Origin of the sequence: Pedobacter sp. SG908, from assembly GCF_011759615.1 — a bacterium.
Lineage (GTDB): Bacteria > Bacteroidota > Bacteroidia > Sphingobacteriales > Sphingobacteriaceae > Pedobacter > Pedobacter riviphilus.
The window spans coordinates 57,672-115,342 of record NZ_JAAOYY010000002.1 but is presented as its reverse complement, the minus strand read 5'-3'; the positions used below and the strand labels follow the sequence as shown (position 1 = coordinate 115,342).

The following is a 57,671-nucleotide window of genomic DNA, read 5'->3' as shown; positions in this document are numbered from 1 at the left end:
AATCCGTGCATTTGGTACGCAATACCAATGGCTTTAATTTCTTTAGGATCAAAAAGGCCTGTCGAATTTAATTTGAGAATGGCCTGTTGAACATTTTGCCACCAATCGTTAGGGGATTGTTCTGCCCAGCCGGACTGCAAAGATTTGATGGCTGTTTCCTCCTCTGGATACTGAGCGGTGGCTATGTTTCTTTGTGTGGTTGCATCAACAACTGCGACCTTTATAGATGAGGTACCTAAATCAATCCCTAATAAATACATCGTTTTAAATTATTTTAATATTTGGCTATGCAAACGGTTGCATAAAGATAGTGGTTAAAAGATAAAACGCAAATTTTTTGTAAAATCTATTCTTTTAATGCAATCGGTTGAATTGCATGTTCGTGCTAATTTAAGCTATACCCGAATTATTTAATAATTTATATTTTTGCTGTCTATACATTAAAATTAAGCTATGGAAGAGATTACCTGGAATGATTTCGAAAAGGTAGAATTAAGGGTGGGGACCATTTTAGAGGCCTTCGAATTTCCTGAAGCCCGAAGACCGGCATATAAAGTAAAGGTAGATTTTGGCGAATTCGGCATTAAAATGAGCAGCGCGCAAATTACCAAACATTATACATTGGACGAATTACCCGGAAAACAGATTGTTGGGGTGATTAACTTTCCTAAAAAACAGATCGGAAAATTTATGTCCGAATTTTTAGTTACCGGTTTTGCTGATGAAAACGGCGATATCGTATTAACAGCTGTGCAAAGTAAAGTGCCTAATGGAAGTAAGTTGATTTAGCCGATTTCTGAAGTGTTTTAGCTGAGGCTCGACGCCAATAGCCCTGATTGAAGTGGGAAGCATGCAAGCGAGGAATGAGGGCGGACTTGAAATGCAAAGCAGGAATACAGTAGCCGATTGGCACTCGCATTGCGCTTCAAAATCAATCTCACTCTGGAAGTTTACAACACATATGAGGGGCAAAACTACTGAACTATACCCTATATTTGCTCCATGAGTTTTTACAATTTCGAAAATACGGATCCCGAAGAAGAAGACATCCATTATATGAAACTGGCTTTGGAAGAAGCAAAAAAAGCTTTGGCTGATGATGAAATTCCGATAGGCGCTATAGTAGTAAGTAAAAACAGGATTATTGGCCGTGGTTACAATTTAACTGAACGCTTTAATGATGTAACAGCACATGCCGAAATGCAGGCTTTTACCTCTGCTGCGCAAACCATTGGAGGGAAATATTTAAGGGATTGTACTTTATATGTAACCATCGAGCCTTGTGTAATGTGTGCCGGTGCAAGTTATTGGACACAAATTGGCCGCATTGTGTATGGCGCTAGAGAAGAGAAAAGAGGATTTATCTCTAAAAATGCAAACCTGCTCCATCCCAAAACAATATTAAAAGGCGGTGTAATGGCAGAGGAGTGCGGAGCGTTAATGAAGGGATTTTTTGCGAAGAAGAGATAGGTTGAGTTGATGGTTGCATATTAGGCAATCAAACCATGAGCCATGAATCTTTTTTTTCAGACTTACCGGCCTGAACCTTACAACTTTTCAACCCTTCTGGCTTTACAACTTCTTACAGAAAACGATTTGATGATAATAACATGAACAAATCTTAACGTTCTAATGTTATATTTGCTACAAGAAACATTTTTAAATCTTTAAACATAAAACATTATGGCTTTTGAATTACCTGCGTTACATTACGCAACCGATGCATTAGAACCGCATATTGATAAAACTACCATGGAAATCCACCATGATAAACACCATCAGGCTTACGTTACCAACTTAAACAAAGCTTTAGAAGGTAAGCCAGAGGCGACTTCAAGCATCGAGGAAATTGTAAAACACATTTCAAAATTCCCTGCTGCTGTAAGAAACAATGGCGGTGGACATTATAATCACTCTTTATTCTGGAACATTTTAGGTCCAAATAAGGGAGGTGAGCCAACTGGCGATTTAGCTAAGGCCATTAACGAAACTTTTGGTTCGTTTGCTGAGCTTAAAACTAAATTACAAGAAGCCGGTGCTACCCGTTTTGGTTCTGGTTGGGCTTGGTTATCAGTAGGTGCTGATAAAAAACTTCAAGTTTCTTCTACACCAAACCAGGATAATCCTTTAATGGATATTGCTGAGGTAAAAGGCACACCAATTTTAGGTATCGATGTTTGGGAGCACGCTTATTACTTAAAATACCAGAACAAACGCCCTGATTATTTAGCGGCCATTTGGAATGTAATTAACTGGGATGCAGTTGCTGAGCTTTACAAAAAAGCTTTATAAGCTAAACATTAAATAAAATTTAAGAGAAGTCCCGATGCAAATCGGGACTTTCTTGTTTTAAGATAATTAAGTAACTTCGCAGATATAAAATGTTCGGAATGAAAAGGCTTGTAATTTTATTTTTAATTATTGTTGGTGCAAATGGATTAGTACGTGCACAACAGAATAAAGTACCTACTCCAACAGAAATTGCACAGAAGAATGTGGAGGATCTGGATAAGCGATTAAAACTTAATGGGACGCAAAAAAGCGTAATCTACAGCTTTACCTATAACCAGGCGAAAGAGCAGGCTGATTTAATTAAAAGACAACAGGCAGGCAACTCGCGCGAAGAGGATGTAGATAAATTCTATAAACTCCAGAACGAAACCTCAAAAAATATCCGCAATGTTTTAAGGCCAGAGCAACAAACCGAATATGATAAAATTATTGAGGAACGTTTAAGCGGTAAAGGCTTAAAAGCTAAAAACAAGAAAAAGAAAAAAGGCGAAGAAGAAGAAGTGGAAAGCGATATTAAAGGATTGCTATCTGCACCTCCTGTAGAAAAACAAAATCAGTAGTATTATTAAGCAAATCAGTGGTTTTGTAATCAATTAAATCAATAACAAATGCCAGAGATTATCTTAGGCACTATTGTACTCGGACTACTATTATCGCCACAGTTACTTGCAGGTTTTTTGGCAAAGCGAACAGGCCGGAATTTTTGGTTCTGGTTTTTCATTTCCTTTTTAATCCCCATTATTTCATTAATTATTTTGATCTTTTTAGAAGATAAAAATCCCGCTGCTGCAGGCTATAAGCTGGCTGATCATGTAGATAAAGATCGTGAGTAACTTCATGAAGTTTAAATGAGGTACACGCAATCTTAATGCGCATGCTTCTAGCGATCGTTGTAAGACTGCTTCGTCGGCTGAAAGAGCCTTCCCGCAATTGACAACCATATTAAAGCTTTCGAAGTTTTTCTATCGCTTCGCCCTTTTAAACTTCTCAAGATGATTTATATCCCAACAATATCTTTTTTCTTTTTTTGTTTCATCGTTTTTGGGATAATTTCTAAAATCTCATCTTTTAAAGCATTGAGCATCCTTTTTTTGATGAAGTTTTTATGTGTTACCAGGCTGATCTCGCGCACGGGCTCAGGCGATTTAAAATGACGAACTTTATTGGTCTGTTTTGCATTTAATTCTGCTATGGCCAACTCAGGGAGTAATGTTGCACCTCCATTTAAATCAACCATACGCACTAAGGTTTCTACGCTGCCTGTATTGTATTCCAGCCCCTGTAATCTGTTGTTTTTTGTAGAGCGGCAAATATTCAGTACCTGATTGCGCATACAATGACCTTCGTTCAAAAGCCAGATGTTTTCATCGTTTAGGTCTTCTGCATCAACGGCTTTCTTTTTATAAAGCTTGCTGTTTTTACTGATGTAGCTTACAAAGTTTTCGTAATATAAAGGGGTTTCAGTAATGTTCGGGTCGGTAAGTGGGGTGGCTAAAATCCCGCAATCGAGTACGCCTGTTTTTAAATGGTGAATAATGTCTTCTGTGGTATACTCCCAGATTAAAAGTTTTAATTCGGGATATTTATCCAGCATGGCCGAAATTACTTCAGGCAGCAGGTACGGTGCAACAGTTGGGATTACACCTATTCTTAGCTCACCTAAAACATCCTGTTGCTGACTGCTGATCAGCTCTTTTATTTTTCCGCTTTCTTGTAAAATGATTCTGGCCTGAGCAATAATCTGGGCGCCAATTTCAGTAGGACTTACTGGCTGTTTGCTTCTGTCGAAAATTTTAACGCTAATCAACTCCTCCAGTTTTTGTACCTGCATGCTTAAGGTAGGTTGCGTTACAAAACATTTATCTGCAGCGGTAACAAAACTTCTGTAAGTATCTACAGCAACGATATATTCTAGCTGAACTAAAGTCATATAGTTAAAATTTATTTATCAAAACAAATATATAAATTTTAGCTATGATAAATTAACGAATGACGGAATTTTGAATGAGAGAAATGGCTAGCTGCATAAAAATTATTCTCTCATTCAATCATTATTTAATATCTGCTTTCGAAATCCTGATAAGCCAAAGCAATGCCCTCAGGTAATTCGATTTTGTGCTTCCAACCTAAACTGTGCAGTTTGCTTACATCCATCAATTTACGGGGCGTTCCGTCTGGTTTGCTGGCATCGAATACCAATTCACCTTCAAAGCCTAATACATCTTTGATTAATAAAGCTAAATCTTTAATGGTCAAATCGTGTCCGGTGCCTACGTTGATTAAATGTGGTTCGTTATAGTTTTGCATCAGAAAATAACAGGCGTCTGCCAGATCATCTGCAAACAAAAATTCGCGCATAGGCGATCCTGATCCCCAAACTACAATCTCTTTTTCGTTATTTGCTTTTGCTTCGTGCACCTTACGGATCAAAGCTGGTAAAACATGCGAATTTTGGGGGTGATAGTTATCGTTAAAACCATATAGATTTGTGGGCATAACCGAGATGAAATTACAGCCATACTGATCGCGGTAAGCATCACACATTTTAATTCCTGCAATTTTTGCAATGGCATAAGGTTCGTTGGTGTGCTCCAAAGTTCCGGTTAAAAGGTAATCTTCTTTTAAAGGTTGCGGAGCCATTTTAGGGTAAATACAGCTCGACCCCAGAAACATGAGTTTCTTAACGCCATTTACATAAGCATTGTGGATCACGTTATTTTGTATGGCTAAGTTCTCGTAAAGAAAGTCGGCCCTGTATGTATTGTTGGCTATAATGCCACCAACTTTTGCTGCGGCAAGAAACACATAATCCGGTTTTTCTTTTGCAAAGAAATCGGTAACGGCCTGCTGGTTGCGCAGATCAAGTTCTGCTGACGTTTTGGTAATGATATTTTCGTAACCCTCTTTTTGCAGTTTACGGTAAATGGCCGAACCCACCATACCACGATGACCTGCAACATATATTTTAGCGTTTTTTTTCACGGTATTTTTATAAGGTTACAAAAATACGATTCCTATGCAAGAATGACATTAATCTTTATGGCAAAAGAAACTTCGATTATTGATTTAATTGTATTTTTGCAGAAAAAAAACTTTTGGGTAAAGATAAACTTAGGCGTTTTGCAGAAATTGAAACATTTGCAAACGTATATCAATTAGAACAAGGAAAAGCTTTAAAGGGAAACTGGGCTTCAGCACATTTTAAAAATACGAATCCAATTGTGCTCGAACTGGCATGTGGAAAAGGCGAATATTCGGTAAATCTGGCCAGGTTATTCCCGGAGAAGAATTTTATAGGCGTTGATTATAAAGGTAACCGCATTTGGCGCGGGGCCAAAACGGCCATTGAAGATGGGATTGATAATGTGGCTTTTTTAAGAATCCAGATTGAAAACTTACTGGATTATTTCAACGAAGGAGAAATTGATGAGATCTGGATCACTTTCCCCGATCCGCAACCACAGGATAGTCGTGAGAAAAAACGTCTGACTTTTCCGGCATTCCTGAACCGTTATAAACTTGTTTTAAGGCCAGGTGGCAATGTTAATTTAAAAACGGACAACGACCAACTGTATACTTATACTTGCGAAAAGGTGGCAGAATTGGGCTTGCCTGTACATAAAAACACCGATCATCTGTATACATCTGAACTGGTTGATGAAGTATTGTCGATCAAAACCTACTATGAGAAAAAATACTTGTTGCACGATAAAAATATTAATTATATTCAATTTTCTTTTGAATAATGGATACCAACTTTTATGAGCAGGTTTATGAGATTGCCCGGTTAATTCCGAAAGGAAGGGTTACTTCTTATGGCGCTATCGCCAAAAGTTTGGGAGCAGCAAAATCGTCAAGAATGGTAGGGCATGCCATGCTTTATGCCGGAACAGCACATCCTAGTGTGCCTGCACATAGGGTAGTAAACAGTAGTGGCTTGCTAACCGGAAAGTTTCATTTCAAACCGCCCGAATTGATGGAGGAGCTGTTGAGGAAAGAAGGTGTGGAAGTGAAGAACGACAAGGTGGTAAACTTTAAAAAGATATTCTGGAATCCGCTGGAAGAAATTATAATATAACAGGTAAACTTCGTTTATAATCAGTAAGGGTAAAAATAATCAGAATCAATAAGCCTAAGCAGGCGTAGAAAATTTCATCTACTAAATTTCCCTTAAAAAGCGTAAACGCTAAAATAACTAGAATAACACTGACGAAAAATTCGATCAGGCCGTGAAGTTTAAGATTAATGATTTTAAAAATACCTCCGCTAAAATTAGTGCTTATTGTTAATAAAAAATGAATGATACCCAGTGCATAAGCCAGTGTTGAAGCGGTTTTAGAAAGACCAAAAACATCAGGTGAAGCCAATAAAAGCATGACTAATAGGTAATCTAAAACGGCATGAAATTTTGGAGATATCATTTTCATAATCAAATGTTTATATCCCTAACAAATAACAGTTAAAAAAGATTTTAAAATATGGGAAAGCTTGTAGAAGAATTTAATGGCTATCGTGAAAAAATGAACGATAGGATAATGGAAACGGCAAATACAAATATTAAACGTTTTTTTGCGCTCGATACAACTTCCTATGCAGACGGAGCCTTAGATGTTAAAACGAAAGAGATGTTAGGTTTGGTAGCCTCGATGGTTTTGCGCTGTGATGATTGTATTAAATACCATTTGGGCAAATGTTTCGATGCTGGTGTAAGCCACGATGAGATGAACGAAATTTTCATGATCGCCAATCTCGTGGGTGGTAGTATTGTAATTCCACATTATAGGAGAGCGGTGGAGTATTGGGATGAGTTGAATGCTTAGTCCCGAGTCTTAAGTCCTCAGTCTAGAGTCTTTATTCTGCTCTCAAATTGTTATATTAGTTTTAAAAAACTATGGGGAAGTTTAGAGAACTAATGGTTTATAAAAAAGGATTTTCTCTGTTGATGGATATCTTTATGTTAACAAAAGAATTTCCCAAATCTGAGCAATATAGCTTGGTAGACCAAATTCGCAGATCTTCTAGGTCTGTTTGTAGCAGTATAGGTGAAGCTTATAAAAAAAGAAGGTATCCAAATCATTTCATCAGCAAATTATCAGACGCCGATATGGAAAATGGTGAAACGCAAGTTTGGTTAGATGTAGCGCTTGCATGTAACTATATTTCTGAGGAAAAATTCAATCACTTGGATAGTCAATGTGAAGAGATAAGCAAATTATTAAACTTTATAATTAACAATCCTGCAAAATTCGCATAATATGACTCAAGACTCTGGACTCAAGACTGAGGACTTAACAATCCGCTGCAGCTGGGCTGGCTCCGATCCACTTTACATCAAATATCATGATGAAGAATGGGGAAAGCCTGTTTATGATGATAAAATTTTATTCGAATTTTTAATACTCGAAGGCGCCCAGGCAGGTTTAAGCTGGATCACTATCCTTCGAAGACGGGAAAACTACCGTAAAGCTTTTGCCAATTTTGATGTTAATAAAGTAGCTGCTTTTACAGAAAAAGATGTAGAAAGGTTAATGAACGATGAAGGCATTATCCGCAACCGTTTAAAAGTTAACGGCGCAATCACGAATGCCAAGCTATTTATCGAAATTCAGAAAGAATTTGGCAGTTTCTCTAAATACATGTGGGGTTTTGTTCCGGGTGGTAAACCGATTAAAAATCACATCGAAAAAATGGGTGATGTGCCGCCAAGAACCGAACTTTCTGATCAGATCAGTAAAGACATGAAAAAACGGGGTTTCAAATTTTTTGGCACCACTATCTGCTATGCCCATATGCAGGCAACCGGAATGGTGAATGACCACTTATTAAACTGTTGCGCAAGGTAAGGTTTGCTTCAGCGACAATACATACGAATAGATTTTTATTAAGGCAATTTTGTTCTGGCGATCTAACATTTGTTTTTGAAGGATTATCTCATCCGGATGTGATCCTTTATTACGGTGTGCGCTATTCTAGCCTAGAGGAAACCAATGAGCAATTGATCTGGTTCAATGACCTTCAAAAAAATGAAACAGGTATTTGGTGGGCAATCTGCGATAAAGAAAATCTTAGTCTCTTAGGCGCCATAGGGTTTAATGATTTAAGTAAAACGGATCAAAAAGCTGAAATCGGTTTTTGGCTGTTGCCCGAACATTGGGGAAAAGGCATCATTAAAGAAGTAGCAAATCCCGTTTGCAATTATGCCTTTGAGAAATTAGGCTTAACAAAGATCGAGGCTGTGGTTGAAACTCAAAATGAAAACAGCAAAAAGGTGCTGCAAAAACTTGATTTTGATTATCAGAAAACAATGGAGAACTGTGAAATTAAAAACGATGAGCTTATCAGTTTTGCCATTTATATAAAGTTAAAGCGCGAAGATATTAGTTAAACGATCTTGCAATCCTGAAATCAGTTAATCCTTATTCTATTTCTTTGTCGCGTTATATTCCTTAACCCATTCAATTACATCCCTGCTATTAAAATCAGTTCCAGCTTCAACTTTAGCTTTTAAAGCAGGTTGGTCGCCCATTTTTTGCAATAAAATACTTTTAACTTCAGCTTTTTTTGTGTCTTCGGTTATTGCTTTCATCGGCACTTCCTGTAAAGGACCAGCACCTGGTTTTTCAATGAAGTAACGGATAACTGGTGCACCTGCTGGCCTTTCTGGTGCAGTATTACGTCCACTGCCAATGCTAATGCCTCCGCCCATACCCATTCCGCCATAACCGCCAGTTCCTGTACCGATGCCAATTGATGGTCTGAATTTTACTTTTTTCTCTTTTACTTCAGGAACTAAGGTGCCTCCGCCAAAAGAATAAAGATTAACCGTTCCCATTTCAATTACCTTAACAAAACGATATTCGAAGTTGCGGCCATTTGCAAAGCCCTTGCTCACAAAGCTATCACCATTCCAAAAGAAGTTTTTAATATCCTTTGCTGGTAAAATCACATCAGCCTCATCGTTGGCACTGATAAAAACGGAAAAATAATCGGTTCCCTTTATTGTTCCACGGATGACTTCATCATTGTTTTTAACGATAAAATCTTGGGCATTAGCGGTAATAATTATTGAAAAAAATAAAATAAAAAAGCTAAAAATCTTCATATGTTAGTAATCTCTGGATATAACGTAAGTTATTCAAAAATAATATTCAATATACGAATGATACAAACGCTCTCTGCATTTTGGCAATTCTTAAAAAAGCCAAAACCTTTAAAACTCAGTAAAGATAATAAATCTCTTTGGAGAGATATGTTATGGCTACTCGTACTCGATCTATTATTTGCAGGTTTAGTAATAACTACCTATTGCATTCTAGTAGATTTTAAAATTATTAAAGAATATGTTCAGGAAATCGATATCCTGAAAAAGTATGGGTTAACTGTAACCTTACTTTTAGTCTGTATTTTGGCTCCAGTATTAGAAGAATTTTTATTTAGATGGCACCTGAGAAAGAAGTATCTGCCAATATACTTTGTGTGTTTTACCTTGGGCCTGATATCAAATTACTTCATAAAGAGCAGTTTTCTTACCTGGCCTGTTTATATATTTTTTCTTTTTGTGGCATTAATTATTTCAGGATATTTTAAAAGGATAGACATACGCAAGAGAATGGTTTTTCAGCAAAGATCATTTGGCTATCTCTTTTATTATTCTGCTATCATATTTGGTTTAATACACTTAGGCAATATTAAAGGTTTAACACTAAGCGATCCCGCTTTTATTCTATTCGTTATCTCCCAAATATTTACGGGTATATCACTTGGTTTTATACGTGTCAAATATGGCTTGGGCTATTCCATATTATTACATGGCTTCTTTAATTTTATCCTCGTATTATTAACAGTCTTTTTCTGTTAAATTGAAACTATATCTTTTCTAAACCTTTAACTTTGGTTACTTTTATCATCCGATAAATCTATTTGTCGGTGTAATCATTAAATCGGTGTAATCACATGAATAAAAAACTCTTTCTCTTAGATGGTATGGCGCTGATGTACAGGGCGCATTTTGCATTAAGTAAAAACCCTCGTTTTACCTCAACTGGCATCAATACATCGGCGGTAATGGGCTTTACCAATACTTTGCTCGATGTGCTGAAGAAAGAAAAACCGACACACATTGCAGTGGTTTTCGATACTGAAGCACCAACAGAAAGGCACACCACCTTCGAAGCCTATAAAGCACAGCGCCAGGCCATGCCCGAAGATCTGGCTGCAGCAATGCCTTATGTGATTAAATTGATTACTGGTTTCAATATCCCCGTAATAACTTCTGATGGTTACGAGGCCGATGATATTATTGGTACGCTGGCAAAAAAAGCAGAACAAAAGGGTTACCAGGTTTACTGTATGACACCTGATAAGGATTTTGCACAATTGGTTTCTGAAAATATTTTTATTTACAAACCTGCCCGTATGGGTAACGATATGGAAATATTGGGTGTAAAAGAAGTCTTGGCCAAATGGGAGATCGAAAATGTATTACAGGTAATCGATATCTTAGGCTTATGGGGCGATGCGGTAGATAATATCCCAGGCATTCCGGGTATTGGAGAAAAAACAGCAAAAGCTCTGATCAAGCAATATGGCTCCATGGAGAACATTATTGCCAATTCACACGAATTAAAAGGCAAACAACGCGAAAACGTAGAAAATTTTGCAGAACAGGGTTTAATATCCAAAAAGTTGGCTACCATTTTATTGGATGTACCAGTTGAACTGGATGAAGTTAGTTTGGAGCTCTGCGATCCAAGTCGAGATTTATTAGAACCCTTGTTTACCGAATTAGAATTCAGGACTTTGGGACGCAGGGTATTTGGTGATGAATTTTCGGTTACGACGGCACGCTTTCAGGAAGGTACGCAGACCGATTTATTCGGTAACCAGCCAGGGGAAGCCATTCAATATACGAATACACTTGAAGAAGAACCAGCAGAAAAGCTTCCGGCTAAAACCATCGAAAATACAGAACACGATTATCAGTTGGTTGATACCGCTGAACAACGAGCCGATTTAATCAAATTATTGCTTGCCGAAAAAAGGATCTCATTTGATACCGAAACTACGGGCACCGATGCGAACATGGCCGATTTGGTTGGTTTATCTTTCTCCATAAAACCGGGCACGGGTTATTATATCCCGGTTCCGGCGGACAGAGAAGAAGCTCAGGCGATTGTTGATGAATTTAAGATCGTATTGGAAAATGAAGAAATCGAAAAAATTGGTCAGAATACCAAATACGACATTTTAGTGCTGAAATGGTATGGTGTGGAAGTAAAAGGAAAACTTTTCGATACTATGCTTGCTCACTATCTGATCGATCCCGATACCCGCCATGGTATGGACGTATTATCAGAAAATTACCTCGGTTACTCTCCTATTTCGATTACCAAACTGATTGGTGCAAAGGGTAAAAACCAGGGCACCATGCGCGATGTTCCGGTAATTGATGTGGTAGATTATGCTGCCGAGGATGCAGATGTGACGCTACAACTGGCACATATCTTCGAACCAAAATTAAAAGAATTAAATGCCGCTAAACTAGCAGAAGAAATTGAGAACCCTTTAGTTTATGTTTTGGCTGATATAGAAAAAGAAGGTGTTCGCATTGATATCGAAACCTTAAAGGCCTACTCTAAAGAGCTCGAAACTGAAATTATTAAGTTTGAGCAGAATGTTTACGATAAAGCAGGGCTTAAATTTAACCTGGCTTCGCCAAAGCAGTTGGGAGAGGTTTTATTTGATAAACTTCAGCTCGATCCGAAAGCTAAAAAGACTAAAACGGGTCAATATCAGACTGGCGAAGATGTTTTGTTGGCATTAGCCAGTAAGAGTGATATTGTACAGGATATTTTAGATTTCCGCCAGTTACAGAAACTTAAATCAACCTATGTAGATGCATTACCATTAATGGTTAACCCTAAAACGGGCAGGGTGCATACATCCTACAATCAGGCCGTTGCGGCAACAGGAAGATTAAGTTCTAACAACCCAAATTTACAGAATATTCCGATCCGCACTGAGCGCGGAAGAGAAGTACGTAAAGCCTTTATCGCAAGGGATGAAAACCATATATTGTTATCAGCCGATTATTCGCAGATAGAATTACGCATTATTGCCGAAATAAGTAAGGAAGAGAACATGCTCGATGCGTTTAACCAGGGGATTGATATCCACACCGCAACAGCAGCTAAGGTATATGGTGTAAGTATCGAAGAAGTAGACGGAACGCAACGTAGAAATGCCAAAGCGGTTAACTTCGGAATCATTTATGGTCAATCTGCCTTTGGCTTATCGCAGAACTTAGGTATTCCGCGTAAAGAGGCAGCTGAGATTATTGAACAATATTTTGCACAATACCCGGGCATTAAACGTTACATGAGTGATACCATGAATTTTGCGCGTGAGAATGGATTTGTAGAAACGATAATGGGTAGAAGACGTTATTTAAGAGACATTAACTCTGCCAACCAAACGGTAAGAGGTTTTGCGGAAAGAAATGCGATTAACGCGCCAATTCAAGGTTCTGCCGCCGATATGATCAAGATTGCGATGATTAATATCCATAAAGAAATGAAAGCGCAACATTTGCAATCAACCATGACGATGCAGGTGCATGATGAGTTGGTATTTGATGTATTGAAATCTGAGAAAGAAGCCATGAAAGCAATTATTCAGGATAAAATGGCCAATGCCATTAAGTTAACCGTGCCTATTGTTGTAGAAATTGGCGAGGGCGAAAACTGGCTGGCTGCACATTAAGGGATAATGAAATACATGTGATGAAAAGAACCTTAATCATCGTACTCAGTTTTATTTCGATTAATGTATTTGCGCAGAAAAGCGACACCTTAATAACCTATAGTTTTGGCGATTATACCAAAGCGGTAGCCAAAACAGGTGAAACTTATAAAGTTTACAGAAAGGATAGTGTTTGGATCAAAACAACCTTTAATGCCAAACACGCTATTGTTAAAACGGAAACTTTCACCGATAAAAAACTGAAAACGTTGAATGGCGAATATCAAGAGTATAACAATGAAAAAGTTTCATTGAAGGGTTTTTATCTCGACAATAAAAAAACAGGTTTGTGGACGAGCTTTGACCTTGATGGTAAGCCAAAGGAATCCAAAGTATACCAGGAGGATAGGCTTAACGGAGCATACACCACCTATTGGAAAAATGGCGCTACAAAAATAAGCGGCAATTATAACAATGGAAAGAAACTGGGCGAATGGAAGATTCTTTACGAGAACGGCAACTTGGCGCTTAAAGAAGAGTACGACAGTAAAAATAAAGTAACCGATAGTGCATATCTAGATATAGACGGTAAACCTGTAGCCAAAGGCGATGTTAGTACAGAGCCGTCTTTTCCGGGAGGCATGAAGCAATTTTATGTATATCTGAGCAAAAATATCAGGTATCCTGTGGAAGATCATCGGGCTAAAACCCAAGGGAAAGTTTATTTATCATTCACAGTAAATAAAACTGGCGCAATAGAAGATATTAAAATTATTTCATCACCTAGTGTAAGTTTAAGTGAAGAGGCCATCAGAGTTACGCAGCAATCGCCAAACTGGATTCCAGGTACATTATTTGGTAATCCCATAGCCGTATCGTACAACATCAATGTTAATTTTACTTTAAGGTAGCTGTATCACAAAAAATAAAAATATTTGTTATCTTCATAAAAACTTCATCCCGATTAATCAATTTTATACCAACAAATAAACGAGTAAAACAAAAATCGAAAAAAACATGAAAAAGTTATTGAGTTTAATCGCAATCGCAGCATTTGGTTTAACAACAGCATTTGCTCAAACACCAGCTACTGCTCCTGCAGCTAAAGCTAAAACAGTTGTAAAAAAAGAAGTAAAAACAACAACAGCACCTGTTAAAGCAGGCGTAAAGCAAGAGGCTAAAAAAGTAGAAACTAAAACTACTACAACAGCTGCTAAAGTAAAAGCAGATGGTACGCCAGATATGCGTTTTAAAGAAAATAAAGCAAAAGCAGTAACTAAAGTTGCTGGTCCAACTAAAAAAGACGGTACAGCAGATATGCGTTATAAAGCAAACAAAGCTGCCGCTAAAAAGAATTAGGTTCAGGTTTATAATTTGAAAGGGTCTCCAATGAAAATCGGAGGCCCTTTTTTGTTTTAAGAAATCTTAAAATATTGGTGTCGTCACCCTGAATTCATTTTACTGCGTAGCTTTCCGTTCTGCTACAGGTTAGGGCTTTATTAGCTGGAAAGATGCTGACCACGTAGTAGCTACAAAACATTTGAAAATACTACCTCTACTTGTAAAATAAATTCAGCATGACGATCATATTAGGTAAATGATCTAAAAGGTGTTTTTCAAAGGGCCGTGATTGTAAATCACGGCCCTTTGAAAGGAGGATTTGTAATTCGCATTAAACTATAAACTTATCGTCTCTCCAATTTCTGGCAACAATAAGGTTTTATTTTCGCGTTTAAATTTATCTAACGCAGCCTGTGTATCAATTTCAATTACAGGGAAAGTATTGTAGTGCACACCGATTACATTGTCGCAGTCGAAATATTTAGTCGCAATTAAAGCATCATCAACATCCATGGTGTAATTCCCGCCAATCGGTAAGATGGCATAATCCAGATTGTAAATATCAGCCAAAACTTTCATCTCAATGGTTAAGCCCGTATCGCCCGCAAAATAAATCTGTTTGCCGCCTACTTCAAGTACAAAACCAGCAGGATTTCCACCGTAACTTCCATCTGGTAAACTCGATGAGTGTGTAGCTGGTACCATGCGTACAACTCCCCAGTCGAAAGTAACTTTACCAAAATTCATTCCATGCACTTTTTCTATGCCCTGTTTCGAAACCCAATCAATAATTTCTGGCATGGCTATAACCGTAGCCTGGGTTTGTTTTGCCAGGGATACAAGATCGGCCACATGATCGCCGTGGCCATGGCTTACCAATATATAATCAGCCTCAATGGCTTTAATATCTATATTTTTAGCTAATTGATTATGTGATATGAACGGATCGAATAGTAATTTTTTGCCAGCTGCTTCCAGTAAGAAACATGATTGGCCGTAATAAGTATATTTCATAATAACAGTATCTAGATTTGAATAACAAGTAGCAAGATCTGAGAATCGAGTGTTAAGACTGATTGTTGTAAGTATAACAGTTGATTCTTCTAATGGTTTTTATTGGCCAAACATACCGCCTAAGCCGCCTAGCATATCCTGTGCCGATGCCTGCATTTCTGCTGCACTAACTTGCTCGGCGCTTGCCATCGCTTTGTTAATAGCAGTTAATAAAAGTTCCTCTAATTCTTCCTTATCAGCATTTTTCAAAAACTCTTCATCAATAGAAACTCCGGTAATGGCTTTGTTGGCGGTAGCGGTAATTTTTATTGCGCCATTTTCAACTTCACCAAATACCGAGATGGTATCCAAACGTTTTTTAATTTCTTCGGCTTTTTGTTGAGCCGCAAATAATTTGTCGAACATAATTTGTTGTTTTTATTATAAAATGAAATTAGGATAATTTGTTTTACTAAAAGAAATATTTGTTTTTGAAGCGCAGGTACAGCAACCCTATCAACATTTGTTCCCGTTCTTCGCTATATCCTTTCGCTGCGCTATAGGGATGCCGCTTCGCTCGGGGCTAAGAAACTAAACCCTGCTCCCTTAGTGTCGGTTAACATCTTGTTAAGTCAAAAAAATAAATATTATTTTTCTATCAAAAACCTTAAAGTAAAATACTGATTTCCTTTAGTCTAAATATATTAATTAATCTTCATCACTTCCCGGTAAACTGCCGTTGCCATGGTAAGCACCTTTACGGATAATAGGCATATTGAAGTGTTTATAAAGTTCGTCAAGATGCATCAAACTTCCATTAGTAAGGTTGCCTAAAAATATAATCACAATATTTTTATCTAAATCCCGCACATAAATATGGCGAAAACCATGCCACCAACCTGTGTGGTAAACTACTTTGTCCATCTTTTCGCCATCGAACATCCTCCAGCCATAACCATAGTTAAAATGACCATTAACAGGTTTATTACGACCTACATATGCAGAATCTAGGCTTTTTTTAGTTAATAACCTCCCATTTTTCAGGTATTTATCAAATAATACTAAATCGTGTACAGTACTATAAATGCCTTTATCTCCAACTGGGCCGTCTAAAAAATTCTGTGCAACAGAATATCTCCAGGTACGGTCATGACCAACCACATCAACAGGAATTTTTTCATATTCAGTGGTGCTATATACGTGTGTATGTTTTAATCCGGCAGGTTTAAACACATGTTCCATCATATACTGTGAATAACGCTGTCCGGTAACCTTTTCTATAATAGCCCCCAAAACCATAAAGTTTGAGTTGTTATAATGAAAACGGTTATCTGGTTTAGTGTATGGGTTTGGCTTCCGCTCTGCAATAACATTCATTACTTCCTGGTTGGTTACACCTTTTTTCATATTGCGTTTTTCCTTACGCCAGATATCGTCAATGAAATAAACATAGTTCATCATGCCACTGCGGTGAGAAAGCAATAATTTCACTGTTATGCCATCATACGGAAAATTAGGGTAGAATTTTTTTACATTATCGTTCAATGAAAGTTTCCCTGCCTCTACCAATTGCATAATAGCTGTACCGGTAAAGGTTTTGGTAATCGAGGCCAGCTCAAATTCTGAATTGATGGTTAAACTATCACGGTGCAGGTAATCGGCCCAACCTATGGCTTTTTCGTAAAGAATTTTTCCATCTTTGGCTACCAGCATGTTTCCATTGAAACCGAATTTTCGGTGTAGGTTATCTACAAAATCAGCTATCCATTTATCGCCTTTTTGTGGGTTATAAACCAGTAACAGGCTATCTGCTTTGTCGTCGTCTTTAGTGCGGATTTTTTTTTCAGCCGCCTTTTTCTCTTCAGATTTTTTGCTTGAGCAAGCGGTTAGTAAAGTTACAGAGAGGGCTAATGCTGAACATATATATCGAAAATTCATTTATATTGGGGATGGTGTATTTAAAACCCGAAAATTAAAGAATTTTAGACGGTTAAAACGAAAGAGTTTTACACATTTTCGCAATTTTGGTTGTACCAGCATTCAAATAAATGACCTTTACTTCCGTAAACAGGGTCGCTGTCTGGATTTTTCACTTTAGCTATGGTTTCATCTGCTTCGGGCCGCTCCTCTGCTTTGCCATATTTAATGTCATAATCTAAGCCATTTGGATATGCCCCAACTACAGTGAAGTCATCAGTTGAATTCAGCTTTTTATGCGCTACACCTGCAGGGATGATAATGACATCACCTTTATCCAGCTCTATACAAACACCATGATCACCTCCAAACTGCACATCGGCTTTGCCACAAAATACGCCCATTACTTCATGAGTATTGCTATGATAATGATGGTAATCAAAGATGCCATCTATCCAGGCATTGGTGTATCCGTTTTGCGTGAAAACCCTTTTGATTGCTTCTTCAGTATCATCAGGGTGCAACCTGAACGTACCTTTGTAAATCATTAAGGGTAAAGTAGGGTTATTAGGAAAATTGCCATTCTCCTCTATTTTATGCGCAACCAGGTAGGCTTCTTGAATCAATTTTTCTTTGTCCATGATTTGGGATGTTTTAATAGTTAACAAAGTAATTGGCAAAGGGTTTAAAGATTTGGATGGTTTCCTGCGGATTTATATTTTGTATAGAAGTGGTCGTCATTGCGAGAAAGCTTTTTCAGCCGACGAAGCAATCTTATACTGCTGCTATTCGCGATCGCATTAAGATTGCTTCGTCGTTCCTCCTCGCAAAGACGAATAGTTCTATTTCTGGCTTTCTGCCCAAGCATCCATCTTAGCTTCAAAGACAGATAAAGGGAAAGATCCATCTTTTAAAACTGCAGTATGAAAAGCTGCTAATTTAAACTTCGGACCTAATTCTTTCTCATACTTGGTTCTCAATTCCCTTATTTTCATTGCACCTGTTTTATAGCCTAAAGCTTGTGCAGGTATACCCATATAACGCTCAATTTCTGCTGTTGCACCTTCAGTGCTTATGGCTTCGTTATCAGTCATGTATTTAATGGCTTGCTCGCGCGTCATGTTTTTGGTGTGAATAGCCACATCAACCACCAGGCGAATGGCCCGGTGCATTTCATCACCCAGAGCTCCCATATGCTGATATGGATCCTGGTATAACCCCAGCTCTTTACCTAATGACTCACAATAGAGCGCCCAGCCTTCTACATAGGCGTTATGACCACCGAAACGGCGGAAATTAGGTAACGATTTATTTTCCTGGGTTAAAGAAATCTGGTAATGGTGACCAGGTATTGCTTCATGCAAGAATAGAGATTCCATCCCTGAAGTGGTGTTAAATGTTTTAGCGTCTAAAATTGGCACATAAAAGATGCCTGGACGAGACCCATCAGCCGAACCCTGGTTATATTCTGCACTGGCAGATGCTGCCCTGAAGGCTTCTGTTTGACGAATTTCGAAAGGGGTTTTGGGCTCTACATCAAACATCTTTTTCAAATTGGGTTTCATACGCTGGTGGATATTTTCAAAAGCCGCTAAAACTTCTTTTGGTGTTTTATAAGGCATGAATTTTTTATCCGTTTTCATGTATTCGAAAAAAGCTTTCAAATCGCCCTTAAAGCCCACTAAGTTTTTGATGCTATCCATTTGCCCTTTTATTCGGGCAACTTCTTTTAAGCCTGTCTGATAAATCTCCTCGGGCGTTTTATTGGTGGTAGTTTGTTGTTTTACAAGATAAGTATACCACTCCAGGCCGCCTGGCATGGCAGACCAGCCAGACGTAGTTCTTGCTTTAGGCAGGTACTCGTTTTGAAGAAAATCGCCCAGTTTTTTATAAGTTGGTACAATAACAGTAGTGATAGCATTTCGGTATGCTTCTGTTAATCTTTGTTTATCTGCTGCAGAAAAATTTGCTGGTAATGAATTGATAGGGCCATAGAACAAACTTTTTTTAGGGTCGGTTACCACCATACTCTGCATTTGCGGAATCATTTTAACGACCAAAGCCTTAGGTAAAACAATACCTGCGGCCTCACCTTTTTTAAAGTTGGCAATTGCTGTATCGGCCCAAACGGAAAAGGCGGTAGCGCGTTTTAACCAGTTTTCATAATTTTTGACCGTTTTAAATGGCTGTGCTCCTGTGCCCGAGCCTAACTGACCAATGGTTAAGGGTAGAGCAAACATCTGGTTAAATGGAAGGTATTCTGAATGATATTTTAATCCCTCTAAATTGATGCTTAGCTGGTCTTTAAGATAATCAAAAGAGAGTTTGTCATTGTCATTCAGGCCTTCCCTATCGTACTTGCCTAAACTGTCGAGATAACGTTGGTTAAATGCTTTGTATTCCTTAAGATAAGCTTGTGAACCATCATTTGGCAGGAGGTCGTCATAACGTTCATCACCAATATAAGTGGCATTAATTGGGTTAATTTTTAACCCATCCTGGTAGTATTGCTCGCACATATTGGCAAAGGCTTTGTTTTCTGAGCCTGAATCAGATTTGGCTCCCTGCTTACAGGCAGATAAGAAAGCAATGCAAGCAGTAAAAAGAAATATTTTTTTCATTTGTTCTATTTAAAGATCCTTAATCAAAAATAACAAATTAAGTTGCCATTTACTAAAAGCCTTAAACGCAAAAAAGCCATCCTTTAAGATGGCTTTAATATGTAGTCAGTGTGAACTGAAAACTGCGAATTGTTAACTGACTATGCTAATAACCTGATTGGCTCTTCTAATAAACCTTTTAATGTTTGTAAGAATTGTGCTCCGGTTGCGCCATCAACCACACGGTGATCGCAACCTAAAGTTAATTTCATAACATTACCAGGAACAACAGCACCGTTTTTAACCACCGGAACTTGTTGTATTGCACCTACTGATAAAATTGCACCATCAGGAGAATTGATAATTGAAGTAAATTCGTCAATACCAAACATACCCAAGTTAGAAACGGTGAAAGTAGAGCCTTCCCAATCTGCTGGCTGTAATTTTTTAGCTTTTGCTTTAGCGCCAAAATCTTTTACTTCTGCAGAGATGTGTGATAGGGATTTACCATCAGCGAAACGGACTACTGGTACCAATAAGCCATCTTCAACGGCCATAGCTACACCAATGTTGGTGTGTTCGTTAAACCTGATTTTGTCGCCACCCCACGATGAATTAACAGCAGGGTGTTTTTTCAATGCAACGGCAACCGCTTTAATTACGATATCGTTGAAAGAAACCTTAACAGGAGCAACTGTGTTAATAGCCGTACGAGCAGCTATCGCACTGTCCATATCAATACTTATGGTTAAATAGAAATGTGGCGCAGTGAATAAACTTTCTGCTAAACGTTTTGCAATTACTTTACGCATTTGCGAAACTGGGGCTTCTGTAAATTTAACTTCACCAACATATTGCGGAATAACTGGTGCTGGTGCAGCAGCTTTTTCAGCAGCTGGAGCTGCAGCTGGTTTAAAGTTTTCGATATCCTTTTTAATGATACGACCGCCTTCTGCACTACCTGCAACCTGCGCTAAATCGATACCTTTATCTTTAGCAATTTTCTTGGCCAAAGGAGATGCTTTAACACGGCTATCAGAAGCGCTTTCTGCAACTGGAGCAGGTGCATTTGTATTGGCGTTTGTAGCTTGTTTTTCTTCTTTGGGTGCTTCTGCAGTTTCAGCTTTTGGAGCTGGTGCTGAGCCTCCTGCTAAAATTCCGCTTACATCAGTTCCTTCTGGACCAACGATAGCAATAATTCCGTTCACTTTTGCAGCGGCACCTTTCTCTACACCAATATGCAATAAAGTTCCGGTTGCATAGCCCATTACTTCCATAGTTGCCTTATCGGTTTCTACGTCAGCAAGAACATCATCGTCTTTTACTTTATCGCCAACTTTTTTATGCCATTCGGCAATAACGCCTTCAGTCATGGTATCGCTTAACAAAGGCATGCGGATAACCGTAACACCTTTTGCAGCTAATTCTTCTTCGCTTAAGCCACCACCCTGAGCCGGTGCGGCTTCTTCTTTTTTCTCTTCAGCTTTTTGGGCTTCGGTGCTTTCTGCTTTCGGAGCTTCTGCGCCTTTTTCAGCCTCTAATGCTGCTTTATAATCTTCGCCTTCTTTACCAATAACGGCCATGATAGCATCAACAGGAACAGCTGTTCCTTCTTCTACACCAACGTATAAAAGTGTACCATCCCAATAAGATTCCATATCCATTGTTGCTTTGTCAGTTTCTACTTCTGCCAAAACATCGCCGCTTTTCACTTTATCGCCCACTTTTTTATGCCACTTTGCCAAAACCCCTTCGGTCATGGTGTCGCTCATTTTGGGCATTTTAATTACATCAGCCATTATATCTAATTAATTGAAATCTTATTAATATTAGTCCGTTACGTAAGGGTAGTCCTGTTGCATATATACATCTTTATATAATTCAGATGCATCAGGCCAAGGAGATTCTTCAGCAAATTTTACTGCTTGATCTACAATTGCTTTTACTTTAGCCTCTACTTCTTCAATCCAGGCCTGATCTGCATACTTTTCTTTAAGAATAGTTTCTCTTGCGTGCTCAACCGGATCTTTTGCTTTATAATCTTCTAACTCTTCTTTGGTACGGTATTTTGCCGGATCTGACATTGAGTGACCGCGGTAACGGTAAGTTCTCATTTCTAAGAAGGTAGGTCCTTCACCTTTACGTGCACGTTGAATCGCTTCGTCCATTGCATTGTGTACAGCAACCGGATCCATACCGTCAACAGGTGCACATGGCATATCGAAACCTAAACCTATTTTATAAATATCAGTCATGTTGGTCGTACGTTGTACTGAAGTACCCATTGCATAACCATTGTTTTCGCAAACAAAAACAACAGGTAATTTCCAGAGCATGGCCATGTTGAAAGTTTCGTTTAATGCACCCTGGCGCACAGCACCATCGCCCATATAACAAATATTAACATTATCAGTTCCTTTGTATTTTTCTGCAAAAGCAACACCAGCACCTAATGGAATCTGACCGCCAACAATTGCATGGCCACCATAGAAGTTATGCTCTTTACTGAACATGTGCATTGAACCGCCTTTACCTTTAGAGCAACCTGTAGCTTTACCATACATTTCTGCCATAATACTATCGGCACTAACTCCTAAAGCTAAAGCATGAGCATGGTCACGGTATGTTGTAATCATTGAATCACCTTTTTGCATTGCAGATATTGCGCCTGCAACTACAGCTTCTTGTCCAATGTATAAATGACAAAAGCCACGTATTTTTTGTTGTCCGTATAACTGGCCAGTTTTTTCTTCGAATTTGCGCATCAGCAACATCGACTCGAACCACTTTAACCAGGTATCTTTATTTATTTCTACTGCACTCATTTTAGGGTATTTGTTTTTTGCGACAGCAAATCTAATTTTTTTATTGTAATTTTTGGCACTTTTTAGTGTAAAAACATCATAGTATTAGGGTTGTAATCAGATTTAACAGTTGTTTTACAATTAAATATAAACCTGGGTTACTGATATCGGTTTAACAGCGATTTCTTATAATTAAATCAACACCCTTTATCATAATATGGAATCAATTTATTCTAAAATTTAATTCTGTATAAGTGCTTATTTCCATAATTTAAAATAATGCAAATTTATTCCTGTTTAGAATATTGAATTAAATCGTTTTTTTAGAAAAGATAATTTTTAGGAGGTGTTTATAAGTAAAAATGATGGATGAAAAATAAAAATGTTAATAACTTTCGTTTTTTAACATCTAACATTTGGATAACATTTGTATAATTAATACTTTTGGCAACCAACAATAAGCCCATGTGGTGTACGTTAATGTGTAAGTGAATACCCAAACATAACTGTATAACATGATTAAAAAATTTTTGTTTTCTACTCTAATTGCTATTTGCACGCTCTCAGCCGCATTTGCGCAAACAAAAACAAAAGAATCTGGTAAAGAATTAAATGATCCTGATAACCTTGCATCCCAATATTTTTCGCAGGTTATGGGCGTTGCGGTAGATGCGACTTCGAATTTAAAACTGTACAAGTTTATTTACGAATGGATCGGAACTCCTTATAGCTATGGCGGAAACACCAAAAGAGGAATCGATTGTTCGGCTTTTACCAAAGCGATTTACGATAAAGTTTTCAACACCACCATTCGAAGAAATTCACGCGATATTTTCAGCATGGTAGATCCATTATCAAAAGAAGATTTAAAAGAAGGCGATTTAGTTTTCTTCAAGATTAAAAGCAGAAGTATTTCACATGTTGGTATTTACCTGGGCGATAACAGATTTGCACATGCATCAAGTTCTCGTGGTGTGGTAATCAGCAACCTTAACGAACCTTATTACAGCCGTTATTTTTACAAGGGCGGCCGCGTTTTAGAATCGTTTAAGAAAGAATTCACTGTAGAATAAATCAGTTAGCAGTTAACTATTTTCAGTTAACCGTTAATTAAAAATATAGAATCCTCCTAAAGAAATTTTCGGAGGATTTTTTGTTTAACACAACTCCAGTCCATCATTTCGAGCGGAGTGAAACGTAGTCGAGATAGATCTCTCCGTTCCACTATGTTCCAACTGGGATGACGACTACAATAAACGCCTAATGAAGTTCATCAATAACATCCTAATCTTACCTTTTACCCTAATTATTTTAATTAGTTGCACAAGCAATAATGCACAGGTTACTGCGCCTGTAGCCAAACAAGACACGGTGATCAAAAAAATAAAGGATACCATATCCATTACCGCTGTAGGCGATATTATGCTCGGCTCTGCTTTTCCTTCTAAAACAAACCTGCCCCCTGATGATGCTGTAAACAGCTTTCGGGCGGTTGATAGTTTGTTGAAAGGAGATATTGTTTTTGGAAACTTAGAGGGCTGCTTCCTGAACTCAGGTAATTCGAACAAATGTAATGGCATTAATCCGAACAACTGTTATGCTTTTAGAATGCCAGAGCACTATGCCGGGATATACAAGGAGGCAGGATTTAATGTCTTGAGCATTGCCAATAACCATGTTGGCGATTTTGATGCAAAAGGGAGAAAAAATACAGCAAGGATTTTAGATTCGCTACAAATCCATTATGCCGGACAGGTAAACAAACCTTTTGAAGTTTTTGAAAAAGACAGTATAAAGTATGCGTTCTGTGCTTTTGCCCCGAATGAGAATACGGTGTCGATTAATAAGATTGATAGTGCGAAGGCTTTAGTAGCCCGTTTAAAATTAATGGCCGATATTGTGATTGTTTCTTTTCATGGTGGAGGTGAAGGTGCAAGGTTTGAGCATGTTCCACGCAAAAATGAGATTTTTTATAAGGAGAACAGGGGCAATGTTTATGCCTTTGCACATGCAGTTATTGATGCCGGGGCCGATGTGGTGCTGGGGCATGGTCCGCATGTAACAAGAGCCGTTGAAGTTTATAAAAATAAATTCATCGCTTATAGTTTGGGCAATTTTTGTACCTATGGGATGTTCAGTTTAAAAGGTAATAACGGTATTGCGCCTTTGCTTCAGCTAAAAATAAATGCGAAAGGCGATTTTCTATATGCGGATATTACCTCAGTTAAGCAGGATAAAATTAACCGTTTAACCCTGGATGTTAATCATAGTGCTTTTAAACGGATCAGAGAATTAACAGATGCTGATTTCACTGGCCATAAGTTGAAATTTGCCGACAACAGGATCAGTTTAAAAGATTAATCTTCTGCGACATCAATCTCGTTTTATTTCAGAATATTTGTTGTATGAAACCATCATGATTTTTCAAACCGCACAGTGGTCTGAATAAACGGCTCAAGTCTTCTTGAATACTGTTAAAAACATTTACATTGGCTGAAAAGTCTGATCGTTTAATCAACTTAAGAACAAACCAGGCTTTTGCGAGCTCATGAATGCCATTGAAAACAATGAGCAATAAATTAATAATGATATACGGATGAAAAAAGGATTAATACTTCATTATATTATAGGTATTGCAGCTGCAATTTTAGTATTGGCAGCAGCTTACTACATCAATCAGAACCCTGATAACCTATTGTCTGCTGGAATTATTATCTTGGCGGGCTGCCTGGTTGCTTTTAGCCAGTACCAGATCATCAAACATAAAAAAAAGCAATAGTATGGTGGCAAAAGCCTAGTTTAGCTTTCGTCCTTCGTATTCTTCACCAAACCAATTCCTGACACAAAGAATATAAGTCCGATGATGCCATAAACCATCAATCCCCTTGTGTTTTGGCTGTGGTTTACAAAGCCGTAGCCTGCGTAAATTAAACCGATTATTCCGAGAATGGTTAATATAGTTCCAAAAGTGCGTTTTACATTCATAAGGTTATCTTTTAATATGAGTAAGACAAAATATTCTCGCTTTTGTTTTAAACCAAAAAAGCAGCCCATCTCATTAACTGGATGGGCTGCTTTTATTTATTAGATAAAAAGATAATTTACCAGACCCCTAATCGGTTTGTTGGAGCAATATACATTTTCGCCGTAGTAGGAATGTTGAATGCCTTGTAAAATGCTTCCATATTATATACAGGGCCATTTACACGGAACATCTCCGGGCTATGAGGATCTGTTTTTAATCTTACACGCATACTTTCGTCACGGGATTTGATTCTCCATACTTGCGCAAAACTTAGAAAGAAACGTTGATCAGGTGTAAAACCATCAATTTTTTTATCACCTTTTCCTTGTTCAGTTAACTTAAAAGCATCGTATGCAATGTTTAATCCACCAATATCGGCAAGGTTTTCACCTAAGGTTAGCGAGCCATTTACATGCTGATTATCCAACAGCGAGAAGTTATTGTAAAATGTTTCTACTTTACCAGCTTTGATCTTAAATTTATCAGCATCGGCTTTGGTCCACCATTCTTTTAAGTTGCCTACTGCATCATACTGGCGACCTTGATCGTCAAAACCATGTGTCATTTCATGACCAATTACTGCACCTATAGCACCATAGTTAATAGCATCGTCTGCGGCAAAATCAAAGAAAGGGAACTGTAAAATTCCGGCAGGGAAAACAATTTCGTTGAAAGACGGATTGTAATAGGCATTAACAGTAGGTGGAGTCATTCCCCACTCTGTTTTATCTACATTTTTGCCCAGTTTATCCATCATTTCTTTGTAGGCATGTTTACTTGCCGACTGAAGGTTTGCATAATAGGTGCTTTTAGAAACCTCAACATCATCGTACTTTTTCCACTTATCAGGATAGCCGATTTTTTTGATAAATGCGTTTAGCTTTTCTAAAGCTTTCTTTTTGGTTTCTGGTGTCATCCAGTCTACCTTCTGGATTCTTTCTGCGTATACCTTTTGTAAGTTGTTTACCAGGGTTAACATACGCTCTTTAGCTTCAGGCTTGAAATACTTTTCGGCATATAATTGGCCTAAAAGCTCGCCTAAATTACGATCGGTGGCGTTTACAATGGCTTTCCATCTTTCTGTTGGTGCTTGTTGACCATAAAGTGTTTTAGAGAAAAAAGCGAATTTAGCATCTCTGAATTTTTTGGTAAAGGCATTGGCCGATCTGTTTAAAGCATCAAACTTTAATTTTTCTTTCCAGATTTCGATAGGCTGGCTTTTTATCAGGGATGACAAGGTTTGATAATATTTTGGCTGCCTAACGATAACCGTATCTGTGCTTGCGCCCAGTTTACTTAAAACAGATTTCCACTCAATGTTCGGGGTCTGCTTTTGAAAGTCAGCCACCGTCATTTTGTTATAATTTTTCTGTGGATCGCGTAGTTGTACTGGAGTTGAATGCGATTGTGCAATTGCTGTTTCCAGTTTTAAAATATTGTCGGCATATTTAGCCGCATTCGCTGAATCGCCTGACAGGTTAAAAATTTTTGTGATGTATTTAATGTACTCGGCTCTGATTTTTTTTGCCTTATCATCTTGTTCTAAATAATAACTGCGATCTGGCAGGGTAAGACCGGCCTGCGTAAATGATAAAGCATTTTTGGTACTTAATTTATCATCCGGTTCTACGCCAAAGTCCAATAAATCTCCCTCACCGTTTTTATAGCCGTCGGCAACAAAATTGATTAAATCCTTGTCATTTTTAATCCCTTCTATTTTATTTAAGAGTGGTTTTATAGGTTCGATGCCCAACTTTTCGATGGTAAGGGTATCCATTCCACTGGTATAGAAATCGCCAACTTTCTGTTCGGTACTTCCTTTAGCTGCATTAGCTTTTGAAGCGTTTTCGAGGATGCTGTTCAGATTCTTTAGGTTATCATTATATAACATATAAAAAGAACCCCAGCCTGTTTCAGTTTTAGGAATTTCGGTGTTTTTCATCCATTTCCCATTGGCATACAGGAAAAAGTTATCGCCGGGTTTTACGGTGGTATCCATGCCAGCCTTATCGAAAAATTCGGTACGTGCATTTACCGTATCGGTTTCTTGATGGCTCTTATTCTGGCACGCCGCAAATAGCAAAACGCCTGCCGCCGGAAGAAATAATTTAATTTTCATCTGTCTATAATTTGTTTTTTTTAAGGTGATGAAGCGATCAGATTTGTTCATCCCACTACGTGGTTTGAAAAATCATGATGGTTTCATTGTAAATAAGTTAGTTAGAAAAGCTAAAGCTACAAAATGCCTGATGTAGTTTGTATGAATTTTTTATAACTTCATAAAAAAATCTAATTATGCAATACACCATTTACATTATAGCTGTTGTAGGATTTATCATCCTGCTGAGCTCCTTTGTTACTGTTAAACAGGGCACCATTGCGGTGATAACCGTTTTCGGTAAGTACCGCCGCCAGTTAAGGCCAGGTTTAAATTTTAAAATTCCATTAATTGAGCAGATTTATTCTCGTATTTCCATTCAAAACCGCTCGGTAGAGCTGTCGTTTCAAGCGGTAACACAAGATCAGGCCAATGTATATTTTAAGGCGATGCTATTGTATTCTGTTGTGAATCAGGATGAAGAAACGATCAAAAATGTAGCTTTTAAGTTTGTAGATGCTACCAACTTAATGCAGGCATTAATCAGGACTATTGAAGGTTCGATTAGGGCATATGTTGCTACACAAAAGCAGGCAAATGTATTGGCACAACGTAACGAAATTGTGCTTCATGTTAAGGAGCAGATCGATCAGGTTTTAGATGGATGGGGTTACCATCTTCAGGACCTTCAATTGAATGATATTACCTTTGATGAAGAAATTATGCGTTCAATGAGTCGTGTAGTGGCTTCGAACAACTTAAAAGCAGCAGCTGAGAATGAAGGACAGGCATTATTGATTACCAAAACCAAAGCTGCCGAAGCGGATGGTAATGCGATTAAAATTGCCGCTACAGCAGAGCGCGAGGCTGCACAACTTCGTGGACAAGGTATTGCTTTGTTTAGGGAAGAGGTTGCAAAAGGTATGACCAATGCTGCGCATGAAATGCAACAAGCTAACCTTGATACATCGGTAATTCTTTTCACCATGTGGACAGAAGCCATTAAACAATTTGCAGAATATGGCGAGGGTAATATCATTTTCTTAGATGGTAGTACCGAGGGAATGAATAAAACCATGAAAGAAATGATGGCCATGCAGTTGGGTCAGAACCCTCCGAAGAAGGGCTAGAAGTATTTTTCATACAAAAAAGACTGTTGCGCATAGCAGCAGTCTTTTTTTTTTGCGTCAACTATTCGTTTTGGCTAAATGAAGAATTGATTAGCCTAAATTGTTTTTATAAAATTAATTGAATTTTGAGTGATGATGAGATGCGATTTATTTCAGATCGATGCTTAATTGTTGTACACCATTTAAAATTAATTATAATGAAAGTTTTTGTAACAGGCGCAACCGGATTTGTCGGTTCAGCGGTAGTAAAAGAATTAATTAGCGCAGGTCACGAGGTTTTGGGTTTGGCAAGGAATGAGGCGGCTGAAAAAGCGCTTGTAATTGCTGGGGCTCAAGTACATAAAGGTGATTTGGAAGACTTACAGCGTTTACAGGAGGGCGCAAAGCTAGCTGATGGTATTATTCATACTGGCTTTATTCATGATTTTTCCCGATTCGCAGCAGTTTGCGAAATTGATAGACTTGCAATAGAAACCATTGGGAACTCAATTGCAGGAACCAATAAACCCTTTATTGTAACTTCTGGAACTCTTGTGGTTAATCCTGGTATATTGGCCACAGAAGATATGTTACCCAATTATAATGGCGCGAATCCTAGGCTTGCTTCGGAAAAGGCAGTTGATGCACTTGCTTCTCAAAATATTCGAGTGTCAGTGGTTCGTTTATCGCCATCTGTACACGGTGAAGGTGATGATCATGGCTTTGTACCGATGCTGATTGATATCGCCCGCAAAACGGGTTCATCGGCTTATGTTGGTGATGGAGAAAACCGATGGACAGGTATTCATCGGCTTGATGCGGCGAAACTTTACAGGTTGGCTTTAGAGCAAGCTACGTCAGGAGCACGTTTTCACGGGGTAACTGAAGAATCAATAACCCTTAAATCAATAGCTGCGGCCATTGGCGAGCAACTCAGTTTACCTGTTGTTTCTATATCTAAAAAAGAAGCAGCTGCGCACTTTGGTTGGTTTGAACATTTCGTCAGTATAGATGGACCAGCTTCTGGGCACTTAACCAGGGAACGTTTAAATTGGGAGCCTAAATATTCCAGTTTGATTCAAGATTTGGAGCAGGGAGTTTATTTTAAGTAAATTGTATCATGGAACCTTCGAACCGCTATCGTTTTAAAACAATATCAGAATACCATAAACTTGCAGGATTGCCTAAACCAGGTCATCCCTTAGTTAGTATCATTAATATGGAGGAGGTTAATATGCCATTCGATAATATGGAGGAGGTTAATATGCCATTCGATGGCCGATCAAAAACAATAATTTTTGATTTCTACTCCATTGCGCTCAAACGTGTTCCTGATGCGAAAATTAAATATGGGCAACAAATGAGTGATTTTGATGATGGTGTATTGTTTTTTATGGCTCCAGGGCAGGTTTTTACAGTTGAAATTGATCAGGATAAAACCCATCGTCCAACTGGCTGGATGATACTTTTCCATTCTGACTTACTTTGGCAGACACATTTAGCCAAAACAATTAAGGATTATGACTTCTTTAGTTATTCGCTATTTGAGGCTTTACATGTTTCTGAAGCTGAAGAAGCAGTACTTAATTCGATCGCCAAATTGGTTAAAAATGAAACCAATAACAATATCGATCATTTTACTCAAAATGTTGTGATCGCGCAAATTGAACTACTTCTCAACTATGCACAACGTTTTTATGGCCGTCAATTTATTACACGTAAAGCAATCAACCATCAGCTGCTCGATCGATTAGAGCGTGTTGTTAAAGGCTATTTTGAAAACGATGATCTTGGCAATAGAGGGTTACCAACAGTAACTTACGTCGCCGAAAGACTCAACGTTTCACCAGGATATCTATCCGGACTGTTGAAAACACTTATCGGACAAAACACTCAACAATATTTACATCAGAAACTGATTGATTTAGCAAAAGAGAAGCTTTCAACAACAAATCTTTCTGTTAGTGAAATTGCTTATGCCCTTGGCTTTGAACATTTACAATCCTTTACTAAGTTGTTCAAATCCAAAACAAACCTTACACCTTCAGCATTTAGACAATCATTTAATTGAAAAATAAAAAAAAGCGAGCTATCTTATTTTAGATAGCTCGCTATAGATATATAGATTTCTTTTGTTAAAGTTTAGGTGCCGTTACACCCAGATTCATCACATAGTTGCCAGATTGTTGCATAAAATCACCCATTACTTTTAACGATTCATCTTCAATAAAATCGAAAGCATCCTGCTTGGTAATTTTATCTCCTTTTTTAATGGCTGGTAATCCTCTTAATGCCCTTAACTCATTTTGTCTGGCCAGTGTTTTAGTTTCTTGTGCATCGCGCTCTGCTTTAAGTTTTGCCTCGTTTAAGGTTACAGAAACTTCACTATCACGTTTTTTAAGGTCTGCAATATCCTGTTTCAGGTATTTAAAATCCAACGAGTTTGCAATACGCTGTTCGCTATTTTTAATCAGTTGCGCTTTAACAGGAGCCAGATTGGCTACTGCTTTAAAGTTAGAGCTTGGAATAACATCCCATGGCAGAGCAGATGGCTCTGTATCTTCACCAATTTTATCCATTGGGTAAATAGAAGGGAAAACAACATCAGGTGTTACCCCTTTATGTTGTGTACTGCTACCTGCCACGCGGTAAAATTTAGCCATGGTTAAATTGATCTGACCTAAATTAATATCTGCAGGATTAGCACTGCTAGGCGATGTTCCAACAGTTTTATCTTTCGAGATTAACCCTGCTACCCTTTGCAGCATACTTGGGTTTACCAATTTATTTAAATCGATCGAAGATTGAACGGTACCTTTACCATAGGTTTGGCTACCCATAATAATTCCGCGTCCGTAATCTTGTATTGCACCGGCAAAAATTTCCGATGCTGATGCGCTTAAACGGTCTACCATTACACCAAAAGGGCCGTCCCAAGCTACACCGCTGTTTTCATCTTCATCTACTTCAATTTTACCGCGTAAGTCTTTTACCTGAACAACAGGCCCTTTATCGATAAATAAACCGGTTAATGATATGGCTTCAACCAATGAACCACCACCATTTCCACGTAAATCCATTACTATTGCATTTACCTTATCGTAAGTTTTTAACGAGTCGATTAATTTTCTAACGTCGCGCGTGGTACTTTTGTAATTTTTATCGCCTGCGTTAGCCGCTTTAAAATCAGCATAGAACGCTGGTAAAGTAATAATTCCGATTTTATAATCTTTACCATTACTGTTAATGGTTTTAACTTTTTTCTTAGCAGATGTTTCTTCCAAAACAATTTTATCACGAACTAATTCGATAATTACTGGCTTAGATGACATTTCTTTTCCCACAGGGATTACTTTTAAACGCACCTTGGTTCCTTTCGGACCTTTGATTTTCGATACGGTGTTATCTAATCTCCAACCTACTACATCAACAAATTCTCCATCACCTTGGGCTACAGCAATAATGCGATCGCCAGCACTTAGTTGTTTACCTTTAAACGCAGGTCCACCAGCAATAATTTCCGAAATTTTAACCACCTCGTTTTCCAATTGTAAACGGGCGCCAATGCCTTCGAAAGAACGAGACATATCTTCGTTAAATGCTGCTGCATTAGTTGGGTTAAAATAATTGGTATGCGGATCAATCGATTCGGTAAAAGCATCCATTAAAATCTGGAAAACATCTTGATTATTGGTTTTTGAAGTTTGCGACTGTAGATTTTGATAACGTTTAGTTAATGTTTCTACATTCTTTGCTTCGGTCGTACCAGCTAAATTTAGGTTAATCAATTCGTATTTAACACGTTTTTTCCAGGTATCGTTTAATGCTGCAGAAGAAGTTGCCCACGGTTGCTTCTCTCTATCATACACATAGGTATCGGTTTGATTAAAATCAAATTTTGTTTTAATCTGGGCTAGAGAATAGGTGAAGTATTCATTTAATCTCTTGGCATAAACATTATAAATGAAAAACGGAGCGCTTAGATCGCCATTTTTAAAATCATCATCCAAGGTATATCTGTATTTCTCAAATTCCTTAATATCCGATGCCAGGAAGTAATTTTTGCCCTGATCTAGCGACTTGATGTACTTATCTAAAATGATCGAAGAAATAGAATCATTAATCTGAATTTTTTTATAATTATAACTCTCAATTAAATTTACAACCTCTTTTATAACGAGTTGTTGCTGCTCATCAGGTTTAACATTGGTAACCCCTTCAACCATAGGCTGAGTTTTAGGTGCAGCATGACAAGCAAGTACTGCCGCAGTAAAAATTACAAAAAATATTCTCTTTAACATCTCTTTAAATGATTTAAAATCCATTTCCAATTCTATATAGCCAATATGATACCATTTTAGCAAAAAAACAAAAAAGAGACAGCATTATTACCGTCTCTTGTTAAAACTTTATCAAATCTAACTAAAAGCTTTTTATTTAACAATTTCTTATGTAGAACGTCGAGCGTTATTTTTTGTTTTGTTCGATGCCCAAAATTTGACCAATTACAGACCTTTAAAGGCTATAATTGTCAATAATGTAGGAAGTTTTAGCGGAAAATAAGTATTTAAATTAGCTTGGGTTTACCTTTTTATTGGTGGTTTTGCTGGCAATCATTTCCCTGGCATCTTTAATTTGCGTTTTATACTGGGTGGTTTTGATGGAGTTGGCCAGCCATTCGGCAGATTTCAGATCCCTCAGCGCAAGCGTAAAATCTTTCTTTTTAATTTTAACCTGTACAATGCCTAAAATAGATTCGATATAAGCGTTGTTGCTTTTTAACTGTTTTGCGAGAATACCTTGTTGTGTGTAGAACCACATCGATTGGGTATACTTGGTATTGGCCAGATAAACTTTGCCTAAAAGGTTATAGGTGTTCATTACTCCGGCTTTGTTCCCGGTTTTAGCGTAGTTTTTTAAGGCTACGTTTAAAAGAATCTGCTCTGCATCAGTGAAACGACCAAGTTGATAATGCATACTACTCATCTTGATAATAGCCTGTCCGTACCGATTAAAGTTTTTTACGGCATTATACTCGAAAGCGGCTTTGCCAAATAAGGTGAGGGCTTCATTGTAATCGCCTTTTCGCTCTAAATCTTCTGCTTCCTCAAAAAAAGAATTCCCATCCTCCAAATCAAATTTAGATACGGCTATATTTATAGCACTACCATTAGGTTCTTGGGGCTCAGATTTATCTATATTTTGAGCTTGTAGTTGTAATGATGCAAAAAGGCCAATTAAAGCCAATACAATCTTGGTCATGCAACAAAAATAATACTTTAAATCTAATTTCAGCTAAATACCTGTAAATTAACATCAAAAGATGCCCAAACCATGTAAGGATGCGAGTCGCAATGGTAAACTTCTCCTGCTGCAGATATGCCTACAATGCCTGCAAAGCCATCAAAAGCTTTAAGTTCGGTAAAAGATTTATCTGATGCTTCCTTTAAAGAAAAGCCATCAGTAACGCGGGTTACAATTTTAGCGGCTAAGGCACCACTTACAATATCTTCCCCTACTCCGGTACAAGAAATACCTGCATATTGATTGGCGTAATTGCCTGCCACGGTTGCAGAATCGCTAACCCTACAAGGGATTTCGAATCCTTTTCCGCCTGTAGAGGTTGCTGCTGCTAAATTCCCATCTGCATCGAGCGCTACACAGCCTACCGTTCCTTTATTGTTCTTTTGGTTTAATTTAGTTTCATATTCTGATTGGCGCTGCGGGGTAATCGGATTAAAATATTCAAATCCATTTGCTCTTGCAAATTGCTGGGCTCCAGCACCACTTAACACCCGATCATCATACGCTAGCAGGTTTTGTGCAATTTGTATAGGGTTTTTAACATCCTCTACATTAATTACACCACTAAATTTTTCAGTTTTACCATCCATTAGCGCGGCACTTAATCTCACTTTTCCGTCGCTTTGGATCTGGGATCCGATACCTGCATTAAAAAGCTCGTTGTCTTCTAACAGCGCAACAGTATAAACCACGGTTTCTAAAGCAGTATGTGTTTTTAGATATTCGTGTCCGAGCGTAACAATCAAGGCTAAAGCATCTTGTTTAGCCTTTTTTGTTTCCTGGTTGGTAGCTGATTCGCTGAAGAAGCCACCATGTATGATTAGTTTCATTTTTTGAGTATTGTAGTATTAAGAGCAAGTATTAAGTAGCAAGAAGATTGGTTAAGTCCTAACTGAAAATCGCCCACCGTTAACTGCTAACTGAATTACCCTATTGGAACAACCTTTGGGTGATGGATTACCAAGCTATGGTCTGTTAAATCATAAACGTCGCCATCGCACATTACGTGTACCACCATATTTTTGATTGAAACCGGTTGTCCCATTTCCACATCGGTTAAATTGGTATCGGCCATATGGCGGCCATCTACCAAAATTACCATACCAGAGCCAATGGCCTCCATTGTATGCCCGTCAGAGATGAAAAGCCCGGTATCTTCACCAAGACCAATCCCTAAAATACCCGGATTACTGGCAGCAGCATATAACAAGCGACCAATTCTGCCGCGTTGAACAAAATGCGTGTCTACAATAACATCATCAATAAAGCCTAGTCCACCGGTAATTTTAACCTCTCCCTTAAGTAAAGCATCTTTGCTGCTACCCTGGTAAATCATATTTTTAGAACTTGCTGCGGCCCCAGCTGATGTACCTGCAATTACCACAGGTTCATTTCTATATTTCTCTAACAGGATCTGATGGATTTTTGTTCCGCCAAAGATGGATGAAAGGCGGAGCTGATCGCCTCCGGTAAAGATAATTACCTCTGCTGCTTTGATACGCTCATAATTTTCATCAGAATTGGCTTCTTCGCGGTTGGTAATATTAAGAACACCAACATTATGTACATCTAACTGTGCATAAGCCTTGATATATTCCTCACCAACTTTTTCGGGCATTAACGACGCTGTGGTGATGATCTCGAAGCGAGATTGGGTATCTCTTAATGATTCTGTAGTAATCCGTTTTAAAATTCCACGCTCAAAAAAATTCATATTCTCAGGCAGTCCGAATTGCGTTTCTGCGAAGCTACCTGTGTTTATTGCGCCACCAATGATGATGAGTTTACCTTTCGGAACCATTCTTTGTGTATTATAATTGTATCAAAAAACCCAAATATATAGGCTTAAGATAAAAAACACGACTTTTTTTGTCAAGAATATTCAATTTATTAACAAACGTTAAAATATTATAACAAAAAATTAACGGTGTTGTGCTTGAAAATAAAACAAATAGGCGCTAAAATTGATTTACGTAAATGGGACGTCTAATTTCAAAATAAATGCATAATTTACAATCATCAATTTTATTCTAAAAATTGAGTTAAAAAGGCTATCCCAAATCCTTGTTTAAAATAAAAAACGAACAAAACATTACATGAAGATATTAAATATACAAGTATTAAGAGGGCCAAATATATGGTCGATTAGCCGGAAGAAATTGATCCAAATGCGGTTGGATTTAGAAGATTTAGAACAAAAACCAACCAATGTTATTGAGGGTTTTAGTGAGCGGATTGAGAAATTGTTGCCAAGTATGTTTACCCATCGTTGCTCAAAAGGGGTTGAAGGCGGCTTTTTTACCCGCGTGAAAGAAGGAACTTGGATGGGGCACGTAATTGAGCATATTGCGCTAGAAATTCAGACACTAGCCGGTATGGAAACTGGCTTTGGCAGAACGCGCATGACCAAAACCGAGGGCATTTACAATGTGGTATTCAGCTATCTGGAAGAAAAAGTAGGTGTTTACGCTGCTGAAGCTGCAGTTAAAATTGCCGAAGCCCTGATTAATAACGAAGAGTACGATTTGGAGCACGATATCCGGAGGATGAAGGAAATACGCGAGCTGGAAGCACTAGGGCCAAGTACAGGTTCTATTGTAGAAGAGGCTGTAAGTAGAAGTATTCCCTGGATCAGGCTGAATAAAAGTTCGTTGGTTCAGTTGGGGTATGGTAAAAATCAGGTCCGCTTTAGGGCAACCATGACCGAAAAAACCAGTAGTATTGCTGTAGATATTGCCAGCAATAAGGAAGAAACGAAACGGTTGCTTACTGAAGCCGCCATTCCTGTAGCTTCTGGAGTGACCATTTCAAATCCTGATGATCTGGAAGCATCAGTTAAAAAAGTTGGGTTTCCTTTAGTTTTTAAACCGCTGGATGGCAACCATGGCAAAGGCGCAACCATTAATGTGAAAACGATGGAAGATGCGGTAGCGGCTTTTGAATATGCCAAAACCTATTCGAGAAAGGTAATTATAGAGAAATTTATTACCGGTTTCGATTTTAGGGTGCTGGTAATCGATCATAAAGTGATTGCAGCGGCACAACGCGATCCTGCACATGTTAAAGGAAATGGAATTCATACCATTCAAGAGTTAATTGATAAGGAAAATGAAGATCCGCGCCGCGGTTATGGTCACGAAAATGTGTTAACGGAAATTGCTGTTGACCGGGATACTTTAGATCTGCTGGCCAAAAAAGAATATACTTTGGAAACCATTCCGGAAAAGGGAGAAGTGGTTTACTTAAAATCTACAGCAAATTTGAGTACAGGTGGAACATCGATTGATGTAACAGACATTGTTCACCCACAGAATATTTTCATCTGTGAAAGGATTTCGAGGGTAATCGGATTGGATATCTGTGGTATCGACATCATGGCGCAGAACCTTACCCAGCCCTTAACCGAAAACGGAGGAGTGGTTTTAGAGGTAAATGCAGCACCAGGATTTAGAATGCACCTGGCACCGAGTGAAGGCTTGCCCAGAAATGTGGCTGCATCCGTTATTGATATGCTGTACCCACAAGGAAAATTATCACAGATTCCAATTATTGCGGTAACCGGAACAAATGGAAAAACCACTACCACACGTTTAATTGCACATATTATCCGTAGCAATGGTAAACGTGTAGGTTTTACCACAAGTGATGGGGTATATGTGCATAATACCATGCTGATGAAGGGCGATACCACCGGGCCGGTAAGCGCCGAGTTCATTTTAAAAGACCCAACAGTAGAGTTTGCTGTACTCGAAACTGCCCGAGGCGGAATTTTAAGAGCAGGGCTGGGATTTAATGCCTGCGATATTGGCGTAGTTACCAATATTCAGGAAGATCACTTGGGTATTTCTGATATTCACAATCTTGACGATTTAACCCGGGTTAAAGCCGTAGTAATCGGGGCGGTACGCCGTAAAGGTTGGGCGGTATTAAATGCCGATAATGGTTATTGCGTTCGCATTGCTAAAGATGCGCGCTGTAATGTTGCTTATTTTAGTATGGATGAAAATAATCCGGTAATTAAAGAGCATTGCAGAAAAGGTGGCATAGCAGCAATTTATGAAAACGGATACATTACCATTAAAACCGGTGACTGGAAATTAAGGGTAGATAAAGTCACCCATATTCCTTTAACTTTCGGTGGCTCTGTAAATTTTATGATCCAGAATGTGCTTGCAGCAACACTAGCGACCTATTTGTGGGGTTATAAACCTGAAGATATCCGTTTATCGTTAGAAACATTTATCCCTTCTGCAGCACATACACCAGGAAGAATGAATATTTTCAGGTTCAAAGATTTCAAAGTACTGGTCGATTTTGCACACAACCCTGACGGATTTAACGGTGTAAAAGGTTTCTTACAAGGCGTAGAGGCTACCGAGCACGTAGGCATTATTTCGGCAACAGGAGATAGAAGAGATGAAGATATTATCGAAACGGCACGTATTTCTGCTCAGATGTTTGATAAAATTTATGTTTGTCAGGAGAAATATCTTCGTGGCAGACAACAACAAGAACTGGTTGATCTGCTGGTAAAAGGCATTAAGGAAGTTGATCCGAATAAAGAGATCATTATTAATAATAAGAGCACCGAGTGCTTGCAGATCGCGATCGAAACTGCTAAAAAAGGCTCTTATTTGACGATTTTAAGTAACACGATCGACAATACGATCCAGCGCGTTACCGAACATTTAGACCGGGAATTAGAGGCATAGTTTCTTGACTGATTTCCGCTTTTGATCGTCATTCCCAACTCGATTGGGAATCGTAATGCAATAAGCTTTAAGATTCCCGCCCGCGCGGGAATGACGGTTGTAATAAAAAAAAACCTCCTTCGATAATAAATCGAAGGAGGTTTTTCTGTTTTTATATCTCGGTCACTTATGCTTGAGCATCACGTAATCTTTTAATTTCATCATGCGATACCCTTAACGATGCTTTTTGGTCAGCAATTAAATCTCTGATGTTTGAAGGAATATCTTCTTCCTCTAAGGCCATTTTATATGCATTTTGTGCAGCGTCCTCTCCAAACTCACAATTGTTTAAAACAGTTTTACGGTCGTGGCCGGTAAACAAAGCTTTAACATCCATCCATGCCCTGTAAATTTTTCCGGAGTTTGTTGTTCCGGTTTCAATATCTTCGCCCAGTGCAGCTACCTCCGTAGCCAAAGCCATTTTATATTTTTGACTTTCGCCTATCATATTTAGAAATAGCGTCTTTAAGTCGGTATCACTATCTTTTAATTCCCGACGGGCTTTCTCATAACCTTCAATACGATCGTTATTAATTTGAACCAGATCGTTTAATACCTCTGCTGTTGCTGTTGTCGTTTTCATGTTTTTTTATTTTTATAGTTTCGATGTATAAAAGCAACATGACCAATTAAAAAAAGGTTTGTCATTTTTTTAATTGTCTACAACAGTGAGCTATATTGGCTTAATTATTTCTTTGAAAAGTATTGTGCAAGCTTTTCTTTTACAAAACGCCTAACACGGGTTACCATATTGCCTTTCCGTTTAATCAAAAAGCTCTTAATGGCTTTATATGCAATAGGATCTTCGGCTATTACCGTTGGAAATTCGACAATTGGTTTGGGGTTGATAATTACGTTATAGATATCGTTTATTCCTGAGTGTACACCAGTGCCATCATGCCCAATATTGTTAACGAGTGATTGCGATGGATTAAGTGTAATGCCTCCTTTTAAAAAGATAGAGGCATACCATCTTATGGCCCAGCTATTATTTTTTCCTTTTTTAAATTCCTGCATCTGTTTCCAGAAATTCATTTTATTATCGATGGAAAATGCAGTTCTTTTCTTTTTATCAAACTGCTTAATAAGAACATCTATATCAGGTTCAAAGTTTTTCCATGCCCTTCCCCATGTCGCCCAGCCCCAACTTGTAGCTGCCCTATAGAAAAAGGATTGTGAAAGATTATCTGATTTTAAGGGATACATATAGGCTCCAATGTGCATTACTTTTTGCTCTTCGCGGTAATGGTTTAGCGCATTGTTGAAATAGGCTAAGGTATGGGGCGAAGTAACCAGGTCATCTTCAAACACAATTACCTGATCGTATTCTGCTATTAATTTGGTTACCCCTGCAATTACCGAATTGGCCAAGCCTGCATTTGTCTTACTTTCGATTACCTTAACCGATTTAAAACCATCTGCTTTTTTGATGATTTTTCTTACCGCTGCAACTTTTTCTTCATCCTGAACTGTTTTGGCACCATCGGAAAAGATATACAAATGGCTTTGTGTAGCCAATTCATTTTGCTGCAGGAATTGTAACGTACGCTCGGTGTGCTGCGGACGGTTGTAGACGAAAAGTGCTATTGGGGCAAGATTTTGCATTTTTGTTTTTTATCAATTAAGTCCATCAATAAACTGCTCAGTTCCTCCATCATTTCGACTGAAGCACCGCGGAACGGAGAAATCTTTAAATTATATTAAGAATCAAGCTATAAAGATTTCTCGGCTTCATTGCACTTCGCTCGAAATGACGATCGCCTGACCCCTAAAATATATGCAGATTATGGTCAGACTTTTTGGTTAACACGGTGTAGGCATTTGCAAACTGTTCTTGCTTTTTCTTCCCAAACAAATTGCCTAAGGTTTTTTTAATCCGGTATTCCAGCTCTATTTTTAGGTTTTTGGAAAATGTTTTAGGGGCTTTTTTGTTGATAAACTCATTAAACTTTACCGTTTCTGGCGCAGTCATTGATACTTTATCTGCTAAAATTTCTAAACCCTCACTCTGTAACAAGAATCTTAAAGAAGTTGGCGTGTACATGTTAATATGCCCATAATCAAGAAAATGTTTCATTCTTTGGTCTACACCGAAGCGATAATCTTTAGGTACTTCAACTACAATATATTTTGCTACCCTTTTCAATTCGCGAATGAGGATCCGTTCATGTTCTACGTGTTCTAAAACGTGCGCAAGAATAATCAGATCAAATGCATCATCTCCATAAGGGATTTTATATCCATCAAAAGTTTGTGCTTCTTTTAAACTGACAAGGTTACGGTCTTTTATAATATCGACACCACTTTGTGCAATTTCTAACGCATAAAGTTCTGGTGCGAAATGCCATTCATTTAAAAAATGTAAAATACTGCCATCTCCGGCGCCAACCTCAAGCACTTTTTTAGGCTTTAGCCCTTTGCAAACATCAACAATGTTCTGCGCTTTATATTTTGCGCCAAGCATTCTCCATGCTACATCGCTATTGGTATAAAAATTATCGTAGGCGGTTTTTACTTCTTCGCTTAACATGGTGCTTACTGATTTAAATACCTAAACAATTATCTTGCTTATAAAAAACTGAGGTTGCTTTTTCGTAAAAAAGGCCTGGCGAAATTCCACTAAAACTGATTTCTTTGAAACCTTGGGCCTTTAAAAGCACACGGGCCGGATTATACACTTCACGTTCACTATCATCCAAAACCAGCACGCCATTAGCTGATAATGCAGCCACGCTATACTTGCAACAGTTTACACGGTCGCGCCCATCAACAATAATAATGTCGAATTTTTTATCGAGTAAGGTTGCTTTTTTAGCATATTCCCCATCCTTTTCCAAATGGCAGAATATCATTTCGGCATTGGCCGGACTTGTATTTTTTACTTTATCAAACCAGCCTTTATCGTGCTCCACAGAAGTTACCGAACCTGCTCTTTCTGCATAAAAAATAGTAGAACTGCCAGAGCCATATTCGAAAATATGCTGTGTTTTGTTTATCCGCTCTTTAATAAAATCGATAAAAGAATAGGTTACCCAAGGCAAAGCTTTCCCTTGTCCGTCTACGGCCTGTTTTTTATCGAAGGCCGTAAACCAGCCAATGCTGCTCAGGTAGCCTTTATGTCCGTAAGATAATAATGCCTTAAGCCTGCTGGGCTTTGAAATTAATGTGGTTAATGCTTTAAGAGTACTCAACGTTTAAATATTTTTTGAAATGCGGTGACCAAAAATAATGATTTTAACATCATTATACCCTGTTGTCTGGTTTTGGGGATTAATAAAATATAAAATGCCGAACAGGCACAGGCTATTAGGGTTGCAATTGATGCTCCAATACCAGCATAGCGTGGTATTAGCCAAAAGTTTAACATGATGTTTATGATCGCTCCAAAAGCGGTACGGTAAAAGGAAATCTTTGTAAATCCCTCTGCCAATAAGTACTGGGAGCTGGCACTTCCTAAAAATACAAATACACCCGACCAGATGTGGATGGGTAACATGTGTTCTGCACCTTCAAAACGATTATCGTAAATAATACGGATAATGAGTGTTGATGCGAAAGTAATAATTATTGCAACAGGTAAACTTATTGCAACGAGTAAGTCATATAGGTTTTGCAGGCGTTTAATATAGCGGCCATGATCTGTTTTACGGGCATTTATCAGGGCGGGAAAAACAGAAGTAACTATTGCAACGGGTATAAAATACCAGGCCTCGCTAATTTTGGCTACGGCGCTATAAATTCCAACAGCACTACTTCCTTCTGTTTTTAACATTACCTGGTCTATTTTCATGTAAATAGAGACCATAACAGCCGATAGTATTAGAGGAGCTGATTGCTTTAAAAGTGATTTTGCCCGACTTTTCTTAAAATGCCAGTCAAATAGATTTAATCCTTTATTTTGATAAAGTAAAACAAGGCCAAGGGCTAAGATAAAACCATCGAAAACCAATGCCCAGGCAAACCAGATTACAGGTAAATGTAAAACGACTAATAAAATTTTTACTAACGCTGAAAGTATTACGCAGATATTTTGAATGTGTACTACATACTTAGATTGTACCTGTGATTGAAAGTAAGAATCGATTACATTGAATGATTTAAAAAACGCGGCAAAAGACAGCAGTGCCACCACATAGGTTAATGGTTCGCCGGGATTGTCTGATAATTTATGAAAAACAAGATATAAACCGATTGAAATGGGGATCAATAATAGGTTAACGCCTAACCTTAGTAATAAGGAAGTTCCTAATATTTCATCTTTTTTAGCCGGGTCATTTAATATTTCTCTAATAATGAAAGTATCCAAGCCTAATGCTCCAATAGCTGCAGCAATTGCCGTAAATGCATCGGCAAAGCTTAAATCACCAAAGGAAATTGGCCCCAGGAACCTGGCGACAACAAAGCCAACAATCATGCTCAGTATTTTGCCAAACATAACCCACCCTGTATTTTTTAAATACTTGTTAAACGCTTCTTCGTCAAAACCTTTTATGGCGGGTAATTTCATTAACGCAAAGATGTAAAAAAATGTGCGTTAAGTTAGATGCTGAAAATTCAAAATATTAAGGATACAATGAATACACGATTATTTCCCTTCATTTTTTGTCTCCAGCACTTTTGTTTCTGAAGTTTTAGTTTCAGGTGTCGGTATAGGGGTTGTATTTACAGCTTGGACAGGTTTGCTGTTTAAAGGCGCACCAACAGCAATATCGCACCTGTGGTTGGGCTGGCCATGAGGAGGGTTTAAACCCTTCCCGGTTTTTATCGCTACAGTTTGCTTTACTGCTGGCTGCGCGGTAACTATCTGCGTTGGTTTACTATCAAGAGGAGCACCAACAGCAATATCGCATCTGTGACCAGGTTCTCCGTGTTTAGGATTTAGTTTTTTACCTGAAGTATTTATTACAGGAGGCGCTGGAATGGTTACTGGCTGTGAACTAACACTTTTTTGTGGTTGAACTGCAGCTGTTTGGTGTAATGGCGCGCCAACAGCCAATGCACAGGTATGCCCAGCTTCGCCATGCGGCGGATTGAAAATAAGGTTGGTTTTAGCTTGCTGTGTTGCGGGCTGAACGGTATTGCTTTTTTGGAGTCCCTGTATTCCGGTTGGAGTTGGAATAACCGCCTGGGTAGTTTCTTTCTTTTCGCTATTGCAGGCACAAAGAACAGCGATGACTAATAGGTAAAAGGTGTTTTTCATGGCGCTGAATTTAGTTTACCCAAATATGGCGAAATTAATTTATGCCTAAAAACTCTTTTCTATTCTTTCTAACTGTTTGAGATGGTGTTTTAAATGAATTTCGATAAATCTTAACCATTGTTTGGCATTTAAGTAGCCTAGCCGTGGGTGTTTTGTTTTACAATCGGCTTTTGCATGGGCAATTGTGGGGTAATTATCATCAAGACCTTTTTCAAACTCCAAAATAAAATCGAGCGCTTCTGTTTTGCTGATTTTTTTAACACGCTCGGCCAGTCTTTTCGGAACTTTATACTTTTTTGACGGCGGCAGGGTACCTAAAAGCAAAATCAGTTTTACAATAAAAAGTGTGGGTTTGTTTTCACCTTTGCCACTTGCGGCGCGTTCGAGTGCAATTAAGGAGAGCAGGCTTGAATCGAAAATATGCGAATATACTTCACTGTAACTCCAGCCAGCATTGGGTGGAGTGATTTGAAAAATATCTTCAGAATAGTGAGATAATTTCGATTTATAGGCATCGACAATTTTATGTATCGATGCCTTAATTTTTGCAGCCGTCATTTAATAAAGATAAGCTGAATTACTGTTTCTCCAAATATTTTAAGAAATCGTCCTTATTAGACGGAAAAACAAAAATATCGGATAAGATAAAATAGTTCTGCGGGTCGGCAACGTTTTTATAAAGGTTGCGGGCTACCTTCAAACGTTCGTCATCAAAGGTAAAAGATTTTAAGAGTACCCTCGCCTGAGCGCTCAGCAGTGACGAATTTTTGCTCACCACATTTATCATTCTTAATCTTCCATCATCAAAACTTTCCCTTCTGTATTGCGTTAAAAAGGTCTGAAAAGCTTCGTCAGATAGTAATCTGTAATTCAACTCGGGCTGTAGCGGTAGGGGCGGAATGATCCCTGTATTATAGTCTCCGGTATAGCCGTCAAAATCATTAAGCGCATACTGTCTGTTCCGGTAGATCGTTAGCTGCTTTAAAGTAATTAACTGCTTATCTTCCAAACTTAAAACTAGCCTTTGTTGTGGAACAACTCTTATTCTCTGTTTCAAGATTACTGTATTGCCCTGAATAATAGATAGCATTGGTGCGGTATTGTATACATCGTAAAAACGGAACCTGCCGTTGGCCGATGCAACAAGTTCATCGTCTAAATACACGTTATACTTGCCTGGATTAATAATTTGCAGGAATACTTCAGCAGAACTGCGGTTGTTTTGAGCGAAACTTAGGGTAGCAAAAAGTATTGCCAATCCTAAAAAGATGGTTTTCTTCATTTTAATTAAGGTTTCATTTGTGTGTGTTTTAAACTAATGCCAAATGAATGCCAAAACCAAACAAAAAGGAGGAGATTAAAAAAGTTTTAACAACTCTTCGAGGTGAATAATTTCTTTCTGCACATCATTGGGCTTCTCTTTTTGTAAAGGATTAAAAAATATCGCTTCCATACCGAAGTTTAATGCACCGTAAATATCGGCTTCAAGGCTGTCGCCAATCATAATACTTTCTGCCTTTAAGGCTTTGGCCTTATCTAATGCATATTCGAAAATAATAGGATTGGGTTTGTTTACGCCAACATCTTCTGATATGATGACGTTTTTAAAATAAGGATTAAGGTTCGATAGGTTCATTTTGGTTAAGGTTGTTTCCTTAAACCCGTTAGAAATGATATGCAGGGTATATTTTTGCTTTAGATAACCCAAAACATTTTCTGCCCCTTCGAACAGGTTGGTTTTAGTTGGCGAAATATTTACATAATCATCCTCAAATTGATGTGGAACGGCATCAGGGTGAACACCCAGTTGAATAAACGTTTTGCTAAAGCGCTCTGATCTTAAAAAATCTTTGGTGATTTTTCCTAAGTGATAATCAGCCCATAACTGATGGTTATTTTTGGTATAAGTGGTGATAAAATCTGCACACGATTTTAAGCCGAGCTCCTCTAGTTTATAAGTTTGGTATAGCTCATTTAATGTTTCTTCGGCATTGCGGTCAAAATCCCAAATCGTGTGGTCAAGGTCGAAGAAAATGTGCTTTTTCATGAGTGGTGATTTTCACAAAGGTAGCCTAATGATTTTTGATTTATAAATAATCGGTAACTTTTGCGTTTAGCTCTTCAATAAGTTCTTCATCCATATACTGATACTTATCCGGGATATTGAGTGTAATAATTTCCTTTTCGTAGGTTTCTTCAGGAAAACGTTCAACAATTCTTTGTTTATGTTTTTTCTCCATTACAAAGAGAATATCTGCCCAGATGATTAGTTTTTAACTGATTTTAATCCTGGCCGATGGCGCTGTTCCCGCTGACCTCACCTGATGATCGGGATGGTTTTTGTAGATGTTTTCGGCAGTGGCGCTACGCCATTTGTTTCTGCTGCATACAAAGAGAATGTTCACTGGCTCTGGACTTAAGACTAAGCTTTGGACTAAAAATTAAACCTTCTCTCCATAGGCTAAATCCCCGGCATCGCCAAGCCCCGGCACGATGTAGGATTTACTGGTCATTTCTTCGTCGATTGCGCCAAGCCAAAGTTTTGCTTTAGGTAAATTGGCGCGTACATGTGAAACACCTTCTGTACTGGCTATTGCGGCAACGATATGAAGTTCTGCAATTTTGTAACGGTTGATCAGTTCTTTACAGCACATCACCATGCTTTGTCCCGTTGCCAACATTGGATCGGCCATAATCAAAACTTTTCCTTCTAAATCCGGGGTAGAAATGTAGTCCATCTGAATCACAAAATCGCCGCTCTTCTTTACTTTTCGGTAAGCAGAAATAAAACAGCATTCGGCTTTGTCGAAGATGTTAAGCAAGCCTTGCTGAAGTGGCAAACCGGCCCGGAGTATGGTAGCTAAAACGGGCTGCTGAGTTAAAACCTCACAAGACGATACACCTAAAGGGGTTACGATTTCTTGAATGGTATATTCTAATGATTTGCTGATTTCGTAGGCAAAAAACTCGCCAAGCCTTTCCATATTTTTGCGAAAACGCATCGAGTCTTTCTGGATGTTTTCATCCCGAAGTTCGGCAATAAAGGTATTGGCGATAGATTTTGTCTTGCTTACATCAAAAATCATAATAATGTTTTCGGTATCTTACAGGTTTATTCCAGTGGGACGTTTAATTACTAAAATTAGCAATTTTAAGCCGGATAAATTAAATTAAAATCAATTTCCCGCGTAATCGAGCATTTCTTTAAACAGCGACTTTAGTTTTTTGTATTTTGCATTTGAAGACAGACTTTTTAGGCTCCAACTGCTATAAAAGGCACCGTTTACCACCTTCACTGCACTAATATATTGGTATAGTGTTTTAGTGGCTGCCTCATGTGTTAAAAACTGAAGAATATAATCGGTGAGGCAGTAAGAATTAACGATTAAAGGGGTTACTTTTTCGAGCTGAAGATCGTACCAGTTAAATGGCGTACAGGTTCCGGCCCTAAAACCAGCTACATTACTATAGCCCATAGAATAATCGGAAGTAATACCGGAATTAAGAATATTTAAATAACAAATGGGGAATTTTAATGTTTCTAACTGCTGACTACTTACAGGTGCGGTGTTTGGGTTGATTTTTTTGAGTTTAACCAGGCCTTCTTTAATCTCGAGCATTTTTTGCTTATCGCTGGCACAAGGTCTTAATAATCCAACTGATTGATTGCTAAGTGTTTTTGAAACACCGTTTATCCTGATGTAATTTATCGGTACGTCTGGGAAATCGACAAAATAAAGAGGATTACTTTTTTTTGAAGAAAATAGCAGGTTTACCTCACCCAAAACCTGCTCATTATTAATTCCTACCCCTGTTAACCTGTCAAATTTCGAGCTCAGGTAATTGTTTTCTTTTTTAAAGACGGCACTAAAAATAAATTTGGCCCTATTTAATAATCCCTCGGGTAGGTTGGGCAAAACATTGAAGTGAACGGTTGGCTGGTGCTGGAATTTCTTTTCGTGGAACTTAAAATGTGGATGCTTTTTTTTGATCAAACTTTTAATGATCAATGCCCATTCATCAATAATCGGTTTATCTAAAATCTTCCATTTATGCTGATGGCTTTTTGATGGCCTAAATTCTTCTTCGTTTTTTTTGGGATAAAAATATTCTTCATATCGGCTTAATATAAAAAATGAGGCAGCAAAAACATCAAATGGCAGGGTTGATTGTGCAACCGGAAAAGGAGCCTGATATTCGCCAAAAGGAATCGTTTTTGGCTTAATTTCTTCTAATTTATTGGAGAAGAGTAAAGCGGTTTGCTTAAAGAAAAGTTCCTCACCTAATGGCTCTTCGCCATAACTGATTTTGATATGCTCGCTCTGTAGAAAATATTGGCGATTGCCCGTAAATTCTAATTCTGTTTTAAGAATATCTTTAAAAATAAAGTTAAAGATATATTTTATCCGAGGCGTTAATATGTTGGAGAAGATGATTAGATGCATAACTTATTTTAATAACACGGTATTTAAAAAAAGATTACAAGAAATATTTCTCAGCAGATATTAACTTTAATAATATTGCCTCTAAAATTAACGGTAATTTAACATTGAGCCGTAATTTAATACAAAAATTACAATTAAAAGTTTGCTGTGAACTTTTTTTCAGGGTAAAGGATTTTTGTGCTTTTACGGTTGGGGCCTTTTACAATATGTACAATGCTCATCTGATCATCAAACATATCGTATAAAATAGTATCGTTCACCTCAACAGATTTTATAGATGGAATTTTCTCTACCTCGAGATAAATATTAGTGGCCTCATGATCGATCTCAAATCCGATGTAGTTCATGGCAACAGCTTTCCCATTGGCCTTTAGTTGTAAATGAGAAAGTAGATATTTTTTTACCAATTCATCCATGGCATTCTTCATATTCGGATTGCTCAGGTCGGTTTTTTGTTTGTATAATCTGGCTAAAATTGCCTCAAAGTCGTCAGAAAAGATTTTACAGCTTACTTCTAAAGTTTTATCCTTCGCATTAAAGCTTACTTCAGTTGTACTTACATGTAATGGATGTTTTATTCCTGCTCCAACGGAAAAAAAAGCAACAAACAAAAGCAAAAAGCTATATTTTAATTTACGTATCAACATATTTAAATCTTTTCTTAAAAGGGTTAAGGAGGACAAAGTTAACAGATAATCAGTCTACTTGTTAAATGTAATTAAGGTGTTGTGTCCACATTGTTCTAAATGCAAGTGCCTGAAATTTAAGCTGGCAAATATTTTACTTAGTTTCTTATGTGATGGATGAACATGCATAAGCTTAATGTTAAAATTTTCATTGAGCCAATAACTCATTTTAATGGCCAATTTTCTAAATCCTGATTCTTTTTCAAGTTCTTCCTGAAGAAACTTCTCATTGTTAACCACAATAAAACCATACCCGTTTTTTTTAATTAATTTGTAGATGCATTTTGCAAACCGGTAATCGTTGATGCAGTAATACCAACATATACGATTAAAAATAACATCGAACTTGCCATGGGCTTCTTCTAAATAACCCAATGAAAAATCTACCATTATATTCTCGTCTTTAGCTTTAGCTTTTGCTATGGTTAAGTAATTCCGGCTAATGTCGTGCCAGGTCACTTTTGCACCCCTCCTGGCAAATTCGATACTATATTGCCCCGGACCAGCACCCAGATCAAGTAAAGTTTTGTTTTCGAAACCACCTAAGTGGCTTTTTATAACCTCTATTATTTCATTGTCAATTTTTTTGTATTCATTTGCTGCATATTTTTCTGCAAAAGCTTTTGGAACCGGATCGAAACCTTTTTCTGGTTTTTGCAGATAATATTTAAGACAAAGCATAGTATCAGATAGAAGACCAATAGTTGTAAGTACCAAGTTACTGTATTGGCGATGTATATGAAACAACAATTTTGTTTACAACTGTAAACCCTGTTATTTGTGATAAAATTTCATCAAAAAGTATTAAATGCGTTAAAAATTAGTAACAAATTTGGTATTTATGGGTTTGTTTGAATGATATTTAGGCTTTTTGTAATTAAAAATATAATTTTAGCTATTGTAAACTATTTTATTCTCAATAGTTAGCTTTTTATTCATGCCGTTACAAGATTTTATCTTTTATTTTAAATTGGGTTGGGCGCACATTATCAGTGCCGATGCTTTAGATCACCAGCTGTTTATTTTGGCACTGGTTGCTATCTATAGTTATGTCAATTTAAAACAGGTGCTCATACTGGTTACGGCCTTTACCATTGGTCATTCATTTACCTTACTTTTAAGTGTATTAGATATTATCAGGTTTGATAGCAGGTGGGTAGAGTTCTTAATTCCTTGTACCATTGTAATTACCGCAATCAGCAATTTGTTCAGAAAGAATTTCTCCTTAAAATCAATCAAGATCAATTATTTTTTGGCACTTGGCTTTGGGCTAATCCATGGAATGGGTTTTGCAAACTCCATCCGGATAATGCTGGCCAAAGATCAGAATATTGGCTGGGGTCTATTTGGGTTTAATGTAGGCTTAGAAGCCGGACAGGTTTTTATGGTGATCATCATCCTTTTAATTACCTTTTTAATTTTTAATTATACCCGCATAAAGCGCATAAGCTGGGTTTTATTTATATCAGCAGCCGTATTTAGCCTGGCTTTAAAAATGGCTTTAGAACGAATTCCTTTTTAATAAACTGTATAATGAATAAACTATTTACTTTAACCGGCCTGCTGTTCTTTTCTGGTAGTGTGGCTGTGGCCCAAAACATTCAGAATAACCCAGGGAGCAACCATGGGAATAAGTTTGAGCAATTGGGCACCATTTTACCGACACCTAACGAACAACGTACAGCCAGCGGAGCGCCGGGCGTTAAATACTGGCAGCAACGTGCTGATTATAACATCAAATGCGAGCTGGATGAAAAAAATCTGTTGTTAACGGGATCTGAAACGATCACTTACACCAACAACTCTCCCGATCCATTAACTTATATCTGGTTGCAGCTTGATGAAAATGAGCATAGCACGGATAGAAATGCCAATTATCAGGATGCGACTAAAATGCCTGCTCCCGGAAATACTAAAAATTTAGATCAGTTAATTGCAGCAGGAAATAACGGATATGGAATAAATATTACCAAATTAACCGATGCAGCAGGCAAAAACTTACCCTATACGGTTAATAAAACCATGATGAGGGTTGATTTGCCAGTTGCGCTGAGAACTGGGCAAAAAATTATTTTCAATATCGATTGGAACTATAAAATTTCTGACCGGATGAGTGTTGGTGGCCGTGGAGGTTATGAGTTTTTTCCAGCCGATGGAAACTACCTGTTTACCATGACCCAGTGGTACCCACGCTTGTGTGTATACAGCGATTTTCAGGGATGGCAGAACCATCAATTTACCGGTAGAGGTGAGTTTGCCTTAACCTTTGGCGATTTTAAAGTTCAAATGACAGTTCCAGCTGATCACCTTGTGGGTTCAACAGGAGAGTGTATCAATTATAGCGCTGTTTTAAATCCCACGCAATTAAGTAGGTATAATTCTGCTAAAACTGCGGCCGCGCCGGTAGAAATCCAAACCTTGGCTGAAGCTAAACTGGCGGAAACCAAAAAATCTACAGCTAAAAAAACATGGGTTTTTAATGCGAGTAATGTCCGCGATTTTGCCTGGACATCTTCCCGCAAGTTTATCTGGGATGCGATGCCTCAAAAAATTCAGGCCAATAACAATACTGTAATGTGTATGAGTTTTTATGGAAAGGAAGCGTACAACCTTTACAGTAAGTTTTCTACCCGCGCGGTGGCGCATACCATTAAAACCTATTCAGATTTTACTATCCCTTATCCTTATCCGGTTGCACAAAGTATTGAGGCTGCAAACGGAATGGAATACCCAATGATCTGCTTTAACTATGGCCGCACAGATACTGATGGCACATACAGCGAAAGCACTAAAAATGGGATGTTAGGTGTAATTATTCACGAGGTTGGGCACAACTTTTTCCCGATGATTATAAATAGTGATGAACGCCAATGGACCTGGATGGATGAAGGATTAAATTCTTTTGTAGAGTATTTAACCGAAGAACTCTGGGATAACAAATTTCCAAGTAAAAAAGGACCGGCATATACCATTGTTGATTACATGAAACTGCCTAAAGACGAGTTGGAACCAATTATGACCAACTCTGAAAATATTGCCCGTTTCGGTCCGAATGCCTATTCGAAGCCTGCTACCGGCTTAAATATCCTTCGCGAAACCATCATGGGAAGAGAACTTTTCGATTATGCATTTAAGGAATATTCGAGAAGATGGGCTTTTAAACATCCAGAGCCTGCTGATCTTTTCCGTACCATGGAAGATGCCAGCGGCGAAGATTTAGATTGGTTTTGGAGAGGTTGGTTTTACGGAACCGATCCCTGCGATATATCTTTAGATAGTGTGAAATTTGCAAAAGCCGATTTTCCTAAAGATTTACCGGAAGCCAAATCGAAAATGGTTAAAATTGATAAACCCGCTGTTAATGCCTTTGAAGATATTTCGAAAATCAGAAACCGTGAGGATAAGAAGATTAATTTTTATGTAGATAAAACTCCTGGAGCACAAGATTTCTATTATAAATACGATAGAGGAATGGTTACTGTTGATGCCACTGTTGCTACCAAAACCGAAACGGCTGCAACATTAGAAGCTGTTCCTTCAGCTGAGCAGGACAAATATAGCAACAAATTTCTTTACGAATTGAGCTTTAGCAACAGAGGAGGCTTGGTAATGCCGATCATTGTTGAATTTACGTATAAAGACGGAACAAAGGAAATAGACCGTATTCCAGCGCAGATTTGGAGACATAATGAATTGAAAACAGCTAAGTTCTATGTTAAAAACAAAGAAGTAGCCTCTATTTTAATTGATCCATTACGCGAAACAGCAGATATTGATACTTCAAATAATACTTGGGGCGGTAAAGTAAAAGAAAGTAAGTTTAAGGTATATAAAACCAAAGCGGGTGGAACAGTAAGAGGCCAATCGGTTGGTAAAAACCCAATGCAGGCCGCAGCGGGTAAATAGCCGCATTATATCCTGAGCGATCGTCATTTCGAACGGAGTGGAGAAATCTATATAAATGGATCTCTCCATTCCGCTGCGCTTCAGTCGAGAAGACGAAACTTTCTGATGATCCCTATTGAAGAACTCAACAGGGATTTTTTATTGTATCTGAGGTAAAATATCCAATAGAAAATTCTTCAGGTTTGTTACCGTTATATCATTTGAAGATAGGTAAGTTTCGCTTTTTGGAGTGATAATATATTTGTACTTTGGTTCAAGATCTTTAGTGCAGTTTATAAAACCTTGAGATACTGTTGGCGCATTTGATAATTTAATTTCGATACATGCAAGTGGTGTAATTCCCTGTACAAGAACCAAATCGCATTCTGCCCCTCTTTGAGTCCGATAAAAAAAAAATCTGTTTGTTTTTCTTTTATTTGATAAATCTGTTCAACTACGTAGCCTTCCCAAGAAGCTCCTATTCCTGGATGGCCAAATAAGTCACTATAGCTAGGGATATTTAATAACCTATGAAGAACCCCTGTGTCTCTGATATATGTTTTTGGTGATTTAACCAGACGTTTTTTTGCATTAACAAACCATGGTTGTAATCTTCTGATCAAAAAACCTCCCTCTAAAAAATCTAGATACCTGTTAACGGTTGGTGCACTAACGCCTAACGATCTTGCAAACGATTCGCCATTAAATAGGTTCCCATTTAAAAAATGTATGCTTTTGTGTTGTAAATCAAAAGTATAACTTTTGATTTACAACATTGATATCCTTTTGTAGAGCTTATGGTCAATTTTTGTTTTATAGCTTATTGTATTGTATTTAGATAATAGATGAAAATGCATAATTACTAATTTTCCTGACTTTAGCCTGTTTTACTCTTTGCGGCTTAAACCGTATATTTCCTCCCAGCCGTTTATGTTTTTATAAGCGGAGGAGAGAACATTAAAATTGATTTAAAGATCAATTTTAACTAAGTTTGATATACCCATGAAATTTAAAATCACCTCAGAATATCAACCTACCGGAGATCAGCCAAACGCGATAAAACAATTGGTAGATGGCATAAATGCCAACGAACATTATCAAACTTTATTGGGCGTTACGGGGTCGGGAAAAACATTTACGATAGCCAATGTGATTGAGCAGACGCAAAAACCTACCCTGATTTTGAGTCACAATAAAACTTTGGCAGCGCAGCTTTATGGCGAGTTCAAAAATTTCTTCCCTGAAAACTCGGTGAATTATTTTGTTTCTTATTACGATTACTATCAGCCAGAAGCTTTTATCGCATCAAGCAATACTTATATCGAAAAAGACTTGAGCATAAACGAAGAGATTGAAAAACTCCGGTTACGCACTACTTCTTCGTTAATGAGCGGTAGGCGTGATATTATCGTGGTATCATCCATCTCCTGTATTTATGGTATGGGTAATCCGGAAGATTTTTCGCGGATGGTTTTCCGTTTTGGTGTGGGCTTAAGGATTTCGAGGAATGCATTTTTGCATAGCTTAGTTGAGATTTTATATTCCAGAACTACAACAGACTTTAAACGCGGAACCTTTAGGGTTAAAGGCGATACGGTAGATATTTTTCCAGCCTATCTTGATCACGCTTACCGCATTTCTTTTTTCGGTGATGATATTGAAGAACTTTCTTCTATTGATCCGGTTTCTGGAAAAACGATAGAAAAATTAGAAGATATGGCCATTTATCCGGCCAACCTTTTCGTTACCCCGAAAGATAGGTTTAATTCCTCGATCTGGGGTATACAGGAAGAACTGGAAATCCGTAAGAACCAATTGATTGCCGATAGGCACTTATTGGAAGCTAAAAGACTAGAAGAGCGGACCAATTTCGATATCGAAATGATGAAAGAATTAGGTTATTGCTCAGGTATCGAAAACTATTCTCGTTTCTTTGATGGCAGACAGCCAGGTATGCGCCCTTTCTGTTTGCTGGATTATTTTCCTGATGATTATTTAATGGTAATTGACGAAAGCCACGTTACCGTTCCGCAGATTAGGGCTATGTATGGTGGAGATAGATCGAGGAAATTATCTTTGGTCGAATATGGTTTCCGTTTACCGGCTGCACTTGATAACCGACCTTTGAACTTTAACGAATTCGAAGCCCTTGCACCACAAACCATTTATGTAAGTGCTACTCCAGCCGAATATGAGTTGGAAAAATCAGAAGGTGTGGTGGTGGAGCAGGTAATTAGGCCAACCGGATTATTAGACCCTGTTATAGAGATTAGGCCTGCCATTAACCAGGTTGATGATCTTTTAGATGAAATAGACATTACCATAAAAGATGGCGGACGTATTCTGGTTACTACGCTAACCAAGCGCATGGCTGAAGAATTGACAAAATATCTTGATCGCTTAAACATCAAAACCAGATATATCCACTCAGAAATTAAAACCCTTGAACGTGTAGAAATTCTTCGTGGTTTACGTTTAGGAGAATTTGATGTATTGGTGGGCATTAACCTTTTACGTGAAGGCTTGGATTTGCCAGAGGTTACCTTGGTTGCTATTTTAGATGCAGATAAAGAAGGTTTCTTACGGTCTGAAAAATCGCTCATCCAAACCATCGGGCGTGCAGCCCGTAACGATAAGGGCCGTGTAATTATGTATGCTGATGGCATTACGGAAAGTATGGAAAAAACCATCTCAGAAACGAATAGGCGTAGAGATATACAGATTGCTTACAACCTTGAAAATGGCATTACCCCAAAAACGGTCGGAAAATCGAGAGAAGCCATTTTAGAACAGACTTCAGTACTTGATTTCTCGCAAAAAGCTAGTGATAACAAAGCAAGGGCTTACGTTGAAAATGCAGAAATCAGTATTGCAGCAGATCCAATTGTACAGTATATGGGTAAAGCTGAGCTGCAAAGGGCAATTGATACAACCCGTAAGGATATGCAAAAAGCAGCAAAAGACATGGACTTTTTACAGGCAGCAAAACTGCGCGATGAAATGTTTGCCCTAGAGAAAATGTTCAACGAAAAATTCGGCAAGTAACGATTTGGTTTTAAAAATTGATTTTTAGATAATTTGAGTTAGAATTGCAGTTCAATAAGTTATCTAAAAATCATCAAATGAAATCCCTAAAACTAGTCACGCTGATCGTACTCGGCGTAATGGGGCTAAAAAGTTATGCCCAAAATGTTACAGCCATTTCCCTCCCACTTGGAGGTAATGCCTACAGTTCTTTACATCAGGATTCAGAAAGAACATTATCCAACAGGGGAATTGTAAACTGGTCTGATCCGAAAGAATATTTTACAGCCTATTTTAGAGTTTCTAAACCTGGTACCATAACGGTATCATTAAGCGATAAACCTTTGGTCGATGGGCAATCAGTTCTGGAATTCGCCATCAACAACCAATCTAAAAAGGTGAGTTTCGATGAAACCAAGCCATTTGACGGTAAAATTGGCGAGTGGACAATTAAAGATACAGGTTATATAGCCTTAACCATTAAAGGAATAAGCAAAAGTGCAGGCAGATTTCCTTCGATAGAAACCTTATCTATTGGCGGGACAGCTACCGAAGGCAAAACAGCTTACGTTAAAAACAATGAAGGCAACTTTTTTCATTGGGGCAGACGCGGGCCGTCTGTTCACCTGAACTATCAGCAACCTGAAAATGTAAATGCAGCGTGGTATTATAACGAAGTAACTGTACCAAAGGGCGAAGATATCTTAGGTTCTTATTTTATGGCAAACGGATTTGGTGAAGGTTATTTCGGTATGCAGGTAAATAGTCCAACCGAACGGCATATCCTGTTTTCGGTATGGAGCCCTTTCAATACCGACGATCCTAAAAGTATTCCGGAATCGCATAAAATTAAAATGCTTAAGAAAGGCGAAGGCGTACACACGGGAGAATTTGGCAATGAAGGTGCTGGAGGCCAGAGCTACCTGAACTACATGTGGAAAGCAGGAAACACCTATAAATTCTTGTTGCATGGTGTACCTGGAAAAGATAGCCTAACCACATATACGGCCTATTTCTTTGCCCCTGAAACCAATAAATGGCAACTGATTGCCAGTTTTACCAGGCCGCAAACTAAAACCTATTTAAAACGCTTCCATTCCTTTTTAGAAAATTTCTCTCCTGTACAGGGCGACCTATCGCGAAAAGTTTTGTTTGATAACCAATGGATTTGCGATGATAAAGGAACGTGGACTGAATTAAAATCTGCGCGCTTTACTACCGACAATACAGGAGCAAAAGGATATCGGATGGATTATCAGGGAGGAGTAGATAAGGGTGCCTTTTATTTAAAGAACGGAGGCTTTTTTAACGATTATACCACACCAAGAAAAATCTTTACCAGAAGCACTACAGGTAAGAAACCTGAAATAGATTTTAGTAAATTACCTTAACATTCAAAATAATTATGGAATTTTGAAATTTTCATCATCATCTTAATTACAGCACAATGGACGGGC

60 protein-coding genes (2 of these 60 cut by a window edge) are annotated in these 57,671 nt (G+C 38.1%); 27 read left to right on the top strand and 33 right to left on the bottom strand.

Annotated features, from left to right (window positions below):
* Positions 1-260 carry the start of an FGGY family carbohydrate kinase gene (locus FHT21_RS15500; protein WP_167295692.1) on the bottom strand. 1,225 nt of this gene lie to the left of the window's left edge, so only the first 260 of its 1,485 coding nucleotides appear in the window; the start codon lies at positions 258-260; its stop codon lies off the left edge, out of view.
* Between the two features lie 193 nt (positions 261-453).
* Here FHT21_RS15500 and FHT21_RS15495 point away from each other — a divergent pair, with 193 nt between their 5' ends.
* From FHT21_RS15495 to FHT21_RS15475, 5 genes are all read left to right on the top strand, one after another.
* A complete protein-coding gene (locus tag FHT21_RS15495) occupies positions 454-789 on the top strand; it encodes a tRNA-binding protein (RefSeq protein WP_167295691.1) in 336 nt (111 codons plus the stop codon).
* Positions 790-1,002: 213 nt separating this feature from the next.
* Positions 1,003-1,470, top strand: a complete 468-nt coding sequence (locus tag FHT21_RS15490; RefSeq protein WP_167295690.1) for a nucleoside deaminase — start codon at positions 1,003-1,005, stop codon at positions 1,468-1,470.
* Between the two features lie 213 nt (positions 1,471-1,683).
* Positions 1,684-2,292, top strand: coding sequence for a superoxide dismutase (locus tag FHT21_RS15485; RefSeq protein ID WP_167295689.1), 609 nt, complete (start codon positions 1,684-1,686; stop codon positions 2,290-2,292).
* Positions 2,293-2,390: 98 nt separating this feature from the next.
* Positions 2,391-2,852: a hypothetical protein gene (locus FHT21_RS15480; protein WP_167295688.1), complete on the top strand. Its 462-nt coding sequence runs from the start codon at positions 2,391-2,393 to the stop codon at positions 2,850-2,852.
* A gap of 48 nt (positions 2,853-2,900) precedes the next feature.
* A complete protein-coding gene (locus FHT21_RS15475; RefSeq protein WP_167295687.1) occupies positions 2,901-3,125 on the top strand; it encodes a hypothetical protein in 225 nt (74 codons plus the stop codon).
* A gap of 164 nt (positions 3,126-3,289) precedes the next feature.
* Here the strand turns inward: FHT21_RS15475 and FHT21_RS15470 are convergent, their stop codons facing one another.
* Both FHT21_RS15470 and FHT21_RS15465 read right to left on the bottom strand, forming a co-directional pair.
* The gene (locus FHT21_RS15470) at positions 3,290-4,222 is read right to left on the bottom strand and encodes a hydrogen peroxide-inducible genes activator (protein ID WP_167295686.1); all 933 of its coding nucleotides are present in this window, start codon (positions 4,220-4,222) and stop codon (positions 3,290-3,292) included.
* A 125-nt stretch (positions 4,223-4,347) separates the two neighbouring features.
* The gene (locus tag FHT21_RS15465) at positions 4,348-5,274 is read right to left on the bottom strand and encodes a GDP-L-fucose synthase (RefSeq protein ID WP_167295685.1); all 927 of its coding nucleotides are present in this window, start codon (positions 5,272-5,274) and stop codon (positions 4,348-4,350) included.
* Positions 5,275-5,387: 113 nt separating this feature from the next.
* Between FHT21_RS15465 and trmB the strand changes: the two genes are divergently transcribed.
* Entirely contained in the window at positions 5,388-6,038 is a 651-nt protein-coding gene (gene trmB / locus FHT21_RS15460; protein ID WP_167295684.1) for a tRNA (guanosine(46)-N7)-methyltransferase TrmB, read from the top strand.
* Positions 6,038-6,370: an MGMT family protein gene (locus FHT21_RS15455; protein WP_167295683.1), complete on the top strand. Its 333-nt coding sequence runs from the start codon at positions 6,038-6,040 to the stop codon at positions 6,368-6,370. The genes trmB and FHT21_RS15455 overlap by 1 nt, the downstream gene beginning before the upstream one ends.
* Here FHT21_RS15455 and FHT21_RS15450 read toward each other — a convergent pair.
* Complete coding sequence (locus FHT21_RS15450) at positions 6,360-6,719, bottom strand: hypothetical protein (protein WP_167295682.1); 360 nt, start codon at positions 6,717-6,719, stop codon at positions 6,360-6,362. The two genes, FHT21_RS15455 and FHT21_RS15450, sit on opposite strands and share 11 nt — an antisense overlap.
* A 51-nt stretch (positions 6,720-6,770) precedes the next feature.
* Here FHT21_RS15450 and FHT21_RS15445 point away from each other — a divergent pair, with 51 nt between their 5' ends.
* The 4 genes from FHT21_RS15445 (at position 6,771) to FHT21_RS15430 (ending at position 8,677) form a co-directional block, all read left to right on the top strand.
* Positions 6,771-7,112 (top strand): carboxymuconolactone decarboxylase family protein, encoded by a 342-nt coding sequence (locus FHT21_RS15445; protein ID WP_167295681.1) that lies wholly within the window; start codon positions 6,771-6,773, stop codon positions 7,110-7,112.
* A 71-nt stretch (positions 7,113-7,183) separates the two neighbouring features.
* Complete coding sequence (locus tag FHT21_RS15440) at positions 7,184-7,546, top strand: four helix bundle protein (RefSeq protein WP_167295680.1); 363 nt, start codon at positions 7,184-7,186, stop codon at positions 7,544-7,546.
* A 1-nt stretch (position 7,547) separates the two neighbouring features.
* On the top strand, positions 7,548-8,135 hold the full coding sequence (locus FHT21_RS15435; protein WP_167295679.1) for a DNA-3-methyladenine glycosylase I: 588 nt from the start codon (positions 7,548-7,550) through the stop codon (positions 8,133-8,135).
* Positions 8,123-8,677, top strand: a complete 555-nt coding sequence (locus FHT21_RS15430) for a GNAT family N-acetyltransferase (RefSeq protein WP_167295678.1) — start codon at positions 8,123-8,125, stop codon at positions 8,675-8,677. Before FHT21_RS15435 ends, FHT21_RS15430 begins: the two co-directional genes overlap by 13 nt.
* A 36-nt stretch (positions 8,678-8,713) precedes the next feature.
* On the opposite strand, the gene FHT21_RS15425 is transcribed toward FHT21_RS15430, so the two are convergent.
* Positions 8,714-9,394: a hypothetical protein gene (locus tag FHT21_RS15425; RefSeq protein ID WP_167295677.1), complete on the bottom strand. Its 681-nt coding sequence runs from the start codon at positions 9,392-9,394 to the stop codon at positions 8,714-8,716.
* Between FHT21_RS15425 and FHT21_RS15420 the strand changes: the two genes are divergently transcribed.
* The 4 genes from FHT21_RS15420 to FHT21_RS15405 all read left to right on the top strand — a co-directional run bounded on the left by FHT21_RS15420 (position 9,395) and on the right by FHT21_RS15405 (position 14,391).
* Complete coding sequence (locus FHT21_RS15420; RefSeq protein WP_167295676.1) at positions 9,395-10,150, top strand: CPBP family glutamic-type intramembrane protease; 756 nt, start codon at positions 9,395-9,397, stop codon at positions 10,148-10,150.
* A 95-nt stretch (positions 10,151-10,245) separates the two neighbouring features.
* Positions 10,246-13,053, top strand: a complete 2,808-nt coding sequence (gene polA, locus FHT21_RS15415) for a DNA polymerase I (protein WP_167295675.1) — start codon at positions 10,246-10,248, stop codon at positions 13,051-13,053.
* Positions 13,054-13,073: 20 nt separating this feature from the next.
* On the top strand, positions 13,074-13,943 hold the full coding sequence (locus FHT21_RS15410; RefSeq protein ID WP_167295674.1) for an energy transducer TonB: 870 nt from the start codon (positions 13,074-13,076) through the stop codon (positions 13,941-13,943).
* A gap of 106 nt (positions 13,944-14,049) precedes the next feature.
* Positions 14,050-14,391, top strand: coding sequence for a hypothetical protein (locus FHT21_RS15405; protein WP_029274964.1), 342 nt, complete (start codon positions 14,050-14,052; stop codon positions 14,389-14,391).
* A gap of 318 nt (positions 14,392-14,709) precedes the next feature.
* Here FHT21_RS15405 and FHT21_RS15400 read toward each other — a convergent pair whose 3' ends face one another.
* From FHT21_RS15400 to pdhA, 7 genes are all read right to left on the bottom strand, one after another.
* Entirely contained in the window at positions 14,710-15,387 is a 678-nt protein-coding gene (locus FHT21_RS15400) for a metal-dependent hydrolase (protein WP_167295673.1), read from the bottom strand.
* A 99-nt stretch (positions 15,388-15,486) separates the two neighbouring features.
* Positions 15,487-15,792 (bottom strand): YbaB/EbfC family nucleoid-associated protein, encoded by a 306-nt coding sequence (locus tag FHT21_RS15395; RefSeq protein WP_167295672.1) that lies wholly within the window; start codon positions 15,790-15,792, stop codon positions 15,487-15,489.
* Between the two features lie 282 nt (positions 15,793-16,074).
* On the bottom strand, positions 16,075-17,304 hold the full coding sequence (locus FHT21_RS15390) for a serine hydrolase domain-containing protein (RefSeq protein WP_167295671.1): 1,230 nt from the start codon (positions 17,302-17,304) through the stop codon (positions 16,075-16,077).
* A gap of 68 nt (positions 17,305-17,372) precedes the next feature.
* Complete coding sequence (locus tag FHT21_RS15385; protein ID WP_167295670.1) at positions 17,373-17,924, bottom strand: cupin domain-containing protein; 552 nt, start codon at positions 17,922-17,924, stop codon at positions 17,373-17,375.
* A gap of 201 nt (positions 17,925-18,125) precedes the next feature.
* Positions 18,126-19,904: a DUF885 domain-containing protein gene (locus tag FHT21_RS15380; protein ID WP_167295669.1), complete on the bottom strand. Its 1,779-nt coding sequence runs from the start codon at positions 19,902-19,904 to the stop codon at positions 18,126-18,128.
* A gap of 140 nt (positions 19,905-20,044) precedes the next feature.
* A complete protein-coding gene (locus tag FHT21_RS15375; protein ID WP_167295668.1) occupies positions 20,045-21,682 on the bottom strand; it encodes a dihydrolipoamide acetyltransferase family protein in 1,638 nt (545 codons plus the stop codon).
* A 30-nt stretch (positions 21,683-21,712) separates the two neighbouring features.
* Complete coding sequence (pdhA, locus tag FHT21_RS15370; protein ID WP_167295667.1) at positions 21,713-22,708, bottom strand: pyruvate dehydrogenase (acetyl-transferring) E1 component subunit alpha; 996 nt, start codon at positions 22,706-22,708, stop codon at positions 21,713-21,715.
* A 494-nt stretch (positions 22,709-23,202) separates the two neighbouring features.
* Here pdhA and FHT21_RS15365 point away from each other — a divergent pair, with 494 nt between their 5' ends.
* From FHT21_RS15365 to FHT21_RS15355, 3 genes are all read left to right on the top strand, one after another.
* Positions 23,203-23,760, top strand: coding sequence for an NlpC/P60 family protein (locus tag FHT21_RS15365; RefSeq protein ID WP_029274974.1), 558 nt, complete (start codon positions 23,203-23,205; stop codon positions 23,758-23,760).
* A 190-nt stretch (positions 23,761-23,950) separates the two neighbouring features.
* A complete protein-coding gene (locus FHT21_RS15360) occupies positions 23,951-25,048 on the top strand; it encodes a CapA family protein (protein WP_167295666.1) in 1,098 nt (365 codons plus the stop codon).
* Positions 25,049-25,283: 235 nt separating this feature from the next.
* Positions 25,284-25,466, top strand: coding sequence for a hypothetical protein (locus tag FHT21_RS15355; protein WP_086548182.1), 183 nt, complete (start codon positions 25,284-25,286; stop codon positions 25,464-25,466).
* 20 nt (positions 25,467-25,486) lie between these two features.
* Here the strand turns inward: FHT21_RS15355 and FHT21_RS15350 are convergent, their stop codons facing one another.
* The gene (locus FHT21_RS15350; RefSeq protein ID WP_132395471.1) at positions 25,487-25,672 is read right to left on the bottom strand and encodes a hypothetical protein; all 186 of its coding nucleotides are present in this window, start codon (positions 25,670-25,672) and stop codon (positions 25,487-25,489) included.
* A 116-nt stretch (positions 25,673-25,788) separates the two neighbouring features.
* Positions 25,789-27,831 (bottom strand): M13 family metallopeptidase, encoded by a 2,043-nt coding sequence (locus FHT21_RS15345; RefSeq protein WP_167295665.1) that lies wholly within the window; start codon positions 27,829-27,831, stop codon positions 25,789-25,791.
* A 176-nt stretch (positions 27,832-28,007) separates the two neighbouring features.
* Between FHT21_RS15345 and FHT21_RS15340 the strand changes: the two genes are divergently transcribed.
* The 3 genes from FHT21_RS15340 (at position 28,008) to FHT21_RS15330 (ending at position 30,990) form a co-directional block, all read left to right on the top strand.
* Positions 28,008-28,940 carry an SPFH domain-containing protein gene (locus tag FHT21_RS15340; protein WP_167295664.1) on the top strand — a complete coding sequence of 311 codons (933 nt, stop codon included), beginning with the start codon at positions 28,008-28,010 and terminating at the stop codon, positions 28,938-28,940.
* A 197-nt stretch (positions 28,941-29,137) separates the two neighbouring features.
* Positions 29,138-30,031, top strand: a complete 894-nt coding sequence (locus FHT21_RS15335) for an SDR family oxidoreductase (RefSeq protein ID WP_167295663.1) — start codon at positions 29,138-29,140, stop codon at positions 30,029-30,031.
* 122 nt (positions 30,032-30,153) lie between these two features.
* Positions 30,154-30,990, top strand: coding sequence for a helix-turn-helix transcriptional regulator (locus tag FHT21_RS15330; protein ID WP_347878500.1), 837 nt, complete (start codon positions 30,154-30,156; stop codon positions 30,988-30,990).
* Between the two features lie 64 nt (positions 30,991-31,054).
* On the opposite strand, the gene FHT21_RS15325 is transcribed toward FHT21_RS15330, so the two are convergent.
* From FHT21_RS15325 to FHT21_RS15310, 4 genes are all read right to left on the bottom strand, one after another.
* Positions 31,055-33,220, bottom strand: a complete 2,166-nt coding sequence (locus tag FHT21_RS15325; protein WP_223833437.1) for a carboxy terminal-processing peptidase — start codon at positions 33,218-33,220, stop codon at positions 31,055-31,057.
* Between the two features lie 271 nt (positions 33,221-33,491).
* Positions 33,492-34,181: a hypothetical protein gene (locus FHT21_RS15320; protein ID WP_167295660.1), complete on the bottom strand. Its 690-nt coding sequence runs from the start codon at positions 34,179-34,181 to the stop codon at positions 33,492-33,494.
* Between the two features lie 29 nt (positions 34,182-34,210).
* Positions 34,211-35,053 (bottom strand): isoaspartyl peptidase/L-asparaginase, encoded by an 843-nt coding sequence (locus FHT21_RS15315; RefSeq protein WP_167295659.1) that lies wholly within the window; start codon positions 35,051-35,053, stop codon positions 34,211-34,213.
* Positions 35,054-35,148: 95 nt separating this feature from the next.
* A complete protein-coding gene (locus FHT21_RS15310; RefSeq protein WP_167295658.1) occupies positions 35,149-36,024 on the bottom strand; it encodes a cyanophycinase in 876 nt (291 codons plus the stop codon).
* Positions 36,025-36,319: 295 nt separating this feature from the next.
* On the opposite strand from FHT21_RS15310, the gene cphA reads away from it, so the two are divergent.
* Positions 36,320-38,935 (top strand): cyanophycin synthetase, encoded by a 2,616-nt coding sequence (gene cphA / locus FHT21_RS15305; protein WP_167295657.1) that lies wholly within the window; start codon positions 36,320-36,322, stop codon positions 38,933-38,935.
* A 166-nt stretch (positions 38,936-39,101) separates the two neighbouring features.
* Here cphA and FHT21_RS15300 read toward each other — a convergent pair whose 3' ends face one another.
* From FHT21_RS15300 to FHT21_RS15235, 14 genes are all read right to left on the bottom strand, one after another.
* Complete coding sequence (locus tag FHT21_RS15300; RefSeq protein ID WP_167295656.1) at positions 39,102-39,557, bottom strand: PA2169 family four-helix-bundle protein; 456 nt, start codon at positions 39,555-39,557, stop codon at positions 39,102-39,104.
* 104 nt (positions 39,558-39,661) lie between these two features.
* Positions 39,662-40,579 carry a sugar transferase gene (locus FHT21_RS15295; RefSeq protein ID WP_167295655.1) on the bottom strand — a complete coding sequence of 306 codons (918 nt, stop codon included), beginning with the start codon at positions 40,577-40,579 and terminating at the stop codon, positions 39,662-39,664.
* 163 nt (positions 40,580-40,742) lie between these two features.
* Positions 40,743-41,504, bottom strand: a complete 762-nt coding sequence (locus FHT21_RS15290; RefSeq protein ID WP_167295654.1) for a class I SAM-dependent methyltransferase — start codon at positions 41,502-41,504, stop codon at positions 40,743-40,745.
* A gap of 13 nt (positions 41,505-41,517) precedes the next feature.
* Positions 41,518-42,165: a class I SAM-dependent methyltransferase gene (locus tag FHT21_RS15285; protein ID WP_167295653.1), complete on the bottom strand. Its 648-nt coding sequence runs from the start codon at positions 42,163-42,165 to the stop codon at positions 41,518-41,520.
* Positions 42,162-43,481: a flippase gene (locus FHT21_RS15280; RefSeq protein ID WP_167295652.1), complete on the bottom strand. Its 1,320-nt coding sequence runs from the start codon at positions 43,479-43,481 to the stop codon at positions 42,162-42,164. The genes FHT21_RS15285 and FHT21_RS15280 overlap by 4 nt, the downstream gene beginning before the upstream one ends.
* A 78-nt stretch (positions 43,482-43,559) precedes the next feature.
* Complete coding sequence (locus FHT21_RS15275) at positions 43,560-44,174, bottom strand: hypothetical protein (RefSeq protein WP_167295651.1); 615 nt, start codon at positions 44,172-44,174, stop codon at positions 43,560-43,562.
* Positions 44,175-44,219: 45 nt separating this feature from the next.
* The gene (locus FHT21_RS15270; protein ID WP_167295650.1) at positions 44,220-44,732 is read right to left on the bottom strand and encodes a DUF1569 domain-containing protein; all 513 of its coding nucleotides are present in this window, start codon (positions 44,730-44,732) and stop codon (positions 44,220-44,222) included.
* A 19-nt stretch (positions 44,733-44,751) separates the two neighbouring features.
* Positions 44,752-45,456: a DUF4476 domain-containing protein gene (locus tag FHT21_RS15265; RefSeq protein WP_167295649.1), complete on the bottom strand. Its 705-nt coding sequence runs from the start codon at positions 45,454-45,456 to the stop codon at positions 44,752-44,754.
* 75 nt (positions 45,457-45,531) lie between these two features.
* Positions 45,532-46,221: a YjjG family noncanonical pyrimidine nucleotidase gene (locus FHT21_RS15260; RefSeq protein ID WP_167295648.1), complete on the bottom strand. Its 690-nt coding sequence runs from the start codon at positions 46,219-46,221 to the stop codon at positions 45,532-45,534.
* Positions 46,222-46,261: 40 nt separating this feature from the next.
* On the bottom strand, positions 46,262-46,414 hold the full coding sequence (locus FHT21_RS24875; RefSeq protein WP_208398966.1) for a hypothetical protein: 153 nt from the start codon (positions 46,412-46,414) through the stop codon (positions 46,262-46,264).
* A 201-nt stretch (positions 46,415-46,615) separates the two neighbouring features.
* Positions 46,616-47,260 (bottom strand): uracil phosphoribosyltransferase, encoded by a 645-nt coding sequence (upp, locus tag FHT21_RS15250; protein WP_167295647.1) that lies wholly within the window; start codon positions 47,258-47,260, stop codon positions 46,616-46,618.
* Positions 47,261-47,350: 90 nt separating this feature from the next.
* Positions 47,351-48,619 carry a hypothetical protein gene (locus FHT21_RS15245; protein WP_167295646.1) on the bottom strand — a complete coding sequence of 423 codons (1,269 nt, stop codon included), beginning with the start codon at positions 48,617-48,619 and terminating at the stop codon, positions 47,351-47,353.
* Between the two features lie 134 nt (positions 48,620-48,753).
* Positions 48,754-49,266 (bottom strand): DUF6702 family protein, encoded by a 513-nt coding sequence (locus FHT21_RS15240; RefSeq protein ID WP_167295645.1) that lies wholly within the window; start codon positions 49,264-49,266, stop codon positions 48,754-48,756.
* 54 nt (positions 49,267-49,320) lie between these two features.
* Positions 49,321-49,986: a class I SAM-dependent methyltransferase gene (locus FHT21_RS15235; protein WP_167295644.1), complete on the bottom strand. Its 666-nt coding sequence runs from the start codon at positions 49,984-49,986 to the stop codon at positions 49,321-49,323.
* Positions 49,987-50,242: 256 nt separating this feature from the next.
* Here FHT21_RS15235 and FHT21_RS15230 point away from each other — a divergent pair, with 256 nt between their 5' ends.
* Together FHT21_RS15230 and FHT21_RS15225 are read left to right on the top strand one after the other, a co-directional pair.
* Positions 50,243-50,827, top strand: coding sequence for a HupE/UreJ family protein (locus FHT21_RS15230; protein ID WP_167295643.1), 585 nt, complete (start codon positions 50,243-50,245; stop codon positions 50,825-50,827).
* 11 nt (positions 50,828-50,838) lie between these two features.
* Complete coding sequence (locus FHT21_RS15225; protein WP_167295642.1) at positions 50,839-53,211, top strand: M1 family metallopeptidase; 2,373 nt, start codon at positions 50,839-50,841, stop codon at positions 53,209-53,211.
* A gap of 272 nt (positions 53,212-53,483) precedes the next feature.
* Here FHT21_RS15225 and FHT21_RS15220 read toward each other — a convergent pair whose 3' ends face one another.
* Positions 53,484-53,921 carry a DUF4143 domain-containing protein gene (locus FHT21_RS15220; protein WP_347878502.1) on the bottom strand — a complete coding sequence of 146 codons (438 nt, stop codon included), beginning with the start codon at positions 53,919-53,921 and terminating at the stop codon, positions 53,484-53,486.
* A 271-nt stretch (positions 53,922-54,192) separates the two neighbouring features.
* Between FHT21_RS15220 and uvrB the strand changes: the two genes are divergently transcribed.
* The 3 genes from uvrB to FHT21_RS15205 all read left to right on the top strand — a co-directional run.
* Positions 54,193-56,235, top strand: a complete 2,043-nt coding sequence (uvrB, locus tag FHT21_RS15215) for an excinuclease ABC subunit UvrB (protein WP_167295641.1) — start codon at positions 54,193-54,195, stop codon at positions 56,233-56,235.
* 77 nt (positions 56,236-56,312) lie between these two features.
* Entirely contained in the window at positions 56,313-57,605 is a 1,293-nt protein-coding gene (locus FHT21_RS15210; RefSeq protein WP_167295640.1) for a DUF3472 domain-containing protein, read from the top strand.
* A gap of 56 nt (positions 57,606-57,661) precedes the next feature.
* A protein-coding gene (locus tag FHT21_RS15205; protein WP_090497912.1) for a YwbE family protein crosses the window boundary here: on the top strand, positions 57,662-57,671 show its beginning. The gene runs 188 nt beyond the window's last position; 10 of the gene's 198 nt are visible here — the first part of the coding sequence; the start codon lies at positions 57,662-57,664; the stop codon falls past the right edge of the window.

Bases quoted from the DNA above. Each gene is read 5' to 3' on its own strand.
- FHT21_RS15495 (WP_167295691.1), top strand. From the start codon at position 454: ATGGAAGAGATTACCTGGAATGATTTCGAAAAGGTAGAATTAAGGGTG.
- FHT21_RS15490 (WP_167295690.1), top strand. From the start codon at position 1,003: ATGAGTTTTTACAATTTCGAAAATACGGATCCCGAAGAAGAAGACATC.
- FHT21_RS15485 (WP_167295689.1), top strand. From the start codon at position 1,684: ATGGCTTTTGAATTACCTGCGTTACATTACGCAACCGATGCATTAGAA.
- FHT21_RS15480 (WP_167295688.1), top strand. From the start codon at position 2,391: ATGAAAAGGCTTGTAATTTTATTTTTAATTATTGTTGGTGCAAATGGA.
- FHT21_RS15475 (WP_167295687.1), top strand. From the start codon at position 2,901: ATGCCAGAGATTATCTTAGGCACTATTGTACTCGGACTACTATTATCG.
- FHT21_RS15470 (WP_167295686.1), bottom strand. From the start codon at position 4,222: ATGACTTTAGTTCAGCTAGAATATATCGTTGCTGTAGATACTTACAGA.
- FHT21_RS15455 (WP_167295683.1), top strand. From the start codon at position 6,038: ATGGATACCAACTTTTATGAGCAGGTTTATGAGATTGCCCGGTTAATT.
- FHT21_RS15450 (WP_167295682.1), bottom strand. From the start codon at position 6,719: ATGAAAATGATATCTCCAAAATTTCATGCCGTTTTAGATTACCTATTA.
- FHT21_RS15445 (WP_167295681.1), top strand. From the start codon at position 6,771: ATGGGAAAGCTTGTAGAAGAATTTAATGGCTATCGTGAAAAAATGAAC.
- FHT21_RS15440 (WP_167295680.1), top strand. From the start codon at position 7,184: ATGGGGAAGTTTAGAGAACTAATGGTTTATAAAAAAGGATTTTCTCTG.
- FHT21_RS15435 (WP_167295679.1), top strand. From the start codon at position 7,548: ATGACTCAAGACTCTGGACTCAAGACTGAGGACTTAACAATCCGCTGC.
- FHT21_RS15425 (WP_167295677.1), bottom strand. From the start codon at position 9,394: ATGAAGATTTTTAGCTTTTTTATTTTATTTTTTTCAATAATTATTACC.
- FHT21_RS15420 (WP_167295676.1), top strand. From the start codon at position 9,395: ATGTTAGTAATCTCTGGATATAACGTAAGTTATTCAAAAATAATATTC.
- polA (WP_167295675.1), top strand. From the start codon at position 10,246: ATGAATAAAAAACTCTTTCTCTTAGATGGTATGGCGCTGATGTACAGG.
- FHT21_RS15410 (WP_167295674.1), top strand. From the start codon at position 13,074: ATGAAAAGAACCTTAATCATCGTACTCAGTTTTATTTCGATTAATGTA.
- FHT21_RS15405 (WP_029274964.1), top strand. From the start codon at position 14,050: ATGAAAAAGTTATTGAGTTTAATCGCAATCGCAGCATTTGGTTTAACA.
- FHT21_RS15400 (WP_167295673.1), bottom strand. From the start codon at position 15,387: ATGAAATATACTTATTACGGCCAATCATGTTTCTTACTGGAAGCAGCT.
- FHT21_RS15395 (WP_167295672.1), bottom strand. From the start codon at position 15,792: ATGTTCGACAAATTATTTGCGGCTCAACAAAAAGCCGAAGAAATTAAA.
- FHT21_RS15390 (WP_167295671.1), bottom strand. From the start codon at position 17,304: ATGAATTTTCGATATATATGTTCAGCATTAGCCCTCTCTGTAACTTTA.
- FHT21_RS15385 (WP_167295670.1), bottom strand. From the start codon at position 17,924: ATGGACAAAGAAAAATTGATTCAAGAAGCCTACCTGGTTGCGCATAAA.
- FHT21_RS15380 (WP_167295669.1), bottom strand. From the start codon at position 19,904: ATGAAAAAAATATTTCTTTTTACTGCTTGCATTGCTTTCTTATCTGCC.
- FHT21_RS15375 (WP_167295668.1), bottom strand. From the start codon at position 21,682: ATGGCTGATGTAATTAAAATGCCCAAAATGAGCGACACCATGACCGAA.
- pdhA (WP_167295667.1), bottom strand. From the start codon at position 22,708: ATGAGTGCAGTAGAAATAAATAAAGATACCTGGTTAAAGTGGTTCGAG.
- FHT21_RS15365 (WP_029274974.1), top strand. From the start codon at position 23,203: ATGATTAAAAAATTTTTGTTTTCTACTCTAATTGCTATTTGCACGCTC.
- FHT21_RS15360 (WP_167295666.1), top strand. From the start codon at position 23,951: ATGAAGTTCATCAATAACATCCTAATCTTACCTTTTACCCTAATTATT.
- FHT21_RS15355 (WP_086548182.1), top strand. From the start codon at position 25,284: ATGAAAAAAGGATTAATACTTCATTATATTATAGGTATTGCAGCTGCA.
- FHT21_RS15350 (WP_132395471.1), bottom strand. From the start codon at position 25,672: ATGAATGTAAAACGCACTTTTGGAACTATATTAACCATTCTCGGAATA.
- FHT21_RS15345 (WP_167295665.1), bottom strand. From the start codon at position 27,831: ATGAAAATTAAATTATTTCTTCCGGCGGCAGGCGTTTTGCTATTTGCG.
- FHT21_RS15340 (WP_167295664.1), top strand. From the start codon at position 28,008: ATGCAATACACCATTTACATTATAGCTGTTGTAGGATTTATCATCCTG.
- FHT21_RS15335 (WP_167295663.1), top strand. From the start codon at position 29,138: ATGAAAGTTTTTGTAACAGGCGCAACCGGATTTGTCGGTTCAGCGGTA.
- FHT21_RS15330 (WP_347878500.1), top strand. From the start codon at position 30,154: ATGCCATTCGATAATATGGAGGAGGTTAATATGCCATTCGATGGCCGA.
- FHT21_RS15325 (WP_223833437.1), bottom strand. From the start codon at position 33,220: ATGTTAAAGAGAATATTTTTTGTAATTTTTACTGCGGCAGTACTTGCT.
- FHT21_RS15320 (WP_167295660.1), bottom strand. From the start codon at position 34,181: ATGACCAAGATTGTATTGGCTTTAATTGGCCTTTTTGCATCATTACAA.
- FHT21_RS15315 (WP_167295659.1), bottom strand. From the start codon at position 35,053: ATGAAACTAATCATACATGGTGGCTTCTTCAGCGAATCAGCTACCAAC.
- FHT21_RS15310 (WP_167295658.1), bottom strand. From the start codon at position 36,024: ATGGTTCCGAAAGGTAAACTCATCATCATTGGTGGCGCAATAAACACA.
- cphA (WP_167295657.1), top strand. From the start codon at position 36,320: ATGAAGATATTAAATATACAAGTATTAAGAGGGCCAAATATATGGTCG.
- FHT21_RS15300 (WP_167295656.1), bottom strand. From the start codon at position 39,557: ATGAAAACGACAACAGCAACAGCAGAGGTATTAAACGATCTGGTTCAA.
- FHT21_RS15295 (WP_167295655.1), bottom strand. From the start codon at position 40,579: ATGCAAAATCTTGCCCCAATAGCACTTTTCGTCTACAACCGTCCGCAG.
- FHT21_RS15290 (WP_167295654.1), bottom strand. From the start codon at position 41,504: ATGTTAAGCGAAGAAGTAAAAACCGCCTACGATAATTTTTATACCAAT.
- FHT21_RS15280 (WP_167295652.1), bottom strand. From the start codon at position 43,481: ATGAAATTACCCGCCATAAAAGGTTTTGACGAAGAAGCGTTTAACAAG.
- FHT21_RS15275 (WP_167295651.1), bottom strand. From the start codon at position 44,174: ATGAAAAACACCTTTTACCTATTAGTCATCGCTGTTCTTTGTGCCTGC.
- FHT21_RS15270 (WP_167295650.1), bottom strand. From the start codon at position 44,732: ATGACGGCTGCAAAAATTAAGGCATCGATACATAAAATTGTCGATGCC.
- FHT21_RS15265 (WP_167295649.1), bottom strand. From the start codon at position 45,456: ATGAAGAAAACCATCTTTTTAGGATTGGCAATACTTTTTGCTACCCTA.
- FHT21_RS15260 (WP_167295648.1), bottom strand. From the start codon at position 46,221: ATGAAAAAGCACATTTTCTTCGACCTTGACCACACGATTTGGGATTTT.
- FHT21_RS24875 (WP_208398966.1), bottom strand. From the start codon at position 46,414: ATGGAGAAAAAACATAAACAAAGAATTGTTGAACGTTTTCCTGAAGAA.
- upp (WP_167295647.1), bottom strand. From the start codon at position 47,260: ATGATTTTTGATGTAAGCAAGACAAAATCTATCGCCAATACCTTTATT.
- FHT21_RS15245 (WP_167295646.1), bottom strand. From the start codon at position 48,619: ATGCATCTAATCATCTTCTCCAACATATTAACGCCTCGGATAAAATAT.
- FHT21_RS15240 (WP_167295645.1), bottom strand. From the start codon at position 49,266: ATGTTGATACGTAAATTAAAATATAGCTTTTTGCTTTTGTTTGTTGCT.
- FHT21_RS15235 (WP_167295644.1), bottom strand. From the start codon at position 49,986: ATGCTTTGTCTTAAATATTATCTGCAAAAACCAGAAAAAGGTTTCGAT.
- FHT21_RS15230 (WP_167295643.1), top strand. From the start codon at position 50,243: ATGCCGTTACAAGATTTTATCTTTTATTTTAAATTGGGTTGGGCGCAC.
- FHT21_RS15225 (WP_167295642.1), top strand. From the start codon at position 50,839: ATGAATAAACTATTTACTTTAACCGGCCTGCTGTTCTTTTCTGGTAGT.
- uvrB (WP_167295641.1), top strand. From the start codon at position 54,193: ATGAAATTTAAAATCACCTCAGAATATCAACCTACCGGAGATCAGCCA.
- FHT21_RS15210 (WP_167295640.1), top strand. From the start codon at position 56,313: ATGAAATCCCTAAAACTAGTCACGCTGATCGTACTCGGCGTAATGGGG.